Genomic DNA, 56,057 nt, shown 5'->3' with positions numbered 1-56,057 from the left:
CCCACAACCCACAAAGAAGGCCGCCGACCGCGCGACAACACCGGCCGCCGCCCTCGCCTCCAAGAGGGCGACGGGGCCGCCCTAGGGGGTTCAGATGCCGAAGAAGTGATCCGGGCGATCCGCTGACCTGCGGGGATGCCGTGGCATGGGTCCTGACCTGCACAAACGCCTTGCATGACTGCTCATCGTTTCGCGCCATTCCCTGCCCTGGTGTGCCCATGCTGTGCCCTATTTCTCGGCATAGGTCACTCCCTGCGGCAAGGAGCGGGCCGCCGGTTGCGGCCGTCCAGCGCGGCGGGAGAGTTGTAATCAGCCGGTCGTACAGCCAACCGTCACTTCGACCCCCGAGCCGACGCCTTCGGGAAACCGGACACAGGACCGCTGTGCCGTTGACGTCCATGCCCAGCCACGTCTCGAAGTAGCGCCGCACCGTGGCCTCGTTGGCGAAGGAACGGTCGTTCGTCTGCGCACGGCATCGATGGGCGATGGCCGGAGTATGGCAACGCGTACCAAGTACCAACAAGCATGCCTATTGGGCCACCTCCGCACCGAAATTGCGCCGAGGGTCAATACAGTGCGGCTCTTCCGCCATCAGCAAGCGCCGCAAGCAGTCTCAAGCGGGTCCCGACGTGCATCGACCAGGTTCGGGTTCGCTGCAGGTCAACATCCGCCGACGCGCAACCGTAGATCGCGAAGCCGGTTACGTCCGAACGCAAGTCGGCTGCGTCCGACGCACGAGCACGGCTGTGGTGACAAGTGCGGCCGGAAGCCTGGCTCCTGCCTCGGCCGCAAACAGACTCGCCGCGAGATGCAGGGGCCAAGTCGCAGACTGCGGACGTGCCCAACACCGACTTACCACCGCTGGACAGCGTTTCTCGTGGCCGCCAAAGTCCGGGAGCTCAGGTGTGCTCGTCACGGGGTTGTGATCTGGCGGCGCTCTGCGTCGAGTTGGCGGGCCAGGTCGGCGTGTGCCCGGGAGAGGGCATCGCGGATCCGGCGCGAGGTCTGCTCGAAGTCCGCGTCGACCTCGACACCCAGATCGTGTCGCAACGCGACGCGAAGCAGGTACACGCCGTCCGACAACGGGCCGGTGAACCATGCCTTTGCGTGTCGGCAAGCCGCAGCCCGATCGGTGCTGTGCGGGAGTTGCTTGACCACCGCGCAGCCGAGTCCGAGCGACTGGTTGAGTTCCGAGGTGATGTCCAACAGTTCCTTCGTCAGCATCATCTGGGCCTGCGCATATAGCTCAGACCACGCCTCTCTGGCCGTGTCGAGCAGGCGTGCGTCCAAGTTCTCTCCGCGCTCCGTGGCTCGGACGGCGTCTCCAGCTGCCACTCGATAGGCGCGCGCCGTCGCGTTCAGTTGCGCATATTGGTCGCGCTTGGATTGCAGCGCACGCTCGTCACGTTGCTGTTCGCGTTCGAGTTGGGTGCGTTGAGTCTGCTCGGCGAGCTCCACCCTGCGGGCGCGCTGACTGAGCACGGCCCCTCCCAGAGTCCCGCCCATCGTCCCGCCGACACCGATGAGCGCGACAGCCAGCGTCGTTACATCCATGAGGGTCCCCCGTTCGTCCACTTTCCCGTTCGTCAACGACCGTGACCGATTATGGTGCGGCGTCGCCGCGACTCAGCGACCGCGGGTGTCACGCGGAGTTCGCGGACTACCTCATAGAACTCCGTGGCTCTGTGGAAGAGCCCGAGTGCAGTCCCTGCTCATGTTCCACGTGCCTGCATGGCCGGGTGGCACGGGGCCGCACCGTTGAGTTGCAACCCGAACTGCAACTTCCCGGTGGGTTGGCCAGCAGGTCCCCATCCCTTGAGTTCGATGGACGAGCCGTGGGGAGTGCCAGAACAACTGATGCCCCGACCCCGCGTTGAGCCCGGCGAGTTCCGCCGAGCCCTCCACGCTCTCAGGTGCCATCAACAGCATGGCCACATGCAAGAATGATCACCCGCCACAAGATCCGAGCCTGCACGACAGTAGCCGCTGCTCCGCTAAAGGCCCCTCTCAATCGCAGCCGCAAGAGCACGAAGGCGCTTCACCGCCGGTCTCGCATTACCAATCCGATAGGTTGCGTAACGCGGATCTTGTACGTCCTCGATACTCCGTACGATGTCCGAGTCAAGGCGATCGAATAGCCTGAACGAGTCGTGGCCTCGCGCGGTTTCGCCGTGGACCGGCCGCTGTGGAGCACAGTTACGCGCGTTGGTCCCCGTGCGCAACAAGAACTAAGTCTACCGCCCGACAATACGACGAATTGGGTCAAGTCGTCAGTTCATCCGAGGCGCTTGGCCTAAGGCCAGCGGATGTCGGAATACTGTTCGAGGTGCCAGATGGATTGTCAAGGCTAGCCAGCCTTATCGACACGCGGCAGCGCCAACTTGATATTCTGTCTCTGGTGATTTCTCGACTGAAAGTTGAATCAGAAACGGAGGAAGCCGTTTCAACTCGTGATATCTCACTGATTGAGCGTGGATCGCAATTGGCGCCAAATATTGACGAGCTGCTTGACTGGCCGTGATCGCGGCTTGTGATGCAGGCAGCACCTCGACGCTGGGGTGACCACCTCGCCCTGGAAGATCGAGCATCTCCCGCCAGTTTCAGCCAAAACGATCTTGCGCGTCTTCTCGGGCACAGCCGTACACGGCGCTTGGAGGGGTTCGCGGCCTATGGTCGGTATGGTGCGGACTATCCGGAGGTGGAGTGCGCGGAGCAATGGTCCATCGTTCGCTGCATTCGGACTCGGCGTACTCTGAATCGCCATCCTGGATCGTGCAAAAAGTCACGACAATAGAACCAGCTCCGTCACCGTCGGGTCAGGGTTACCGCCGGATGGAATTATCGACCTCCCGGGAATCACGTCCCGCAGTGCCGCACTCTCTTCTCAGGTGCGTTTGCTCGACCCGCCATGGGGCCGGGAGGCTCGTAGGGTGAGTGCGGGAATCTGCGCGATCTTTACTGGTGTGAGGTGGTCCCAGAGGATGCCTGAGGGGCGATGCTTTTCGGTCGTTCTGATGACTTTGTCGGGGGTGATGATCAGGTCCACGGTGACGTCGTGTTCGGTGGACGGGATCGGTTCGTTGATTACTTGAAGTGCGTGGACCGTGGTGACGACGAGGGTGGCGGAGCTGATGAGGCCGGCCTCGGTGAGCAGGGCGAACTCGATGTCGGAGTATCCGGCGCCTTTGCCGATGCGGACGCCGGCGCGGTTCACCGCGACGCTGCCGAGGACGACGATGTCGATCGGTTGAAGGGTGTCGGCGTCGGCGGTCGGGGCGATGGTTGCCGCGATGTGACTGGTTGCCGCCTGCTCGGGCGGGGCCGTGAGTGTCGCGGGGTCGAGGACATAGAACGGCTTCGGCGTGGCGAGTTTGGGGACCGCCATGTACACGATCTTGCCCTCGGCCAAGGCGTGCACGCGGACGGGTAGCTGGGCCTTGTCCGGCACGGATTTGATGACGCCCGCGGTTTTCCACCGGGCGAGTGCGGCGAGGCGTTCGGCGGCCTGGTCCTTTCCGTGGAAGTCTGGGATTCGGCCGTGACTGGTCGCGTCGTGGACGACGGCCGCGGCATCGAGGGCGTTCCATACTCGTTCGCGGACGCGTTGTTTGGCCTGTTCGTGCTCGGTGGGCACCGCACGCTCCTTGGTGTTCAGGTGGCGGTCATCAGGGTGAAGAGGCGATCCTGCACATCTTGTACGTCGACTCTGCGATGCCAGGGGCGTAGTTCGCGGCCGGCGGCGAAGATGACGTTCATGCCCCCGCCTCCTCGGGTTTGTTCCAGCTCGTCGATGGCCTGGCCGAGCACGGACACGGCGTTGTCGAGCTCGCCTTGCCTGATGAGGGCGAGTGTCAGGTTGCCGAGGACGATGGTGCGCGACTTCCGCCTGGCGGGCAATTGCTCCGCAGTCGACTGCAGTTGCTGCTGGGCACGTTGGTTCTGTCCGAGGTTCAGATAACACGATCCGGCCAGGCGTCCGAACTGGGTGGGGGAAACGAGGTCGGCTGCCGCGTCGACGGCGGTGACCCGGTCGAGATGGCGTTCGGCCTGGGCGAGGGCTCGTTCGCAATCGGTGGCGTGCCCGAGCATCGCGTGTGCTTCTCCGACGTGGAGGAGGGCGACGGCCAGCAGCGCGGGGCTGGTGGTCTTGGCGGCTTCGGCTGCCCGCAGCGAGTAGTCGAGGCCCTGTTGTGGTTGGCAGGTGCCGTAGAGCGCGAGGTATCCGGTGCGTAGGAGAGCGCGGCCTTCCAGCGTGCGGTCGTGCAGGTGGCGAGCGAGATCGATGCCCTGTGCGTAGTAGGTGTGGGCTGTGGTGTGGTCCGAGCGTTGCGAGGCGTCCCAGACGAGTTGGCCCATGAGGGTCGCCGCCTCGGCCTGCAGGCTGCGGAGTTCGCGTTGGGCTCGTCCGGCGCGGGCCTGGTCGGCGGCCATGGTTACGCGAGTCAGGAGCCGGCCCGCGTCGGCGAGTAGTCCAGCGGAAGGCGAGTTGTCGTAGCGCTCGGCGACATCCAAAAGGTCCGCGCGAAACGCGGCTCCCGTGGCCGGGTCACCATGGCCCAGGCCTCCGACCACCGGCGACCGATCGCAATCGCCGACATCGCGCAGCAGCGTGTCGAGCTCCTCCTGGGACAGACTCAGCGCTCTCGCCAGATTCGGACGCATCCACGGCTGCGGGCCTTTCCCGTTCTCCCAACGGGCGATGGTGGTGCGGTCGACGCCGAGCCGCTCGGCGAGTGATTCCTGGGTGAATCCCCGAGACTCGCGGCGTTGCACGAGCCGATGGCGTTTGAACGTCATGGCGTGGCCTCCCGATTGCCATGGTCCGCCGATTCCCCAGGTCATCACCCACAGTGCCGCACGGATGCAGCATGTGTGCGGCTTTGGCGCCCTGTTCCCCAGCCGAGCGACGCGGTTCGGTGGGTTCACGCGAACGGACCGGGACGTGAAGTCCCGCTCACCGCGACGCGTCGGGGGCGGCGGCAGCCCGCCCTCGCAACCGAAAGGGAGGAAGGCCATGCCCGAGATCGTGCCCACCAAGGCCAAGGCGGAGGACGGCCTGCTGGTCGCCCGCCGCCGTATCGTGGCCGCTCGCTCGCGCGCCGAGCAGCCGTCCGACGGCGGCTCGACCGGCGTCAGCGACACGAACGACTGACGGCCCGACATGACGACCGCCGACACCTCGGTGGTCGCGCGCCTGGGCGGGGAGAGCTTCCTCGCCCGGGTGTTCGGCCGAGAGTTCCGTATCGCACGCGGGGATGCCGCCACCGTCGCCGGCCTGCTCGGCTGGGAGGACGTGAACGCCATCCTGGCCCGGCACCGCCTCGAACCCCCACGCCTTCGCCTGTGCTCGGGCGGCGACATGCTGCCGCAACACCTGTACACGCGGCCGGTGACCACCCGCCGCAACACCGTGTGGAACCGCATCCAACCGGCGGCACTGCACGAGCAGTTGGCCGCCGGTGCCACCCTCGTCCTGGACGCCGCCGACGAACTCCATGCCCGCATCGGCGACCTCTCCGCGCAGCTGGAATGCGACTTTCGCACCGCGGTACAGGCCAACCTTTACGCGTCTTGGACCGCGAACGAGGGCTTCGGCACCCACTGGGACGACCACGACGTCGTTGTCGTCCAGGTCGACGGCGCGAAGCGGTGGCGCCTGTACGGTCCCACCCGTGTTGCTCCGATGCACCGCGACGTCGAAGCTCCCGAAGCGCCGCCCGACGACCCGATCGCGGACCTCGTCCTCACCCCGGGCGACACGCTGTATGTGCCGCGCGGCTGGTGGCACGCCGTCGCCGCCGAGGACGGCGGGCGGTCCCTGCACCTGACCTTCGGCCTGCAGAGCACGACCGGCGCCGACCTGATCGGCTGGCTCGCCGACACCCTGCGCACCCATCAAGCGGTGCGCGCCGACGTGCCGCGGCTCGGAACGGCACGACAGAAGCGGGACTTCGCCGAGAGCCTGCTCAAGCTCGTCACGGCCGAGCTCGAAGCCGAGGGCGTGGTCGATCGATACGCCGAGTTCCGGGACGCGACCGAACAGCCACGGCAGGCCCCTTCGCTTCCCTATGTCGATGGTGTGCCCGCATCGGCCGGGCTGCCGGTGAGACTGCTCGTCGCACGGGCCTCGGTGACCCGTGACCCGGACGACCGGGTCGTACTTACGGCAGGAGGCGAGGAGTGGATCTTCGCCCCGCAGGTACACGCGATGCTCACCCTTCTCCTGGACTGCCGTTCCCACCGGCTCGGCGAACTCGCCCAGGCGTCGGGGGTGCGCGTCGAACAGGCCGCCGTCGTGGTCACGGAGCTGGTGTCCGGCCAGGTCGCGCACGTCGGGACGGTGACCACGTGACGGCCACGCTCGCCTTGGGCACCTATCACTGTCCCGACGTGGCACTCGCGGCGACGGTCGCGGTGGCCGCCGGGGTCGAGTGGATCGACACCGCGCCCAACTACGGCGCCGGGACGGCCCAGTGCGCTCTGGCACCGGTCCTCGCGGCACACCCTCGAATCCAGGTGTCCACGAAAGTTGGCTTCATGACCCGTGAGACCGCCGCCGACGCACTCACCGCAGGGGTACTCCATCGACGCGAAGCGGGTATCCGGCACAGCCTGGCGCCCGAGTTCGTACGTTGGCAGATTCACCGCAGCCGCTCCGAACTCGGGCGACGACCCGACATCGTCTTCCTGCACAACCCCGAACACGCCCCCGAGGACAGCCCCGAGGCCCAAGCCGCACGACTGATGTCGGCGATCGCAGCCCTTGAAGAAGCGGCTGCCGAGGGCACGATCGGCGGCTACGGCATCTCGACCTGGACCGGCTTCTCCACCGGCCGGTTCGACGTCGGGACACTGCTGTCCATGGCGCGGACCGTCGCTGGCGAGGGGCACCACCTACGGGCAGTGCAACTCCCCGTTTCCTGGGTCCACCTAGAACCGCTTGCCGCCGCAATGGCAGGCGGCGGCGTGCTTCGAGACGCCCCCACTGCGGGCATCGAGGTCTTCGCATCGGCCCCACTGCACGGAGGCGAGCTGCCCGCGATGCTCACCCCCGAGGCCGTCGAACTCGTCGGCGACGGACTGACGGCCGCTCAGGCCGCCCTGATCGTGCCGGCCTCCGCACCGGGAGTGTGTCGTGTCCTGCTCTCCAGCAGCGACCCGCAACACTGGAACGACGCCATGAGAGCCTGTGCGCGTCCGCCGCTCGACCCGAGCCGACTCCGAAGGATCAGCGATGTTTTCGCCGCCTGACGACCCGCGCGAAGTCGCCTTCATGCGCGACGCCTACCGGCGTTCCGCAACCGCTCTCACGGTCCTTCCCGACGACGGCACCGAAGTGTGGGGATGGCGCGGCAGGACCCTGAGCGGGCCCGTCACCGGTGACCACGGCCCCGGGTGGCTGCGACTCGTCCGCGCACCCGCCGACAAGGCCGGCGGCCGGTTGTGGCTCGGGCCGGAGGACGCCGAGAAGGCCATCCCGGACTCCGTACCGAGGCCCCGGTTGCGCGGCGTCGAGGACTGGGCCGACGGCGACCACGCCTTCCGAGCCGAACTCCACGAACGCGTTACGGCCCGCCCGATCACCACCGCCGGCCCCATACTCCGCGAAGACCCCGGACTCGACGACACGTGGTGGCACGACCTGCGCCGGGCACTCGACCACATCGCCCCCGTGACCACCGACCGCGTCGCCCTGCGCCAGGCATACGTCGACCGCGCCATGCCCGAATACCTCGGACGCCCGATCGACACGACCGTGCCCACCTGGACCACCGCCCACGGCGACCTGCACTGGGCCAACCTGACCGCACCCCGGCTCGCCATCCTCGACTGGGAAGGCTGGGGCACCGCCCCGGCCGGCTACGACGCCGCGATGCTCCACACCTACAGCCTCCTCGTCCCGGACGTCGCAGCCCGAATCCGAAACGAACTCGCGCACGTCCTGAACACCCCCGCAGGCCGATTCTCCGAACTCGCCGTCATCACCCAGCTCCTCCAGACCACCACACGCGGCGACAACCTCGACCTGGAACAACCCCTGCGCGCCAGAGCAAGCCGAATTCTCGGTACCTGACCCTTCGCTTCCTCCCAGAAGCCAAGCCAACGGGATCGGCTTCGGATAGGGGCGGCGGCGCGTTGGCTCCGTGCCTGGAGAACCCCTGAACGGGGCTCCGCCTGTTCCGCAGCTCCCAGCCCGAAACTCCGCCCTACAGCGGACCACGGTTCGCGTGCCGGTGTCGCGATTCCGACCCGGGCTGATCGCGAGCTCGCTCATGCCCATGCACGAATGGTTTTCACCACGAATCCCGAGAAGTCTGAGGACTACTGTGCCCAGCGATACTCTCGAACTTCCCTCCGTCCTGCGGTTACGAGGTCCTCGACCCGTACGGACCGCGCGTGAACATGCCGCAGCCAAGGCACGAGTCGCCGGTGCTCACGAGGACGACGTCGCCGAGGTAGTCAGTGAACTGACCACCAACGTCTTCGTCCATGGCCACCCGACAAGCGCCGTCCTGGTGACCACCCACACGGCCGACGGCCTGTTCTGGGTAACGGTGTTGGCCCGCCAACGTGCGGTGACCCTGCCGCAACCCGTCGAGGAACCGGACGCCGAATCCGGACGGGGACTGCTTTTGGCCCACGCCCTGACGACCGCCTTCCGATGCGAGCGTCGGCAGAACGGCTACCAGGCTTTCATCGCCGGATTCGCGGTGCACCCGTGATCGGCCGATTCATCCAACGGACGGACGCCGGGGTTGCCCAAGGTGTCGAGCAGGACATCGACAACGTTCCATACCCGCCGCGTCTCTCCACTTTCGAGCGGGTCCGCGCCGGTTGCTGGGCTGCCGTGGAGTGGTGGGACGTGCACGTGCGTTACCGCGAGCTGCATCGCCGGCTCGATGGCGTGCGGGCCGATCTGGTCGGCATGGGCCTCGACTCCTGGGGCTTCGCCGTCTACGCGGATGCGCTCCGGACGCGCCTCGACCCACGGCTCGCGGACGGCGCGCCCCGCACGACGAGCGAAGCGTCCGATGGGGACTGGTGCGATACGGGGGCCTTCTTCGAAGGCATCGCCCGGAAGTACGCGGCGTTCCAGGCGTTCCGCCGTTACGGGATGGCCGAGAGGGAAGAGACGATGCGGCACTCGGTCAGGCGTGTGGGCACCTACAACCTCTTGAACGGAGGGGGCGATCGCTTCCCCTCGCAGATGGCGGTCCTGCGGGCGATGGACCTGGATCTCGTCGCCCTGCAGGAGGTGCAGCACGGTACTCGGGACGATCACGCGCTGGAGTGCGCAATCGCGAACGAGTTGGGCATGCAGACGATGTTGGCTCCGTCCGCGAGCCATGGATGCCATCTCGTGCTCGCGTGGAATCCCGTCAAGCTCCGCCGCGTCGGCTACACCGCGGACGCGGCGGAGGGGAAGTTCCATCACACGCTCCAGCGCGTGGAGTTCGTCGTCCCGGATACAGGCGCGCCGCTCACGGTCCTGCACACGCATCTGGATCCGTTTTCGGGCGACGATCGTGAGGGCGAGGTCCGGTGGCTCACGGAGTACGCCGCGCCCGGTCGGCGCACGCTGCTGCTGGGCGACTTGAACACGATCGGCGCGTTCGACCCCGAGCCCGACTGGTCGACGCTGCCCGCCCACCTCCACTCGCGTCACCGGCTGTGCCGCGAGGACGGGACCCTCGGCCTCACCGACCGGCGGGCGATTCGCCTGCTCGACCGGGCCGGGTTCGTCGACCCCTTCGCGAACCTACGAACAGGGCGCGACACGGTCGGCCATTGGGACGAGAAGGAGGACGGCATCCGCCGCCGGAGCGACCACATCCTCGGCAGCGGAATCACCTTCCGCGCTGCAGGTGTCATCGACGACCCGGCCGTGCGCCGGCTCTCGGACCACCTGCCCGTCTACGCGGTCGTCGAGGTCTGAGACCGACACCCGTCCATGGCTGTGAGCCCTGCTCCGGTCATGTGAAACGTCCGCGACCGAAACCGCCACCCCTCGGCGCAGACTCGCGCCGAGTTCCAGAACCCCGCCCTCCCACGTACACCCGCTGCGCGAGGGTGGGTCGGGTCGGTCTGGCGGCCGGGCGCGTGGTGCTGCGGGGACGGCGGCTCGGTTTCGGGCGGTGGGTTGGTGGAGTTGGCGGCGGATGCGCCAGGTGAGGACTTCGGCGCGTGAAGCCGCGGATCTGAGTTCGCTTGCCCGGCGGCGTCGAGCGGGACGGTGGCCGGCGTTTTGCCGGGGTACGCGGACCCCGGCTTCACGCTCCGGATCCACACCCACCTCGTGTCCGCGGGCGAGGAGCGCACGAAGAAGGCCGTCGACCGCGCTCTTGAAGCAGCGGTCGACGGCCTTGTTCTTCGGGGGAGCGCCCTCGTTGTGCCCGCTCGGGCCGCTTAAGGGGTGAACCCGCAGGTCAGCGCTATCTCGACTTAGAGGTCGAAGTAGAGCTCGAACTCGTGGGGGTGGGGGCGCAGGCGGACCGGGTCGATTTCCTTGGTGCGCTTGTATTCGATCCAGGTGTCGATCAGGTCCTGGGTGAAGACGCCGCCTTCGAGGAGGTACTCGTGGTCGGCCTCCAGGGCGTCGAGGACCTCGGCGAGGGTGCCGGGGACCTGGGGGACGGCCTGGTGCTCGTCGGGGGCCAGCTCGTACAGGTCCTTGTCGACCGGCTCCAGCGGCTCGATCTTGTTCTTGACGCCGTCGAGGCCGGCCATCAGCTGGGCGGCGAAGGCCAGGTACGGGTTGGCCGACGGGTCCGGGACGCGGAACTCGACGCGCTTGGCCTTCGGGTTGCTGCCCGTGATCGGGATGCGGATGCAGGCCGAGCGGTTGCGCTGCGAGTAGACCAGGTTGACCGGCGCCTCGAAGCCCGGGACCAGGCGGTGGTACGAGTTCACCGTCGGGTTGGTGAAGGCCAGCAGCGACGGGGCGTGCTTGAGCAGGCCGCCGATGAAGTAGCGGGCGGTGTCCGACAGCCCCGCGTAGCCCTGCTCGTCGTAGAACAGCGGCGAGCCGTCGGCCCACAGCGACATGTGGCAGTGCATGCCCGAGCCGTTGTCGCCGAAGATCGGCTTCGGCATGAAGGTCGCGGTCTTGCCGTTGCGCCACGCGACGTTCTTGACGATGTACTTGAACAGCATCAGGTCGTCGGCCGCCGCGAGCAGCGTGTTGAACTTGTAGTTGATCTCGGCCTGGCCGGCGGTGCCCACCTCGTGGTGCTGGCGCTCGATCTCCAGACCCGCCGCCTCCAGCTCCAGGGAGATCTCCGCGCGCAGGTCGGCGAAGTGGTCGACCGGCGGGGTCGGGAAGTAGCCGCCCTTGTAGCGGACCTTGTAGCCGCGGTTGTTCTCCTCCGCACCGGTGTTCCAGGCGCCCGCCTCGGAGTCGATGTGGTAGAAGGACTCGTTCGCGCCGGTCGCGAAGCGCACGCTGTCGAACACGTAGAACTCGGCCTCGGGGCCGAAGTACGCCGTGTCGGCGATGCCGGTGCCGGCGAGGTAGCGCTCGGCCTTCTTCGCGACGTTGCGCGGGTCGCGGCTGTACTCCTCATCCGTCAGCGGGTCGTGGATGAAGAAGTTGATGTTGAGCGTCTTGTCCTTGCGGAACGGGTCGAGCCGCGCCGTGGACAGGTCCGGGCGAAGCGCCATGTCCGACTCGTGGATCGCCTGGAAGCCGCGGATCGAGGATCCGTCGAAGGCCAGCGTCTCACTCGGGTCGAACGTCCTCGCCGGAACCGTGAAGTGCTGCATCACGCCAGGCAGGTCGCAAAAACGAACGTCGACGAACTTGACGTCGTTGTCGGCGATGTATCGCGACACCTCTTCGGCGTTGTTGAACATCAATCCTCCTCGACCCGGCGCCAGGCGCGGGTAGTTGCGTTCGCGGGGAGCGGCCTCCTCCCCGGTGGCCACTAGGCCTTGAAGGTAGGCGCGAGCGGTTTCCCGTCGGTGTCCCTCGTGTTTCCGGGATGTTACGCACCCACCCGTACGGTCTAGCCGGTTTGCCTGGATGCGTGTGCCCGTGATCGGCCGCCGGTACGCCCACCCCGGGGCGGGTGAATCGGCCCGGCTCGTCTACTTTGGAGGGGTGGACGAGAACACGAGCGCAGCGCGGACCCAGGCCTCCGGGGCGGCGGACGACGAATTCGCCTACCGCGGCAAGCGTCTCGGGTTGCCCGAGGACGGACCCAATTCACTGGCGCCGACCGGGCGCCGGCTCCTTGCCCTGGTCATCGACTGGGGCATCTGCTACGTCATCGCGCTGTCCTTCCTGGGCGGCGGCAAGCTCAACGCGGTCGGCACCAGCTGGGGCACGCTCGGTGTGTTCGCCGTGGAGAACCTGCTCCTGGTGAGCACGCTCGGCTGGACCCTGGGCAAGCGGATCATGGGCATCCGGGTGGTCTCGGTCACCCGCGGCTCGCTGCTGCCGCTCGCGGTCGTGGTGCGGACGTTCCTGTTGTGCCTGGTGATTCCGCCGGCCATCTACGACCGGGACGGGCGCGGCTTCCACGACAAGGCGGTCGGCACGGCGGTGGTCCGGGCTTAGGCCCTCCTGCGACATCCGTGCTCCGAAACGGAAGAGACGCAAGAAACAGAAGAGAGCGGCGGCGATCCGGGTTCGGATCGCCGCCGCTCTCGCGTCGAACGGGGGACGGGGACGGGCGCGGGTGTCGCGCGGGTGCGTGGCGCCGCGGTGGGTCAGCCGCGCGGGCCGCGCGGCATGCGCGCGCCCTTCGGCATCGGGCCCTTGGGCACCGGCATGTTCTTCATCAGGTCGCCGACCGCCCGCAGCCGGTCGTTGACCTGCGCGACCTCGGGCTTGGCCATGGTCGGGGTCAGCTTCATGATGTGCCGCTGGAGCTTGAGCAGCGGGACCTGACCCTCGTCGTTGCCGACGATGATCGTGTGCACCGTGGTGTTCGCCGCCAGTCGGGACATGCGCTTCTTCTCATCGGCCAACAGTCGCGTCACGCGACCCGTCTGACCCTCGCCCACCAGGATGATGCCGGGGCGACCCACGGCGCGGTGTACGACATCCTGGTTGCGGGTGATGGCCACGGTGGGGGTCACGACCCAGCCACGCTTGAGTGACTGCATGACCGCCAACGCGGCGCCGGGCTGGCCCTCCATCTGGCCGAGCACCGACTTCTCGGCCCTGCGTCCGAAGATGAAGGCCGCCGCGAGCAGACCCACGAGGGCACCGAAGATGCCCAGGTAGATCGGATGTCCCCACCAGAAGCCGATGGCCAGGAGTACTGCGAATACGCCCAGGCCCCAGGCCGCCACAATCAAGCCGACCCACGGATCGGCCTTCTTCGTCTGCTGGTAGGCGAGCCGGATCTGCTTCAGCCGGCCGCTCTTCTCGGATGGTTCCTTGCTCGCCATGTGAAAAGGATACTGGCGTGCCGTCCACCGGGGACAATGCCTGGCGCCGGCTTGTCGCGACCTTCCCGCCGAAGGCGCGACGATCCGGCCGTCCGGCGGGAAATCCACCCCCCGAGGACGGCCGAATCGCGGGCCGACCGGCCCCGCGCGACCCTAGCGCGAGCCGGCGCCCGGTGCGGACTTGACCGGGGCCAGCCGGGCCAGGATGTCGGAGGCCTCGGCGCGGGCCCGAGCGCGGCTGCGGTCGGCGCACACGGCCGCCCACGCGTTGCGGCGGGCGGTGCGCTGACCGCCCTCGAACATCAGGACGGTCTCGACGGCCCGGAAGACCCGGCCGACGGTGGCCCGGCGTGCGGCGAGGCCGCGATCGAACGCGCCGCGCAGCACCGAGGCGTTGTCCTGCTGCGTTTCTGGCATGAGGTCGTCCCCCTAGCTGTGCTCGATGCGAGCTTCGGCCGCACCACGGCCGACTCTCGCGACACTGTGTTGCCCGATGATGGCGCCCGGGTCACACCGAGGTGAAACTCTGCACACCTTCGGCCGACGCGGCGCGCGTGTCGCGCACCTCCAGGGCTTGGCGGTACAGCCGACCCGCGCGGTACGACGAGCGGACCAGGGGTCCGGAGAGCACGCCCGCGAAGCCGATCTCCTCGGCCTCCTCGTTCAGCTCGACGAACTCCTCCGGCTTCACCCAGCGCTCGACGGGGTGGTGCCGCACACTCGGCCGCAGGTATTGCGTGATGGTCAGCAGTTCGCAGCCGGCGTCGTGCAGGTCCTGCATCGCCTGGCTGATCTCGGCGCGCTCCTCGCCCATGCCCAGGATCAGGTTGGACTTGGTGACCAGACCCGCCGCCCGGGCCTGGGTGATCACGTCGAGCGAGCGCTCGTAGCGGAAGCCCGGCCGGATGCGCTTGAAGATGCGCGGGACGGTCTCGATGTTGTGCGCCAGCACCTCGGGGCGCGAGGAGAACACCTCGGCCAACTGGTCCGGCTGCGCGGTGAAGTCCGGGATCAGCAGTTCGACGCCGGTGCCCGGGTTCAGCTCCTTGATCTGCCGGACGGTCTCCGCGTACAACCACGCGCCGCCGTCGGGCAGGTCGTCGCGGGCCACGCCCGTGACCGTGGCGTACTTCAGACCCATCGCCTGGACCGACTCGGCGACCCGACGCGGCTCGTCGCGGTCCAACTCGGCGGGCTTGCCGGTGTCGATCTGGCAGAAGTCGCAGCGCCGGGTGCACTGGTCGCCGCCGATCAGGAAGGTCGCCTCGCGGTCTTCCCAGCACTCGTAGATGTTGGGACAGCCCGCTTCCTCGCACACCGTGTGCAGCCCCTCGCGCTTCACGAGTTGCTTGAGCTCGGTGTATTCGGGGCCCATCTTCGCCCGGGTCTTGATCCACGAAGGCTTGCGCTCGATGGGAGTCTCGGCGTTGCGGACTTCCAGGCGAAGCAGCTTGCGGCCGTCGGGTGCGACAGCGGACACGCGCGACTCCCTCTTCTCGGGTCGGCCTGCGGGCGGGACAGACCGCAGTGGGCCCGACAGGATGGGACGGGCCCGTGGTGGGGCGGTACGTCCAGAGTACGCCGAGCGAATCGGGGCTCCGGACGCCCCGTCAAGTGGCAACCGGGACGAACCCGGGTGGATTCCCCCGCGGTCGGGTCCGGGACGAGGCGTGCGTCACGCGGTGCGGGTCACGCGGTGCGGGTCACGCGGTGCGGGTCGTGCGGTGCGGCTCGTGCGGTGCGGCTCGTGCGGTGCGCGTGACGCGGCTCGCGTCACGCGGCGCCCGCTACGCGGCTCGCGTCACGCCGGGATCCGGGCGAAGACGTCGGCCAGGTGCCGCTCGGCCAGCGGCAGGATCTCGGCGACGGTGACCTCGCGGCCGAGTTCGCGGCTGAGCGAGGTGACCCCGGCGTCCTTGATGCCGCACGGCACGATGCGGTCGTAGTAGGTCATGTCGGCGTCGCAGTTGATCGCGAAGCCGTGCATGGTGACCTTGCGCGAGACCCGGACGCCGATCGCCGCGAGCTTGCGGTCGTCGCCGCGCTGCCCCGCGTTGGAGGGCGCGTACTCCGGACCGGCCAGGCGCGGGTCGAACTCCGGGTGCAGGCGCGGGTCGGGCGCGGCCGTGAGCCGGCTGTCCAGGCGCAGGTCGAGGCCGCCGGTCGGGGCGGCCCGCTGCGGCACCGCGTCGCCCAGGACCCACACGCCGCTGCGTCCCTCGATCCGGGTGGTCTCCAGACCCAGGTCGGCGCAGACCCGGATCAGCGCCTCCTCCATCCGACGCACGTGCGCGACCACGTCGACCGGCTCGGGCAGGCGCACGATCGGGTAGCCGACGAGCTGGCCGGGACCGTGCCAGGTGATCTTGCCGCCGCGGTCGACGTCGACCACGGGTGTGCCGTCCATCGGGCGCTCGGAGGGGTCGGTACGGCGGCCTGCGGTGTAGACCGCGGGGTGTTCCAGGAGCAGACAGGTGTCGCCGATCTCGCCGCTCACCACCTGCTCGTGCACGCGGCGCTGTTCCTCCCAGGCAGCCTCGTACGGAACGGCGTCGGCGCCGAGGCCCAGGTGCACGAATCGCAAGAAGCTGGTCACGCCCACCAGCGTACGACGGGGTCGAACGTCACCCGCGACCGGCGTCGAGGCCGCGGACTCGGCAGGTCACGCCGGTGAAGGTGCAGCCGATCGCCTCGACCCGGCCGTACAGGCCGAACTCGATCATCACGCTCGCCCCGGGCGCCAGCGGTCCCCGGCCGCGGGCGGTCGCGACGCCGCGATCGGTGCTGGTGCGCATGTCCTCGCCGTAGAGCATGGTGAAGCCGCTCTGCCGGCCCGACGTGGTGAGCGTGAGGTCCCAGGCGGGCAGCGGGCGCGGGGTGCGGTTGGTGATCACCACGGTGCCGTCGGCCCCCCAGCCGGAGTCGGTCACGGTGGCGTCGACGGAGATGTCCGCGGGGCCGGTGGTGGCGGGTGGCGGCGGGACGGGCGGGGCCGGCGGCGCGCTGGAGCGGGTCGCGGTCGCGCTCGCCCCGGGGTTGGCGCTCGCCGAGGCGGACGGGGAGCGGGTCGCCGACCGTGTCGCGCTCGCGGTCGTCGGCGGGCCCGTGGCGGTGGCCGTACCCGCGCCCGGGCTCGCGGCAGCGGTGCCGGGCAGCGGGAACGCGGGCGCCGGCAGCGGCAGGTTCCGGTCGAGCGAGACCGGGGTGTCGCCCCGATCCGAGTCGCCGAGGCCGCCGAACAGGAAGACCCCGCTGGTGAGCAGCAGGCAGACGATCGCGACCGCGGCGAGGGGGATCACGATCCCGCGGGCGGTGTCGTCCGATTGCCGGGTCACGCGTGCGTTTCCTTCGCCTGGTCGCGGGCGGCTCGCGGTTCCCGGACACTCCGGCCGATGTGGCCCGACGCCCCCGAGGCGCGTCCGCGCGGACGTCGGCCGCGCGGAAGTCGATCACCCCAACGGGTGAACTGCCTCGCGCATGTTCCACCACCGCTACGCGCATCGCAAGCGGCGGCAGGCTGGTGACAGCGCGGTGGATCCGTGTCGCCGATTCGGCAGGTTTTGCCGAACTTGGCCGAACCGGGGCTTCCTGGGGGCGAATTCGCCCCATCCCGGCGGGACCTTCGGGCGTAACTCGAAAGGGTCATTGTTACGAGCGTTCGGGTTGTAGCTCTCCAGAAATCGCTAGATTCTCGCGCGATCACCCACCCACACCCGAACCACCGCACCAGCGGGAGGCGTTCATCTCCATGGCAGCCAGGGTCGAGCGGCGCCCCAATCACCGGCTGGCGGCGCTTGTCGAGGAAGCCGGCTTCTCGCATGCCGGTCTGGCCCGACGCGTTGACCAACTCGGTGCGGAACAGGGCATCGATCTCCGGTACGACAAGACCTCAGTGGCACGCTGGTTGCGGGGCCAACATCCGCGCGGGATCGTGCCGATACTGCTCGCGGAGGTCTTCACCCAACGACTCGGCCGCAAACTCAGCGCCGAGGATCTGGGCATGGCCGGATGCCGGCCGGACTACGCCGGGCTGGAATACGCGTCCGGTCCGCCCGAGGCGGTCGAGATCGTCACCGGCATGTGGCAGGCCGACTCGGCGCAGCGATCCGCCCTGGTGGAGGCCGCGTTCACGCCCGGGGCGCTGGTGGTGCCCAGCCGGGACTGGCTGATCGGCGCCGGCGACGAGCGACCGGCGCGGCAGGACGGCGACCGCGTGGGCCTCGGCGACGTGGCCGCGGTGCGGGCGGTCGGCGAGGCGTTCCGGCGGTTGGACAACTCGTTCGGCGGGGGGCACGGCCGGCAGGCGCTGGTGCGCTACCTCGACACCGAGGTGACCGCGATACTGCGCGGGACCTACGACTCGCGCACCGGCAGCGCGCTGTTCGGTGCGGCGGCCACGCTCACCCGCCTGGTCGGCTGGATGGCGTACGACGTGGGCGTGCACGGGATGGCGCAGCGCTATTTCGTCCAGGCGCTGCGGCTGGCCCAGGCGTCGGGGGATCGGGCGCTCGGCGGGTTCGTGTTGTCCACGATGAGCCGGCAGGCGGTATACCTCGGACACGGGCGCGAGGCGGTACAGCTGGCGCGAGTCGCCCAGCAGGGCGCGTCGGCGGTGGCCACGCCCCGGGTGCGCGCGCTCTTCCACGCGGTCGAGGCGCGCGGACACGGCCTGCTCGGCGACGCGCGGGCGTGCGGGGCGGCGTTGTTGCGGGCCGAGCAGGCGTTGGAGTGCGTCGCGTCCGGGGACGACGAGCCGGAGTGGGTCGCGTTCATGAACGAGGCCCAGTTGGCCGACGATCACGCGCACTGCTACCGGGACTTGGAGGACTACGACAAAGCGCGCGAATACGCCGAGCGCTCGTTGCGGCTGCGCGGGAGCGAGTACGCGCGCAGCCGGTTGTTCTGCCAGACGATCCTGGCCACCGCGCTGCTGGAGTTGGGCGAGGTGGAGCAGGCATGCCGGGTGGAGGCGGAGGCGACCGAACAGGCGGAGGGGCTGCGGTCGTCGCGGGCGGTGGACTATGTACGCGAGTTCACCCATCGGTTGGCGCCGTACCGGGACGTGCCGGCGGTACGCGAATTCGAGGCGCGGTCGGGCTGCTTCGTCCGCACGGCCTGAGCGGCGCGCGGCGGGTCAGGCCGCGAGGGCGCCCAGGTCGGCGAGGGCGGAGCGGGCCGCTCTGCGACCGGAGGCCAGGGCGCCCTGGATGGAGCTGGAGTCGCGATGGTCGCCGCAGACGTACAGGCCGCCGATCAGCCGGACCGGTCGGCGGAAGTTGTGACCGGGCTCGACCACGGGGACGGCCTGCGGGATGTGACAGGTGGTCAGGTGTGCCCACGTGGTGGTGGGCGTGTCGTGGACGACCGCGAGCCGTTCGCGGACCCGTAGTTCGAGCTTGGCCGGCTCCGAGCCGTCGTGCCCGAGCACGGTGGTGGCGATCAGCGCCCGGCGGTCCGGCGCGTAGGTGGGGGCGACCTGGCTGACCACCGTCGTGTGCGTGAACGGGCTGCGGGCGTCGGCCTCCACGAGCAGCGACGCGTCGGCCCGGGGCGCGCCGCGGGCCACGTGGTACAGCGTGGTCACCGGGTGGAACGCGGGCATCCGCAGGCCCGGCAGCAGCGCCACCGCCGTACTCGGATCGGTGGCCACGATCACCGCGCGCGCCCGGATCTCGCCCGCCACGTCGGTCAGCACACGATCGGCCGAGACGGACGACACGCGCACGCCGTAGCGCACCACGCCCGCCGGCAGGGTCGCCGCGAGCTGGGTCGGCACCGCCGCCATGCCCCGGGCGGGCAGCGCCACCCGGCCGCGCAGGAAGGACCGGAGCATCAACTCGGCGAACCGGCTGGACGAGCGCAACGCGGGATCGTGCAACAGCGCGGCCAGCAGCGGGCGCAGGGTCCGCCGGGTCAGCTCGGGCGGCAGCGCGCGCAACACCGGCGCATCGGCGGCGGCCGTCTCGGCGGCGCCGAACACCCGCGCCACCGGGGCGGACGCGGTCCGGGCGAGCAGCGCGGCCAGCCGCGCCCGGTCGGTGCCGCTGCCGTTGCGCAACCCGCCGATCGCGTCCCGGACCCGGCGCACGTCGCCGATCCGCTGCGTGCGGCCGTCCTCGTACAGCAGCACACCGGGCTGGAACGCGCGCAACCCCAATGCGGCGACGTCGAGTTGTCGGCGCACCTGGGGCCAGGAGGTGGTCAGCGACTGAAAGCCGCGGTCGACCCGGAAGCCGTCCACGAGATCCGTCCGCACCCGCCCCCCGGGTCGATCGCCCGCTTCCAGCACGGTGACCGGCACTCCGGCCGCGGCCACGGTCCTTGCCGCGCTCAAGCCGGCCAACCCGGCCCCCACCACGATCACCTCGGTACGGCGCACGTCGACCACGATCGTCCTCCCGTCCCCCAGCCCACGACCACCTACGCCGCGGTGTCGGTTTCATCGCCTAGGTCATGCCTCGAAAGCCCGGTCGGTTTCACGCCTACAGGTCATACCCCTCGAAAGCCCGGTCGGTTTCACGCCTACAGGTCATACCCCTCGAAAGCCCGGTCGGTTTCACCGCCTACAGGTCATACCCACCAAAAGCCCGAAGGAGCGCACCGACCAACACCGGTTGTCCGACGGGCAACAGCAGGGCGTCCACTTGTCGACGAGCGTGCCGGACGTGACGTCGGGGCTCAGGCGTCGAGGGCGGCGGCGATCGCGGTGTCGATGGTGGGGTGTTCGAAGGTGAAGTCGGAGTCCAGGAGGGCCTTGGGCACCATGCGTTGGCCGGTGAGGATTTCCTTGGCGAAGTCGCCGAGGGCGATGCGCAGGGCGAATGGGGGGACCGCAAGGAAGGTGGGGCGGTGCAGGGCGCGGCCCATGGCCTTGGTGGCCTCGGTGTTGGTGACCGGGTTCGGGGTGGTCAGGTTGACCGGGCCGGACAGGGTCGGGTGGTCCAGGACGTGGCGGATCGCGGCCACCTCGTCGGCCAGGGAGATGAAGCTCCAGTACTGCCGGCCCGAGCCGAGTCGGCCGCCGAGGCCGGCCCGGAACAGCGGGAACATCCGGCCCCACGCGCCGCCGGAGCGGGAGACCACCAGGCCGGTGCGCAGGTGGGCGACCCGGATGCCGGCCTCGACGGCGGGCGCGGTGGCCGCCTCCCACTCCGTGCACAGGTCGGCCAGGAAGCCCGTCCCGGGCGGGGACGACTCGTCCACCTCGCGCTCGCCCGTGTCGCCGTAGTAGCCCATCGCGGAGCCGGACAGCAGTACCCGCGGCGCCGGTCGCAGGGCCGCCAGCGCGCGGGAGACGGCCCCGGTGCCCAGGACCCGGCTGTCCCGGAGTTCGCGCTTGTACGCGGCCGTCCAGCGCCGATCCCCGATGCCCGCGCCGGCCAGATGCACGGCCGCGTCCACCGGGCCGAGCGCGGCGGTGTCCACCGTGCCGCCGTGCGGGTCCCAGCGCACCTCGTCGGGCCCGCGGGGGGCCCGGCGGACCAGCCGGACCACCTCGTGGCCGTCGGCGGCGAGCGAGCGGACGAGAGCGGAACCCACGAGGCCGGACGAGCCGGTGACGGCGATACGCATGGGAGTATCCTCGCCCACTCGGTGCCGAACATGCCGAAGGCGGCCCGGACCGGGGTCCGAACCGCCTTCGGGTCGTGCGTGTCGCCGGCTGCCTACAGGCCGAGGTCGCCCTCGAAGGCGCCTTCCTCGAGACGGGTCTTCACCGTCTGCAGGAAGCGGGCCGCGTCCGCGCCGTCCACCAGGCGGTGGTCGTAGGACAGGGCCAGGTACACCATCGAGCGAACCGCGATGACCTCGCCGAGCGTCGGGTCGTTGACCACGACCGGGCGCTTGACGACCGCGCCCGTGCCGAGCATCGCGACCTGCGGCTGCGGGAAGATCGGCGTGTCGAACAGCGCGCCGCGCGAACCGGTGTTGGTCAGCGTGAACGTGCCGCCGGCCAGCTCGTCGGGGCTGACCTTGTTGGTGCGGGTGCGCTCCGCCAGGTCCGAGATCTTCCGGGACAGGCCCGCGATGTTCAGGTCGCCCGCGTTGTGGATGACCGGGACCATCAGACCGCGGTCGGTGTCCACCGCGATCACCAGGTGCTCGGCGTCGTGGTAGGTGACCGTGCCCGCGTCCAGGTCCATCGAGGCGTTCAGGACCGGGTGGACCTTGAGCGCCTCGACCGCCGCCTTGGCGAAGAACGGCATGAACGACAGCTTGACGCCCTCGCGGGCCACGAAGTCGTTCTTGGCCCGGTCGCGCAGGCGGGCGATGTTGGTGACGTCCACCTCGACGACGGTGGTCAGCTGGGCCGAGGTCTGCAGCGACTCGACCATGCGCTTGGCGATCACCGTGCGCATCCGCGACAACTTCTCGGTCCGACCGCGCAGCGGCGACGGCTCGATCGGCGCCGCGGCCTTGGCGGCCGGAGCGGCGGCGGGGGCCGCGGCCGGAGCCGAGGCAGCCGCGGCGGCCTGGGCCGCCTGCTGCTTGCGGGCCGTCTCCAGGACGTCCTGCTTGCGGATGCGGCCACCGATGCCGGTGCCCTCGATCGCGCCCAGGTCCACGTTGTGCTCGGCGGCGAGCTTGCGCACCAGCGGCGTGACGTACGCGCCGTCGGCCTCGGCCGGCGGGGCGAGCTGCGCCGCCGGGGCGGCGGCCTGCGGGGCGGGAGCCGGCGCGGGCGTCGGAGCCGGCTTCGGCGCGGGCGCCTGGGCCGGAGCTGCGGCCGGAGCCGGAGCGGGCGCCGCGGCCTGAGCGGGCGCGGAGGCCGGAGCAGCCGCAGGAGCCGGAGCAGCCGCCGGAGCCGCAGCCGCCGGAGCGGGCGCCGCGGCCGGAGTCGCACCGGGCGCGCCGATGACGGCCAGCTCCGCGCCGACCTCCACCGTCTCGTCCTCGGCGACCTTGATCTTCAGCAGCACGCCGCCGACCGGCGACGGGATCTCGGTGTCGACCTTGTCCGTCGAGACCTCGAGCAGCGGCTCGTCGGCCTCGACCGTGTCACCCTCCTGCTTCAGCCAGCGGGTGATGGTGCCCTCCTGCACGCTCTCGCCGAGCGCGGGCAGCAGCACCGGGGTGCCCTGCGCGTCGCCGGCGGGCGCGGCCGGAGCCTGGGCGGGCTCCTGCGCGACCGGAGCCGCCGGAGCGGCGGGTGCCTCGGCGGCCGGAGCAGCTTGAGCAGCCTGCGCGGGCGCGGCCTGAGCCGGAGCCTCGGCCTCCTGCGGAGCCGGCGCGGCGGCCGGGGCCGCGGCCCCCGAGCCGTCGTCGATCACGGCCAGCTCGGCGCCGACGTCGACCGTGTCGTCTTCCTGGGCCTTGATCGACACCAGGATGCCCGCGGCGGGGGAGGGGATCTCGGTGTCGACCTTGTCGGTCGAGACCTCGAGCAGGGGCTCGTCCAGCTCGACGCGCTCACCCTCCTGCTTCAGCCAGCGGGTGATGGTGCCCTCCTGCACGCTTTCGCCGAGCGCGGGCAGTGTTACGGAGACCGGCATGGGTCAATGACTCCTTCTCAACGCTTCAAGGCGTGGGTCTTGGATGACGGGGCGCGATAGGGGGCGCGTCGTCAGTCGTGGACGTGCAGAGGCTTGCCCGCCAACGCGAGGTGGGCCTCGCCAAGCGCCTCGGACTGCGTCGGGTGCGGGTGGATGAGCTGGGCGACCTCGGCCGGCAGGGCCTCCCAGTTGTAGATCAGCTGGGCCTCCGAGGTCAGCTCGCCCATCCGGGCGCCGACCATGTGGATGCCGACGACCGGGCCGTCCTTGACCGAGACGACCTTGACCTGGCCGGTCGTCTTGAGGATCTGGCTCTTGCCGTTGCCGCCGAGGCTGTAGCTGATCGACGCGAGCTTGTCCGAACCGTAGCGCTCGACCGCCTGCGCCTCGGTGAGGCCGACCGAGGCCACCTCCGGGTCGCAGTAGGTCACGCGCGGCACGCCCGCGTAGTCGATCGGTACCGGGTTCAACCCGGCGATCCGCTCGGCGACCAAAATGCCCTCGCCGAAACCGACGTGGGCGAGCTGAAGGGTGGGGATGAGGTCGCCCACGGCCGAGATCGTCGGCACGTTGGTGGCGCAGTACTCGTCGACCAGGACGTAGCCGCGGTCCATCGCGACGCCGACCTCCTCGTAGCCCAGGCCCGCCGAGACGGGGCCGCGGCCGACGGCGACGAGCAGCAGCTCGGCCTCGATCTGCTTGCCGTTCTCCAGCGAGACCCGGACGCCCGCGTCGGTGTACTCGACACCGGAGAAACGCGCGCCGAGTTCGAACTTGATGCCGCGACGACGGAAGGCGCGCTCCAGCAGCTTGCTGCTCGCCTCGTCCTCCAAGGCGACCAGGTGCGGCAGCGCCTCGACGATGGTCACGTCCACACCGAAGGACTTCCAGGCGCTGGCGAACTCGACGCCGATCACGCCGCCGCCCAGCACCACCGCGGACTGCGGGACCCGGTCCAGCACGAGCGCGTGGTCGCTGTTGATCACGCGGTTGCCGTCGACCTCCAGGCCCGGCAGCGACTTCGGCACCGAGCCGGTCGCCAGTACCACGTGTCGACCCTCGTAGCGCTGCCCGTTCACCTCGACCGCGGTCGGCGACACAAGCTTTCCGGCGCCCTCGACGACGGTGATCTTGCGGCTCGCGATCAGCCCGGTCAGGCCCTTGAACAGGCGCGAGATGACGCCGTCCTTGTACGCGTGCACCGCGGCGATGTCGATGCCGTCGAAGGTCGACTTGACGCCGAACTGCTCGCTCTCGCGCGTCTGGTCCGCGACCTCGCCGGCGTGCAGCAGCGCCTTGGTCGGGATGCAGCCGTTGTGCAGACACGTGCCGCCGAGCTTGCCCTTTTCGACGAGGACGACGCGCATACCGAGTTCGGCCGCGCGCAGGGCGCACGCGTAGCCGCCACTCCCGCCGCCGAGAATGACTACATCGAAAACGGCTCCGGCGTCGTTCGCCACGTCACGTCCTCCTGTGATTGCGATGCCGACCCGCGCGGTACGCGGCGGGCGGCACCCCCTTCTTGTGGAAGGTCTCAAGTGCCGGTACAACATCCTCCCACTTGTCGGAGGCGACCGAGCACTCCGCCCCGGTGTTGCCTGTCCCACAGGGGCCGCACCGAAATGGCGGGTCGGGGGCACAACGTGCCCTCGCGACTCGTTGTTCCGGCACGATCCCGGCGTCCGCGCAGGACGGACGCGGGCGAACGCGCGAACGACAGGAAGGAATCCCCGTGGGGCTGTTCCGACGCAAACGCGGTACCGGCACGGACGCGCCCGATCGTAAGCAGGCCGCCGCGACGGCCGACCACCTGAGCGAATTCGCGCGCAGCCGCAAGGGTGTCGAGGCGTACATCGAACCGGTGACCACGCTGAGCGGCACGACCGTGGTGTTCATCGCCGACACGGGGGAGTGGACCCGGCGCCGGGTCGCCGACCCCGCGGCGGCGCGCTCCCTCGCGCGCAAGCTGGGCATCCCGGTGTACGAGGCGGCCCTGGTGGGCTACCCCAAGCGCATGCGCGAGTGGACCCGACGGCAGTCCGGCGGCGGTTCCTGACCCGACCCGCCGCCGCGCCGTGCGCGGGTGCGGCGCACCCCGGTGCGGTACGGCCGGTCCGGCCGGGGCGCCTGCGTGCCCCGCCCGGACCGGACCGCCGTTCCGCGTCCGGGTCAGATCCGGTTGTCCGCGACGTCCTGCGCGACCTGGAGCAGCGAACGCACCGCGACGCCCGTGCCGCCCTTGGCCCGGTAGCCGCCGGCCTCGCCCTCGTGGAACGCCGGGCCCGCGATGTCCAGGTGCGCCCAGTGCACACCCTCGGCGACGAACTCCTGGAGGAAGATGCCGGCGATCAGGCCGCCACCCATCCGCGAGTTGCCCATGTTCTTCAGGTCCGCGATCGGCGAGTCCATCTGCTTGCGCATGTCGGCCGGCAGCGGCATCGGCCAGGCCTGCTCGCCCGCCCGCGTCGCCGCGTCGTACACCGCGTCGCGGAAGGTGTCGTCGTTGGCCATGATCCCGTACATGTCGTTGCCCAGGGCGACCATCATCGCGCCGGTCAGCGTGGCCACGTCGATCAGCATCTGCGGCGACTCCTCGCACGCGCGCGTGATCGCGTCGGCGAGCACCAGGCGGCCCTCGGCGTCGGTGTTCAGCACCTCGACGGTGCGACCGCCGTACATCCGCAGCACGTCGCCGGGGCGAATCGCGGTGCCGGAGGGCATGTTCTCCGCCAGCGCCAGCCAGCCGGTCACGTTGACCTCGAGGCCGAGCCGGGCCACCGCGGTGACCGCGCCCAGGACGGCCGCCGCGCCGCCCATGTCCATCTTCATCGTCTCGTTGGACCCGGCCGGCTTGAGCGAGATGCCGCCCGAGTCGTAGGTGATGCCCTTGCCGACCAGCGCGATGGTGCGCTTGGCCTTGGGGTGCGTGTAGCCCAGGCGGACCAGGCGGGGCCTGTTGGCCGAACCCTGGCCGACGCCGAGGATGCCGCCGAAGCCGCCCTTGGCGAGCGCCTTGTCGTCCAGCACCTCGACCTTGAAGCCGGCGTTCTTGCCGGTGTCCACCGCGATCGCGGCGAAGTCCTTCGGGTTCAGGTCGTTCGGCGGGGTGTTGACCAGGTCGCGGGCGTGGTTCACGCTCTCCGCGGTGATCGCGGCGCGCTCCGTGGCGGCCTTGACCGCCTTGTTGGCCTTCAGGCCGAGCAGCACGACGTCCTTGACCGCGTCCTTGCGGCCCTCGCGCGACTTCTCCCGGTAGGTCTCGAAGGAGTACGCGCCGAGCAGCACGCCCTCCCCGAACGCACCCACCGCCTCCGCACCGGCCAACGGCAGCACCACACCGGCCTTCTTGACGCCCGCGAGCGCCCGCGCCACGGTGCCGCCCACGCGCCGCAACGTCTCGTGCGCGAAGCCGTCGGCGGGCTGCTCGCCCAGGCCGACGACCAGCACGAGCGGGGCCTTGGCCGCGCCGAACGTCGGCACCCGGTGTAGTTCGCCCTCGGCCCCGGTGGCGTCGACGGCGGACAGGGTGGCGGTGAGCCGGCCGTCGAGCGCCGCGTCGACGCTCTCGGCGCCCTCGGCCAGGACGGCGCCGTCCTTGCCCTTGACGGCGCCGATCACGAGAACGTCGGCGCGCAGGGAAAGGGCCGCGGTGGAGCCGATACTCAGTGTGGTCACGAGTGTCCTGTCTCTCATCTCTCGGAGGTGCTGAGTGCCCGCACGATCGGTGGGGCACCGACGCGGCGATCCTTGCTCGGGATGCCTCGTCGAGCGGTGACGAGCCGTATGGAAGATACGTTCGCCCTCAGCATTTCACGCCTTCCCGGCAAACGTCTCAGCCAGTGGACAGGACCAGCAGCGCGACGCAGCCGGCGGTCTCCACGACGGCGCCCAGCACATCGCCGGTGATGCCGCCGAATCGGCGTGTGGTGTGCCGCAACAGCAGGGCGGCGGCGGCGAGTCCGGCGATCGCCGCGCCCAGCGCGCGCAGTGCCTCGGCCGGGTCCTGGACGAGGCCGTACAGGCCGGCGCCGGCGACCAGGACGAGTGACCAGGCGAGCAGCACGCCGCGCCCGACGGTGCCGGCGACCATCGCCCCGAGCCCGTCGGGACGCGCGGACGGTACGCCCGGGCCGCACGCGATCGACAGCGCGACCCGGCCCGTGACCACCGCGAACACCAGGGCGGCGGCGGCCGATCCGCCGCCGTGCTGCCCGAGCCGACTCAGCGCGCCGATCTCGATCAGGACCAGGAAGAGCAGGGAAAGTACGCCGAACGGGCCGATGTCGGACGCCTTCATGACGCGCAGCGCGTCCGGGGCGGGCTTGGCCGAGCCCAGGCCGTCGGCGGTGTCGGCCAGGCCGTCCAGGTGCAGCCCTCGGGTGAGCAGGGCCAGCGCGGCGACGGCGAGCGCGGCGGCGGTGAACGCGCCGGTGCCGACCCATCCGGCGAGGGCGAGGACACCTGCGGCGAGGCCACCCAGGACCAGGCCGACCAGCGGTGCGCAGGCCATCGCGCGGCCGGCCACCGGGCGGTCCACGCGCTCCACCTCGACCGGGATCACCGACAGGATGCCGAACGCCAGGCGCAGCCCGGCCGAGGTGGTACCGGCGCTCACGGGGTGGGCTGTACCCGGGCCACCAGGTCGACCGCCGCGCGCAGCACCGGGAGCGCGAGCAGCGCGCCGACGCCCTCGCCGCCGCGGACCCGGTAGTCCAGGACCGGTTCGAGGGCGAGCCGGTCCAGCGCCTTGACGTGGCCGGGCTCGGGGGTGACATGGCCGGCCAGCCACCAGTCGGGCGCGCGGTAGGAGATCCGCTGGGCGACCAGGGCCGCCGCGGCGGTGGAGACGTCGTCGAGCAGCACCGGCGTGCGGCGGACCGAGCACTGGAGCAGGAATCCGGTCATCGCGGCGAAGTCGGCCCCGCCGCTGACGCCGAGCAGCCGCATCGGGTCGCCGAGCACGGGCCGGGCCCGGCGCAGCGCGTCGCGGATGGTGGCGCACTTGCGGATCCAGGTCGCGTCGTCGATGCCGGAGCCGCGGCCTATCACCGCTGCCGCGTCCATGCCGGTGAGCGCGCCGATCAGGACGGCCGCCGGGGTGGTGGCCGCCGCGCCCAGGGAGCCCAGGAGCAGTACGTCGGCGCCGGAGTCGATCTCGGCGTCGGCGATCTCGGTCCCGACCCGGAACGCCGCCTCGGCCTCGCCGGGAGCGAGCGCGTCCGCGCTGTCCAGCGCGCCGGAGCCGCGTCGGATCCGGTGGCGCGCGATCGGCTCGGGGAAGGCGTCGGGCTCGGCGTCGACGGCGATGTCGACGATCCGGATCGGCGTGTCGAGCGCGGCGGCGAAGGTGGCCGCAGGGGTGGTGCCGGCGAGGGTGGCCCGTACCTCGCGCGCGGTCCAGCCGGGCGGGCGGACCGACACTCCGTGCGTGGCCACTCCGTGGTCGGCGGCGAACAGCACCACTCGGGGGGCGCCGATGGGCGCGGTGGTCTTGCCGCCCCGGATCGAGGCGTACCGGATCGCGAGCTCTTCGAGTCGGCCGTACGCGCTGGGGGCGCCCGCGAGGTCGGCCAGGTGTGTGCGGACGCGTGCGCGGGCGTCGTCGTCTGGGCGCTCCACCTGTGCGGCCAGGGAGTCGAGGTCGATTGTCACCTGGTCAGGGTAGTTGTCGTCGGCGCGGCGGTCGCGCCTCGGTGGGCTCGGGTTGGTTCACCCGCCCGCTCCACCCGTTGTGTCGCGCCCGAAGCCTGCGGTCATACGGCGCAGGGGCCCCACCGACCCCGCCCCGCAGACCCGCTCGGGGCCGTTGCGAGGGTTGCGGACCGCCGGCCCCGCCCGCCCGCCTGCCCGCCTGCCTGCCTGCCTGCCCGCTTGCGCGCTCGCCTGCCTGCCCGCTTGCCCGCCCGCCCGCCTGCTCGCCCGCTTGCTCGCCTGCCCGCTTGCGCGCCCGCTCACCTGCCTGCCTGCTTGCGGGCCCGCCCGCCCGCCTGTCTGCCCGCCCGCTTGCTTGCCTGCCTGCCCGCCCGCTTGCGCGCCCGCCCGCCTGCGCGCTTGCCCGCCCGCTTGCGCGCTTGCCTGCCCGCTTGCGCGCTTGCCCGCCCGCTTGCCCGCCCGCTTGCGCGCCCGCTCACCTGCCCGCCTGCCTGCTTGCGCGCCCGCCCGCCTGCGCGCTTGCCCGCCCGCTCGCTTACCCGCCTGCCCGCCTGCGCGCTCGCTCGCCCGCTTCGCGGGCCTTCCGGGTTGGGGTCAGGGGGTGGCGGGTTTGGGTTGGGTTGGGAGGGGGCGCAATGTGAGGACCTGGCCTGCGATCACCAGTAGGACCTCGTCGGATTCGGCTGCGATCGTTGCGTTGAGGCGGCCCAGTTCGTCGCGGAAGCGGCGGCCGGCGGGGGTTGCCGGGACCACGCCGCTGCCCACCTCGTTGCTCACCCCGACCACGGGGACGCGGCACGCCCGCCACGCCGCGGCCAGCGCCGCGACGTCGGCCCGCACCGCCTCGCGCGCGCCGCCGTCCGCCCACGCGTCGTCGTCCCACGCGCCGTGCGCGTCCATCACCGCGGTCAGCCACAACGACAGGCAGTCCACCAGGAGCGGCCGACGCGCCTTCGCGAGCAGCCCCGTCAGCTCCACCGTCTCGGCGGTGCCCCAGGTGTCCGGTCGGCGATCACGATGCAGCGCGACCCGCTCGGCCCACTCCGGATCGCCCTCCCGGGTGCCGCCGGTCGCCACATAGAGCACGTCCGGACAGGCCGCGAAGCGCCGTTCGGCCTCCGCCGACTTGCCCGAGCGGGCCCCGCCCAGGACGAGGGTGCGATGCGGACGCGGCGTCGGCGAGGGGTCGGCGCCGACCCGCACCACACCGCCGTCCGGCACCGCGCGAGCGCCCCACGCGGCCAACCGGCGGTGCAACTCCTCGCCCGGCGGCGACTCGTGCGACAGGTGGATCGCCAGCACGTCGGTGTCCTCGGTGACCGCGCCGTCGCGCCGAAGCGTGGCCAGCCGCTCCGGCCACGACACCACGTCGAGCAACACCACGTCGTAGTGCCCGCCCTCGCGCGTCCAGGCCCGGCCGGCCTCGGCCTCCGGCGGCAGCGTCGAGGGCGGCACGTACAGCAGCCGCGTGCCGTCGGCCCCGATCACCTCGTAGGCGACCCGCCCGGGAGTCCCGCCGGGCAACACCCGTATTCGCCGACCGTCCACCTCGAACGTGTCACCCGCCGCGACCCGTCGCCACCGCGGCCCGCCCGCCGAGGGCGCAGGCAGCCAGGCCGGCGGCGCGGACGGCGCGGCCACCTCGTCGAGCCCCGCCGCGGGCAGCCAGGCCAACGGCGCGGCCTCGGCCGGACCGCTCAGCAACAACCGTCGCACCCCGGTCAGCGGGTACCCGGCCCGCGCCGCGGCGTGCGCGGGCTCCGGACCGCAGTCGAGCAGCAGCGTGCCGTCGAGCAGCACACACGCGGGTCCGCGCACCGCCGGCCCGGTGCACCCCAGACACGAGGCACAGGTGCAGAACGGCTGGGGCCAGCCCTTGGGACCGGCCGTGCCGAGCAGCGTCAGCTCCATGGGTGTCGTCGAGCTCCTGGCTATGAGGTGGGTGGGCTTGATCTACTGTGCAGGTCTTTTGACGGTCCGAGATCCGAGATGAGGAGCCCGACATGTCGTGGGTGTGGCGGTATGAGGACGCGGACGGTGCCCCCGTCGAGGGCCCGGAGGCCGAGGACTTCACCAACCAGTCGGACGCCGAGAGCTGGCTCGGCGAGACCTGGAAGGACCTGCTCGCGGCGGGCATCGAGCAGGTGAGCCTGCTGGAGGACGACGCCGTCGTCTACGAACACATGAGTCTGCGCGCCGCCGAGGGCTGACCCGGCACGGCGGACCGCGCCGATCGCACACGCCGGAGGGCGCGGCCCGGGCCGCGCCCTCCGGCGGTTCGGCTACGGACGCGTGCTCGGGCTCAGGGTGAGCGCCGGGTCGCGGTTGACCACCGGGTCCAGGATCACGTCGATCTTGGTCAGCAGGCTCTCGTCCAGCCGGACACCCGCCGCCTTGACGTTCTCCCGCACCTGCTCCGGGCGGGACGCGCCGATGATCGCGGCCGACACGTTCGGGTTCTGCAGGACCCACGCGACGGCGAGCTGGGCGAGCGAGAGACCGACCTCGTCGGCCAGCGGGCGCAGCTGCTGCACCCGGGTGAGCACATCGTCGGTGAGCATCCGCGAGACGAAGTCCTGGCCGCCCTTGTCGTCGGTGGCGCGCGACCCGGCCGGCGGCGGCTGCCCCGGCAGATACTTGCCGGTGAGCACGCCCTGCGCGATCGGCGACCAGACGATCTGGCCGAGCCCCAGCTCCTCCGAGGCCGGCACCACCTCGGCCTCGATCACCCGCCACAACATCGAGTATTGCGGCTGGTTCGACACCAGCGGCACCCTCAGCTCGCGGGCGAGTTCGGCGGCGGCGCGGATCTGCTCGGCGTTCCACTCGGAGACCCCGATGTACAGCGCCTTGCCGGCGCGGACCACGTCGGCGAAGGCCAGCATGGTCTCTTCCAGCGGCGTCGCGTAGTCGAAGCGGTGGGCCTGGTACAGGTCCACGTAGTCGGTGCCCAGGCGCGACAACGACCCGTCGATCGCCTCGAGGATGTGCTTGCGCGACAGACCCCGGTCGTTGCGACCGGGACCGGTGGGCCAGTAGACCTTGGTGAAGATCTCCAGGCCCTCGCGGCGCTCGCCCTTCAGCGCCCGGCCGAGCACCGATTCCGCGCGCGTCTCCGCGTACACGTCGGCGGTGTCGAAGGTGGTGATGCCACAGTCGAGCGCGGCCCGCACACACGCGAGTGCCGCGTCCTCCTCGACCTGGGAGCCGTGGGTGAGCCAGTTGCCGTAGGCGATCTCACTGATGACGAGACCACTGCGGCCGAGGTGTCGGAAGTCCATGCGAACACCCTATGTCGGACACCCGCGCGACGATCTTCCGCATCACCGGACACACTCGTCCCACGACGGGACACCAAGGCCTGCGACGCGTCCCGCCCATCCCCGAAGCCCGGGCGCGTCCTAGCGCACGGTCTTCTCGGCGACCAGGTGCAGGACCGGCGCGATCAGCCGGTACGGGTCGCGGCGCGACGCGTCCTCCTCGCAGGCGAGCAGGTTCGTCCACGCCTTCTGGCCGCGCGGCGGCTCGGCGTCCTCGGGCTGGAGGCCGCTGAAGACGCCCACGCCGTACCAGTCCAGGACCGGCGCGCCCAGGTCCGCGAGCACCGTGCACAGCCCGTCGACGGTGTCCGCGCGCAGCGTGCCGCCGGCCGGGTTGGGGTACGTGGTCGCGGACAGGCCCTTGAGCGTCGCGGTCCACTGGGCCGCGGCACCGGCGCGCATCGCCAGCGAGCCGGCGTTGCGCGAGGTGACCGAGATCAGGCCGCCCTGCGTCATCATCCGGGCCAGCGCGGCGAGCATGCCGTCGGGCTCGGGCTGGGCCTCCAGCACGTCGTGGCAGATGGCCAGGTCGAAGCTGCCCGGCGGGAAGTGCCGGCCGGCCTCGGCGCCGTCGCCCTCGACCAGCCGCATCCGCCCCTGCACGTCGGCCGACTCCCGGGCCAGGTCGTCGTGCAGCGCGGTGAGCACGTCGGTGTCGGTGTTCACCGAGGTGACGATGTGTCCCGCACGGGCGAGCAGGATGCCGGGCGAGGCCGGCCCGCAGCCGACGTCGAGCACCCGCAGCGGACCGCGGTCGCGCAGGCTCGTCATGTGCTCGGCCAGTTGGCGGGCCACCAACTCGCGGCGGACCTGCGTGTGCAGGTCGCCGCTCAGCCCGGTGATCGTCGTCATGCGACCTTCTCGCCTCGTTTGACCTGCGGTTTGGGCAACCGCAGCCGACGGAGCTGGAGACAGCGCATCAGCGCGTACGGGGTGACGCCCTTGAGGTTCTCCTTCGGGAACTTCGCCCGCAACGCCTTCTTCAGACCCATGTTGACCCGGATCGAGTCGAGGATGATCAGCAGGATCACAGCGAGCCACAGGAAGAGCGAGAAGTTCTTGATCGCGAGGCTGGGCAGGATGCTCAGGATCAGGATGATCACGGCCGAGGGCAGGAAGAACTCGCCGACCGTGTAGCGCGCGTCGACGTAGTCGCGGGCGAACCGGCGCAGCGGCCCCCGGTCGCGGGCCGGCAGCGCCCGCTCGTCGCCGGTGAGCAGCGCCTGGCGCTGCGTCTCGCGCTCCTCGCGCATCCGCAGCCGGGCCTGCCTGCGCGCCGCCTTGGGGTCCTTGGGGACGGACACCTTGGTCTTGCGGTTGGCCTGCGCCTCGGAGCGCTTGGGCGTGGGGCGGCCCTTCGGGGCCTGGGGGTCCCGGACGGCCGACTCGCCCTGGAGACGCTCCAGGGACTGCTCGGCGGTCTCGGGCTCTGCGTGGGAACGTCGTCGGAACACGGTCAAAGCCTACGTGTTCGAGGGGCGGGAGATTTCAACGCTCCCCGAATCGGGCACGAGGACGATCCGGAACTCTCGCGGGCGGGAACACGTCAAGTGAGGCAAAGCCCTGCTGCCACAAGGTCGCTTGGGCATTTAGGCTTCAGGGAGCAGCACGGGTTGCCTACGAAGGGGGCACGCGAGGCCCATGAGCGGTGTAATGAAGCGAATGGCGATGATCTTCCGCGCGAAGGCCAACAAGGCCCTCGACAAGGCCGAGGATCCACGCGAGATGCTCGATTACTCGTACCAGAAGCAGCTCGAACTGCTGCAGAAGGTGCGTAGGGGTGTGGCCGATGTGGCGACCTCCCGCAAGCGGCTCGAATTGCAGATGACCGGTCTGCAGCAGCAGTCGGGCAAGCTCGAGGACCAGGGCCGCAAGGCGCTGGCGCTCGGTCGCGAGGATCTGGCCCGCGAGGCGCTGATGCGCCGCTCGGGTGTGCAGCAGCAGATCTCGGACCTCGGTACCCAACACCAGAACCTCCAGGCGGAGGAGGAGAAGCTCGTCCTTGCCTCGCAGCGACTGCAGGCCAAGGTCGACGCCTTCCGCACCCGCAAGGAGACGATCAAGGCGACGTACACGGCCGCCGAGGCCCAGGCGCGGATCGGTGGCGCGGTCGCCGGCATCTCCGAGGAGATGGGCGACGTCGGGCTCGCGATCCAGCGGGCCGAGGACAAGACCGCGCAGATGCAGGCCCGTGCGGGCGCGATCGACGAGCTGCTCGCCTCGGGCGCGCTCGACGACCCGACCGGGATGGCGAAGGACGACATCACCGCCGAGCTGGAGCGTTTGTCCAGCACGTCGGATGTGGAACTGGAGCTGGAGCGGATGAAGGCCGAGTTGTCCGGAGGCACCCCGCCGCCGGCGATCGGCCCGGGTCAGCCCCGGCCGCGGTTCGACAAGCAGGGAGAAGGCACATGATCGTGCGGATCGTGGGGGAGGGCCAGCTCGACGTCGCGGAGGAGCATCTCGATGCGCTCAACCGGCTCGACGGCGAGCTTCAGACCGCGCTCGAGGGCGGGGACGACGCCGCCTTCCGCGCGGGGCTGACGGCGCTTTTGTCCAGGGTCCGCGAACTCGGCGCCCCGGTGCCGGACGACGAGATCGTGCCCTCCGACCTGCTGCTGCCGGCGGAGGACGCGCATGTGGACGAGGTCAGGAAGATGTTGAGTGCGGACGGCCTGATCCCGGGCTGACCGAACCATCGCTCTTCCGTGCTGCGTGTGGGCGGTGTGCCCCGGGGCTTCCGGGACACACCGCTCGCTCACGTGACTGCGCCTACGGCAGCGCCAGCATGCGGTCCAGCGCGACCTTGGCGAACTTCTCGGTCTCCGCGTCCACCCGGATGCGGTTGACCACGGTGCCCTCGACCAGCGATTCCAGGGCCCAGACCAGGTGCGGCAGGTCGATCCGGTTCATCGTCGAGCAAAAGCACACCGTCTTGTCGAGGAAGACGACCTGCTTGTCCGGATGCGCCGCGGCGACCCGGCGGACCAGGTTCAGCTCGGTGCCGATCGCCCACGCGGACCCCGGCTCGGCGGCGTCCAGCGTGTTGATGATGTATTCGGTCGAGCCCACGTAATCGGCCGCGGTGACCACCTCGTGCCGGCACTCCGGGTGGACCAATACGTTGACCCCGGGGATGCGCTCGCGCACCTCCTCGACGGAGCTCACGTCGAACCGGCCGTGCACCGAGCAGTGCCCGCGCCACAGGATCATCTTCGCCGCCCGCAGCTGCTCGACGGTGAGGCCGCCGTTCGGCTTGTGCGGGTTGTAGAGCACGCAGTCGTCCAGGCTCAGCCCCAGCTCCAGCACGGCGGTGTTGCGGCCGAGGTGCTGGTCGGGCAGGAACAGCACCTTCTCGCCCTGCTCGAAGGCCCAGTCCAGGGCCCTCTTGGCGTTGGAGGACGTGCATATCGTGCCGCCGTTGCGGCCGGTGAACGCCTTGATGTCGGCCGAGGAGTTCATGTACGAGACCGGCACGGTCACGTCCGCGATGCCCGCCTCGGCGAGCACGTCCCAGCACTCCTCGACCTGCTCCGAGGTGGCCATGTCGGCCATCGAGCAGCCCGCGGCCAGGTCCGGCAGGATCACCTGCTGCTCGTCGGAGGTGAGGATGTCCGCGCTCTCGGCCATGAAGTGCACACCGCAGAAGACGATGTACGGCGCGTCGGGCCGGGCCGCCGCCTCGCGCGCGAGCTTGAACGAGTCGCCGGTCACGTCGGCGAACTCGATCACCTCGTCGCGCTGGTAGTGGTGACCCAGGATGAAGACCTTGTCGCCGAGCTTCTCCTTGGCCGCGCGCGCCCGCGCCACCAGGTTCGGGTCGGAGGGCGAGGGAAGGTCGCCGGGACACTCGACGCCGCGTTCGCTGCGCGCGTCGGCGGCGCGCCCGAGCATCAGCAGGGCGAGCGGCGTCGGCCGCACCCCCGGCGGCAGGTCCAGATCGTGTGTCGCGGTCACTGCGCGCACCTCTTTTCGTCTACTTGACATTAATCATCCTATCCTGTTCATGTCAGGTTGACGAGAGTGGGGGTGTGCGACCATGAGTAAAACGCGAGGGCCCGAAGCATGATGTGGGAATAGGGCCGAGCCACCATCGGTTGCCGACGGTGGAAGTGGCGTACGAATGTCGAACCACCACGTGGGAGCTTGCAGATGACTGTCCAGGACGAGACCACCAAGACCGGTGGCATCCTCCTCAGCGATGAGGCGGCGGCCAAGGTCAAGACTCTGCTGGAGCAAGAGGGTCGCGACGATCTCGCGCTGCGCGTGGCCGTCCAGCCCGGCGGTTGTTCCGGCATGCGGTACCAGCTGTTCTTCGACGAGCGCTCGCTCGACGGCGATGTCGTGGCCGACTTCAACGGTGTTTCCGTGGTCACGGACCGGATGAGCTCGCCCTACCTGAGCGGCGCCACCATCGACTTCGTCGACACCATCGAGAAGCAGGGCTTCACGATCGACAACCCGAACGCGGCCGGCTCGTGCGCGTGCGGCGACTCGTTCCACTGATCCTTGTCGGGACACGTCCCGAACCACGACGCCGCGTCGGCCCGCAGGGGCCGGCGCGGCGTCGTCGTGTGTGGGTCCGGGGTGGGTGCGGTCAGCCGGCGGTGAAGGGGTTGCCGCCGGGGGTGACGGTCGCGCCGGTCTCGGCGTCGACGAGCCGGCGGGCGCCCAGCGGTGTGGGAAGCATCACGTCGGCCTTGTTCTCGACGGCCATGTCGGTGCATACGTCGCCGGTCCGGGTGACCTCCACCCGCACGGCCACCGCGTCGGCCGTATCGCTCGTGACCACCAGGCGGTCGCTCTCGCACTGGCCGCCCCACAACCACGCGGTCAGGGCGCGGCCGTCGGGGGCCACCGTGTAGCGGCTGAAGCGGGTGTTCGGCTGCGCCGGGTGATAGGTGTGCGGAGCGGCCCCGGGCAGCACGGGGGAGGACGTCGAGGTGTCGGGGCCCGCGCCGTTGCCGGTGGCGGGCGCGCCGGGTCGGGCCCGGGCGTCGCTCGGGGCGGCCGGTTCGATCTGCGCCGGTGCGCTCGGGTCGGCGGCGCTCGAACGGGGTGACCCCTCGTCGCCGTCGCCCTGCAGCGCCCAGGCACCGCCGCCGATGCCGAGCACCCCGACGATCGCCAGGACGGTGATCAACGGGCGCCGGCGCGCGCTGGGTTCGGGTCGGATGCGGTCATCGGGCTCGCCGTGGATACGCATGGCCCTTGGACGCGCCCGCCGCCGAGGCGGTTCCCGCGGCGGGCCGGGCCGGGACGGTCAGTCGCCGTACTCGGACATGCCCGCCACGAGGGTCGCGCCGTGCGCGGGCACGTCGGTGGCGGGGGCGTGCGAGCCGGCGGGTGCCGCCTTGGCCGGCGTGCGCTCCGGGCCGGGCGTGGTCCACGACGCATCGATGTGACGGCAGTCGCCGCGCAGGTCGTCGAGCGTCTCGGGCTCGGCCTGGGACGGCATCGCGGGCATCACGGGCATCGGGGACATTCCCTGACTCCTCGACTTGGCTGATCACCGGGGGATTTCCAGCCTAGTTCGCACGGAGCGTGACGGCACGGTGTACCGATGGGTAGTTTGCGAGGGTCGCCGGAGCGAGGTGGGTTAATGTGTGCGGGTTTCCCCCACCCCCTTCCTCGTTCGCACCGTTGCTCGCCGTACTCCACAGGAGAGACGTGCCATGCGTATTGCCGTGACCGGATCGATCGCCACCGATCACCTGATGACGTTCCCGGGTCGCTTCGCCGACCAGCTCGTCTCGGACAAGTTGCACGTGGTCTCGCTTTCCTTCCTCGTCGACAGGCTGGACATCCGACGCGGCGGAGTGGCGCCGAACATCTGCTTCGGCATGGGCTGCCTGGGGTTGTCGCCGATCCTGGTCGGCGCCGCCGGCGCGGACTTCGTCGACTACCGTTCGTGGTTGGACCGACACCAGGTGGACACCGAGTCGGTGCACATCTCGCAGACCCACCACACCGCGCGGTTCGTGTGCACCACCGACGAGGAGCACAACCAGATCGCCTCCTTCTATACGGGGGCGATGAGCGAGGCGCGGGAGATCGAACTGCGGCCGGTGGCCGATCGGGTCGGCGGCCTGGACCTGGTCGTGATCGGCGCCAACGACCCCGAGGCGATGTTGCGCCACAGCGACGAGTGCCGCGAGCGCGGCTACCCGTTCGCGGCCGACCCCTCGCAGCAGTTGGCGCGGATGGACGGGGAGGACATCCGCCGGCTCATCGAGGGCGCGGCGTACCTGCTCACCAACGAGTACGAGAGTGCGCTGATCGTGCAGAAGACGGGATGGTCCGAGGCGGACATCCTGAAGAAGGTCGGCGTACGGGTGACCACCCTCGGCCCCGGCGGCGCCCGGGTGGAGCAGGCCGACGCGGACCCGATCGTGGTGACCTGCCCGGCCGAGGAGGCCAAGGTCGACCCGACGGGTGTCGGCGACGCGTTCCGCGCCGGCTTCCTGTCCGCCATCTCGTGGGGCCTGTCCCTGGAGCGCGCGGCGCAGGTCGGCAACATGCTGGCCACCCTGGTCATCGAGACGGTGGGCACCCAGGAATACTCGCTGCGCCGCGCGCCCTTCCTGAGCCGGCTCGCCGGGGCGTACGGCGACGCGGCCGCGGCCGAGGTCGCGGAGCACCTGCCGCTCTGAGGCGAGGACGCCCCTCGGGCGCCGGCCGGGCCGCTTCGGCCCGACCGGCGCCACGCGCCATGTCGTCGCGGCGCGGATCAGGAACGGCGCCGGACCACGTAGGCGCTGCCGCGCGCGCGGGGTTCGGCGCGGACGAACTCGTGGCCGGTCATCTCGCACCAGGCCGGGATGTCCAGCGCCGACGCCTCGTCGTCGGAGAGCACGGTGACCGCCGCGCCCTCCTCGACGTCGAGGATGCGCTTGGCCAGTTCGATCACCGGGATCGGACAGCGCCGGCCCAGCGCGTCGACCACCACGCCCTCCTCGGCGGCGACCGAGGCGGGCGCCGCCGGCGGCTGCGCGACCACCGTGCGCAGCCGGGCCACCAGGCCCGGGAGCAGCGCCAGGAAACGGTCCACCTCGGCCTCGGCCGTGCCGCGCGGCAGCGAGACGCGGATGTTGCCCTGGGACAACACGCCCATCGCCTCCAGGACATGACTGGGCGTCAGCGTCGAGGACGTGCACGAGGACCCGGAGGACACCGCGAACCCCGCCCGGTCCAACTCGGCCAGCAGCGCCTCGCCGTCGACGTACAGGCAGGAGAACGTGACGATGTGCGGGAGCCGCTCGACGGGGTCGCCCACCACCTCGACGTCGGGCACCGTCTCGCGGACCCGGGCCCGGATCCGGTCGATCAGCCCGGACAGGCGCGCGTCCTCCTCGGCCGACTCGGTGCTCGCCGCGCCCAGGGCGACCGCGGCCGCCACGATCGCCGGCACGTTCTCGAAGCCGGGCACGCGCCGCGCCTCGCGCTCGTCGTAGGGCAGCGCCGACACGTAGCGGGTGCCCTTGCGCACCACGAGCAGGCCGACCCCGGCCGGGCCGCCCCACTTGTGCGCGCTCGCGGTCAACACCGACCACCCGTCCGGGACCGGCATTCGGCCCACCGACTGCGCGGCGTCCACGAGCAGCGGCACGCCCGCCGCCCGACACGCCGTCACCACCTCGGCGATCGGCTGTACCGTGCCCACCTCGTGGTTGGCGCTCTGCACACACGCGAGCGCGGTGTCCGAACGCAGCGCCGACGCGAACGCCGACACGTCGAGGCGGCCCGTACGGTCCACCCCCGTCCGGGTGATTTCCGCGATCGTTCCGCGCTGCTCCGAACGGGCCGCGTGAGCGTCCGCGGTGTGCAGTACGGAGGAGTGTTCGACCGCGCCGAGCACCAGATGGGCACCCACCCGGCGGCGTCCGGCGAGCACGCCGAGCATGCCCAACTGGACCGCCTGTGTCCCGGATGTGGTGAATGACACTTCATCAGGTCGGGTGCCGAGCACGGACGCCACGGTCTCCCGCGCGGCGTCGAGCAGCATCCGCGCCCGTCGGCCGTCGTGATAACCCCGCGCGGGATCGCCCCAGCCCTCGTCGAGCGTGCTCAGGAACGCCGCTTTCGCGGCCGGGTGCAGTGGTTCGGTGGAGGCCGCGTCGAAATACGCCATGGGTCGGACCGTAGCCAATAACCGAATCCCGGACGCGTTCGGGCCGTTCGCCCGAACGGACGCACCGTCACATCAACCCGGCCCGCCACACCAGACCTCCGCGCGCGACCCGAATAGGGCTGGAGTAGGGTTTGGCCCGCAGAAACATCCATACCTGTCCGCGCAACGGGTCGTCAGGGAAGAAAAGTTCCCCACCCCGACTCGCGCGCGGGCGAGACATTCGGGAAGGCGCTACGTGAGTCCCTACGGCTCCGACCGCTCGCCGCGGCGCTGGATGCGGCGCAGGGTGCCGCAGCTGCTGGCTCTGGGCCTCGTCACCGCGACCGCCACCGGCTGCTCCGTCGATTCCAAGGACCTGCCGAGACTCGGCCTGCCCAACCCTGTCACCGAGCAGGGTCCGCGAGTCCTGTCGCTCTGGCAGGGCGCCTGGATTGCAGCGCTGATCGTCGGGGCCGTGGTGTGGGGGCTCATCCTGTGGAGCGTCGCGTTCCACCGCCGGTCGCGCACCAAGATCGAGATCCCGCCGCAGACGCGATACAACCTCCCCATCGAGGTTTTGTACACGGTCATCCCCGGCATCATGATCGCGGTCTTCTTCTACTTCACCGCGCGTGACGAGACCAAGCTCGAAGAGCTCTCCAAGAACCCCGACAACGTGATCAACGTGGTCGGCGTGCAGTGGAGCTGGTCCTTCAACTACAAGGGCGACCCCGCCGACGGCACGGTCGACGTCTACGAGCAGGGCACGCCCGGCAAGCGGCCGACGCTCTACCTGCCCGTCAAGGAGTCGATCCGGTTCGACCTCACGTCGCCGGACGTCATCCACTCGTTCTGGGTCCCGAACTTCCTGTACAAGAAGGACATCATCCCGGGGCGTACGAACAAGTTCGAGGTCGTTCCGACCAAGAAGGGCACCTACGGCGGCAAGTGCGCCGAACTGTGCGGTGTGGACCACTCGCGCATGCTCTTCGACGTGAAGATCGTGGACAAGGCCGACTACGTCCAGCACCTCAAGGAGCTGGCCGCGAAGGGCCAGACCGGCGAGCTGCGCAGCAAGATCAACGAGCCGGCCCCCGTTGACGCGCACGGGAAGAAGTGACGAGTGACAATCCTCAGTGAGCCACAGACCGTGGCCCCGGACGGGCCGCCCCCGATCCGCCGGAAGCAGCCCGGAAACATCGTCGTCAAGTGGATGACGACCACTGACCACAAGACGATCGGGTCGATGTACCTGATCACCTCCTTCGTCTTCTTCTGCATCGGTGGTGTGCTCGCGCTGCTCATGCGCGCGGAGCTGGCTCGCCCCGGCACGCAGTTCATCTCGAACGAGCAGTTCAACCAGTCGTTCACGATGCACGGCACGATCATGCTGCTGATGTTCGCGACGCCGCTGTTCGCCGGCTTCACGAACTGGATCATGCCGCTGCAGATCGGCGCCCCCGACGTGGCGTTCCCGCGCCTGAACATGTTCGCCTACTGGCTGTACCTGTTCGGCTCGATCATCGCGGTGGCCGGCTTCATCACCCCGCAGGGTGCCGCCGACTTCGGGTGGTTCGCGTACGCGCCGCTGTCCGACGCGGTGCGTTCGCCGGGCATCGGCGGCGACATGTGGATCATGGGTCTGGCGATGTCGGGCTTCGGCACCATCCTCGGTGCCGTCAACTTCATCACCACGATCATCTGCATGCGCGCGCCCGGTCTGACGATGTTCCGCATGTCGATCTTCTGCTGGAACGTCCTGCTGACCTCGGTGCTGGTCCTGATGGCGTTCCCGGTGCTCGCCGCCGCGCTGTTCGCGCTGGAGGCGGACCGCAAGTTCGGCACACACGTCTTCGATCCGGCCAACGGCGGACCGATCCTGTGGCAGCACCTCTTCTGGTTCTTCGGCCATCCCGAGGTGTACATCATCGCGCTGCCGTTCTTCGGCATCGTCTCGGAGATCATCCCGGTCTTCGCGCGCAAGCCGATGTTCGGTTACAAGAGCCTGATCGCCGCGACCATCTCGATCGCGGGCCTGTCGGTCACCGTGTGGGCGCACCACATGTTCCCGACCGGCGCGGTCATGCTGCCGTTCTTCTCCTTCATGACGTTCCTCATCGCCGTACCTACCGGCGTGAAGTTCTTCAACTGGATCGGCACCATGTGGCGCGGCTCGTTGTCCTTCGAGACACCGATGTTGTGGACCGTCGGCTTCCTGGTGACCTTCGCCTTCGGTGGCCTCACCGGCGTCATCCTCGCCTCGCCGCCGCTGGACTTCCACGTCTCCGACACCTACTTCGTGGTGGCGCACTTCCACTACGTGGTGTTCGGCACCGTGGTGTTCGCGATGTTCGCGGGCTTCCACTTCTGGTGGCCCAAGTTCACCGGCAAGATGCTCGACGAGCGGCTGGGCAAGATCACCTTCTGGACGCTGTTCATCGGCTTCCACACCACGTTCCTGGTGCAGCACTGGCTGGGTGCCGAGGGCATGGCCCGCCGGTACGCGGACTACCTGGACTCGGAGGGCTTCACCACGCTGAACACGATCTCGACCCTGGGCTCGTTCCTGCTGGGTCTGTCGATCCTGCCGTTCTTCTACAACATCTGGAAGACGCACAAGTACGGCAAGAAGATCACCGTGGACGACCCGTGGGGCTACGGCCGTTCGCTGGAGTGGGCGACCTCCTGCCCGCCGCCGCGGCACAACTTCACGAGCATTCCGCGGATCCGTTCCGAGGCGCCCGCGTTCGACCTCCACCACCCGGAGATCGCCGCGCTGGAGTACCTCACCGACGAGCGTTCCGAGGCATCGCCCGAGCTGGCGAAGGGAGCCGAGAAGTGAAGTTCAACGGTGTCCTGTTCGCCGTCCTGGCCGTGTTCCTGCTGCCCGTGACGATCGTCTACTGGGTGCTCTCCGAGGACCCGACCGGTACCACCGCGTTGTCGCTGACCTTCGGTCTCGCGCTGATGATCGGGTTCTACCTGATCTTCACGGCGCGGCGGATGGACCTGCTCGCGCAGGACAACGAAGAGGGCGAGATCGCCGACGACGCCGGCGAGTTGGGCTTCTTCGCCCCGCACAGCTGGCAGCCGCTGATGCTCGCGCTCGGCTCGGCGCTGCTGTTCCTGGGCGTCATCTTCGGTTGGTGGCTGGCGATGTTCGCCGCACCGATCGTCGCGATCGGCGTCTTCGGCTGGGTCTTCGAGTTCTACCGGGGCGCCGACCAGCGCTACTAGGACCGCCGCCGCGGGCCACCGGTTCGCAACCAACGCAATACGGTTTCGCCACAAGGCCGATCATCCGAAAGGATGATCGGCCTTGTGTGGTATCTACAAGGGACTCCGACACCCTCGAATGTCACCGATGTGTGACTGTTCGCCGGTTGAAGCAACCTGGACGGGGGGTCGATGCGTCAAATGGGCGCAAGGGAGTACCAGGACGAGGGAGGAACACGCGTGCCCCGGATACACGGAGCATCGCGCACGGGGGCAGCGGGCGGCGGCATACGCCTCTTCGCGGGACTCATGGTGGCGCCGCTCATATTCATCGCAGGCTGCTCGTCCGACGGCGGCAAGACCGAACCCGGCGGTTCCGGAGGTACTTCCGGCGGCACGGGGGGCGGTACGAACAAGAAGGTCGCGGCCGGTCCGGCGACCATCGCGATCACTCCCGCCGACGGCACCAAGAGCGTGGAGACCGACGGCGTCCTCAAGGTCGACGCGACCGGGGGCAAGCTCACGTCGGTGGTGGTGACCGACGCCAAGGGCAAGACCGTGGACGGGCAGATCAGCCCCGACGGCATCGGCTGGAAGCCGACCGCGCCGCTGGCCAACGGCGGGGCCTACACGGTGGCCGCCAAGGCCGCCAACGCGGACGGCGCCGAGGTCACCGCGCAGAGCAAGTTCAACACCAAGTCCGCCGACGACACCTTCGTGGCCGACTTCAACATCGACTCCGGCAGCACCTGGGGCGTCGGCGCCATCATCTCGCTGAAGTTCAACGCGCCGATCAAGGACAAGGCCGCGATCGAGCGCAACCTCAAGGTGGTCAGCGAGCCCGCGGTGCAGGGCTCGTGGTCCTGGCTCAAGGACCTCGACGGCAACGACCGGATCGACTACCGCCCGGAGAAGTACTGGGCGAGCGGTACGAAGGTCAACCTCAAGGCCAACCTGACCGGTGCCAAGGCGGCGCCGGGCGTCTACGGCAAGCAGACCAAGGACATCAAGTTCACCATCGGCCGCTCGCTGGTGGCGACCGCGGACCTGAAGTCCAAGCACATGTCGGTGAAGAAGGACGGCGCCGAGGTGGAGGACCTGCCGATCTCGGCCGGCGGGCCCAACTACCCGACCTGGGGCGGCACGATGGTCGTGCTCGACAAGGTCGACGGCATCACGATGGACTCCGAGACGGTCGGTCTCGGCGACGCCTACAACATGAAGAACGTGCGGCACGCGGTGCACCTGACCGCGTCCGGGACGTACGCGCACGGCGCGCCGTGGAACGAGGGCAAGTTCGGGCGCCAGAACGACAGCCACGGCTGCATCGGGCTCAGCGCCTCGAACGCGAAGACCTTCTTCGACCTGGTCGACCAGGGTGACCCGGTGGAGGTCGTGAACAGCACCGACAAGACCGTCAAGGCCGGCAACGGGCTCGGCGGCTGGAACGTGGACTGGGCGACGTGGGTAAAGGGCAGCGCGCTCGGCGGTGCCGGTTCGACGGGGGCTCCCGCCGCCCCGGCCGCGTAGGGCGCGGGACCCGAGGAAGAAGAGAACAGCGAACCGGGCCCGTGATCGGGCCCGACACGGTAGGGCGAACCGCCCGATCGCGCGATCCGACCGGTGGTCGGAATCGGGCGATCGGGCGGTTTGTCTGATTATCCGAATGAATTGGGATCATCCCGGCCACTCTCGATGCGGCAACCGCGCGTGCTCCGCGCTCGCCCCGCACGGCTGGAGGTCTTGCATGATGCGGAATGGAGCTGTTCGCCCCCGGTGGCTCTGCGCGGCCCTCGTGTCGACGCTTCCCCTGGTGTTCGTCGCCGGCTGCGGGACCTGGGACAAGCAGCGCGACGCCGACAAGCCCCGCCCCGACACGGGCGTCGCCCAGGTGGCGGTGGACGTGCGGCCGGATCGACCCGCGCAGCCGGGCCGGCCGATCGTGGTCAGCGTGCGCGACGGCCGGCTGTACGCGGTGAACCTGGTCGGCCCCGACGGCAAGGTGGTGCCCGGGGGCAACGCGCCCGGCGACGCGACCTGGTCCAACTCCGAGCCGCTGGGCTACGCCACCAGATACACGCTCACCGCGTCCGCGGTGGACGCCTTCGGGCACACCACGACGCGTACCGAGGACTTCACCACCATCGCCCGGGACGCCGAGTTGACGGTGGACACGGTGGCGCCGGACGCCGATTCGACGGTGGGCGTGGGCATGCCGATCACCGTCACGTTCCACGGGCCGGTCACCGATCCCGCGCAGCGCGCCGAGGTGGAGCGGCACCTGGAGGTGTCCACCTCCGCGCCGGTCGAGGGCGCCTGGGGCTGGGTGGACGACAAGACGGTGCGCTATCGGCCCAGGGCGTACTGGCCGGTCGGCACGAAGGTGGCGGTGCTCACCAGCCTGCTCGGCGTCGACTTCGGGCACGGCGTGTACGGCGGTCCCGGCGGACGGGTCGGCTTCGACGTCGGCGACTCGGTGATCGCCACGGTGGACTCCGGGGCGCACACGATGACGGTCAGGCGCAACGGCACCGACCTCAAGACCGTCCCGGTGACCACCGGCAAGCCGGGCTTCACCACCCGCTCCGGCACCAAGGTCGTGCTCGGCAAGGCGCCGCACGTGCTGATGGACGGCACCACGGTCGGCATCTCGGCGGACAGCAGCGACGGCTACCGGCTCGATGTGGAATGGGCCACCCGGGTGACCTGGAGCGGCGAGTTCGTGCACGCCGCGCCGTGGTCGGTGGGCTCACAGGGCAGCGACAACGTGAGCCACGGGTGTGTCGGGATGAGCACCGACAACGCCAAGTGGTTCTACGACCAGGTCAAGATCGGCGACGTGGTCACCGTGGTGAACACGGGCGATCCCAAGGCGATGGAGCCGATCGGCAACGGCTACGGCGAGTGGAACCTGGACTGGCCGGACTGGCTGGCCAGGAGCGTCGCGGGAGCGGGGACGACCCGGCCGCTGTGAGGCCGATGTCGGCGCCTTTGCCAGCGCCGTGACCTTCGTTCGGGGGCCGCGCCGACCCGCGGGGCGGCCGGGAAGGTCCCTGTACGGCCGGATGCGGGGCGAACGACGAAGGGCCCCACCGGGATTATCCCCGGTGGGGCCCTTCGTCGTTCCTGCGCGTCCTACGGGTCGTGCCGATGTGGCGTCAGCAGCCCGGCCCCGGGCGCGTCAGTGGTGACCGTGTCCGCTGGTCAGCTCCTTGTACTCCTCCGCCGTCGGCTTCTCGATCGGCTCGGCGAAGTACCAGTGCGACATCCGCGACCGCAGCTTGTCCGAACGCTTGACCTTGCGGGCCACGCCGTTCTCGTCCTCGGCCGGTTCCAACGCGTACGGCTTCGGCTGCTCGTGCGCGGTCAGGGTGTGCCGCGTCGCCGGGTCCAGCGGTTCGTGGATCTCGATGAACTCGCCGTGCGGGAGCTTCTTGATCACACCGGTCTCGCGACCGTGCAGGACCTTGTCCCGGTCCCGGCGCTGCAGACCCTTGCAGATCCGCACCGTGGCCAGGTAGGCGAGCACCGGGGCGACGAAGAAGGCGACCCGGCCGATCCAGGTGATCGAGTTGATCGACATGTGGAAGTGCGTCGCGATGATGTCGTTGCCACCGCAGACCCACAACACGCCGTAGCAGGTGATCCAGGCGACACCCAGACCGGTGCGCACCGGCATGTTGCGCGGGCGGTCCAGGAGGTGGTGCTCACGCTTGTCGCCGGTGATCCAGCCTTCGATCCACGGGTACATCGCCATGAACGTGAACAACACACCGGGCAGGATCAGGGACGGGATCAGCACGTTGAAGCTGAACGTGTGGCCCCAGATGTTCCACTCCCAGTTCGGCATCAGGCGCAGGGATCCCTCGAGGAATCCGATGTACCAGTCGGGCTGGGAGCCCGCCGTGATCTGTCCCGGGTTGTATGGACCGTAGGACCAGATCGGGTTGATCTGCACCAGGCCGCCGAGCGCGGCGGTGATGCCGAACACGATGAAGAAGAAGCCACCGGCCTTGGCCGCGTAGACCGGCAGCAGCGGCAGGCCCACGACGTTCTTCTCGGTCTTGCCCGGGCCGGGGAACTGGGTGTGCTTCTGGTAGAAGACCAGGATCAGGTGGACGGTCACCAGACCGACCATGATCGCCGGGATCAGCAGCACATGGATCGTGAACAGGCGCGGGACGATGTCCTCGCCCGGGAACTCGCCGCCGAACAGGAAGAACTGCACGTAGGTGCCGACCAGCGGGATCGCCAGGACGACGCCCTCGGCGATGCGCAGACCGGTACCGGAGAGCAGGTCGTCGGGCAGCGAGTAGCCGGTGAAGCCGTTGACCATGGCCAGCACGAGCAGCAGGAAGCCGAACAGCCAGTTTATTTCGCGCGGCTTGCGGAACGCCCCGGTGAAGAAGATCCGGAACATGTGCACGAACAGCGAGGACACGAAGATCAGCGCCGCCCAGTGGTGGATCTGACGCATCGCCAGACCACCGCGGATGTCGAAGCTGATGTCCAGCGTCGAGGCGTACGCCTGCGACATGTGGATGCCCTGCAGCGGCACGTAGGAGCCGTCGTAGACGACCTCCTGCATGCTCGGCTTGAAGAACAGCGTGAGGAACACACCGGTCAGCAGCAGCACGATGAAGCTGTACAGCGCCACTTCACCGAGCATGAAGGACCAGTGGTCCGGAAAGACCTTGCGCAGGTTCTTCTTGGCCGCGCCGTAGATGCCCAGCCGGCTGTCCAGCGCGTCGGCCGCGCGAACGGCCGCGTTGTCCGGGATCGGGGTGCTCTTGTTGGCCCCGCCCTTGGGTTGTTCGCTCGACATCAGCCACGCTCCCAGAAGCTCGCGCCGACCGGTTCGGCGAAGTCCTGCGACGCGGCGAGGTTACCCGCCTCGTTCACATGGATCTTCAACTGCGGCAGCGAGCGAGCGGCCGGGCCGAACACGACCTTGCCGTCGTCCGCCAGGTCGAAGGTGGACTGGTGGCACGGGCACAGCAGGTGGTGTGTCTGCTGCTCGTACAGGCCGATCGGGCAACCCACGTGGGTGCAGATCTTCGAGTACGCCACGATGCCCTCGTGGCCCCAGGCCAGTTCCTTCTTGGACTTGATGTCCTTCGGCTCCAACCGGACCAGCAGGACCGCGGACATGCCCGCCTTCTCCAGCCAGCCGTGCGAGAGCTCCTCCTTCTGACCGGCCGGGCCGTACTTCTCGACCAGACCCTCGGGAAGCGCCATGGTGAGCGAGCCCTTGACGATGTCGTCCGGCTTGATCGGCAGGCCGGTCGCCTCGTTGATCAGCTCCTTGCCCGGCTTCCATTCGGTGTGCCGGAGCTTGGTGCCCGGCAGCGGGCCGAGGTCGCGCAGCAGCACCACGCCGGACAGCGGCACCAGGGCCATCGCGCCGATCATCGTGCGCCGGATCAGCGGCCGACGGCCGATCACCGAGTCGGAGGCACCCTGGGTGAACTCGCGGATCGCGTACTCGCGCGTCTCCGGGTCCGAGGTGAACTCGTGGCGCTCCTGGACGATCTCCTCGTCCGTCATCAGCGTGCGCGCCCAGTGGATCGCGCCGGCGCCGATGCAGAACAGCGCGATGCCGAGGGTGCCGCCGAGGGCGGCGTTCTGGGCGCCGATCTTCCCGAAGAAGAAGATGTCGATGATGCGGTCTTTGTCGATGCCGACGTACGACCAGATGAAGCCGATCGTGGCCAGCATCGAGATCACGAAGAGGAACGCGACCTGACGCTCGGCGCGATTGGCCGCCTTCTCGTCGATGTCGGTACGGCGCGGCTCGTGGGCCGGCAGGCCGGGGTCGGCGAACGGGTCGCTTTCCGCCGGAACATGTGCCGAGGCGGGAACCTCGGGCAGGTGCTCTTCGGGCACTTCGGATTTGTCCTGGCTACTCATTTGGTCCTGGCCTTGGGGGTCCGGGCGGCAATCCAGATCGCACAGCCGATCAGCAGGCCGAGCGCGATGATCCAGCCGAAGAGGCCCTCGGAGACCGGGCCGAGGCGGCCGAGACCGAGACCGCCGGGGTTCGGCTCCTTGTGCGTCGTCTCACGCACGTAGGTGACGATGTCCTTCTTCTGCTGCTCGGGCATCGTGCTGTCCGGGAACGAAGGCATGTTCTGCGGGCCGGTGAGCATGGCCTCGTAGATGTGCTTCGGGTCCACGTTCTTCAGCGGCGGTGCGAACTTGCCCTGGGTCAGGGCGCCGCCCTCGCCGGAGAAGTTGTGGCACTGCGAGCAGTTCGTGCGGAACAGCTCGGCGCCGTTGACGATGTTGCCGTCGGGCGCGTACATGTTCGCCGTCGGGATCTTGGGCCCGACGCCGAGGGAGGCCACGTACGCGGAGAGCTGTTCGATCTGCGCCGGGGTGTAGACCTCGGGCTTGCGCGGTGCCTGGGCACCGGGCTGCTGGAGGGGCATCCGGCCGGTCGACACCTGGAAGTCGACGGCGGCAGCGCCGACGCCGATCAGGGAGGGGCCGTCCGAGGAGCCCTGGGCGTCGAGCCCGTGGCAGGTCGAACATCCGCTCAGGTAGAGCTTCTTGCCCGCTTCGACCGCGATGGAGGCAGAGTCGTCGGCCTCCGCCTTCTTGGCGGGCGCGAACGCGGCGTACAGCCCCCCCGTGGCCGCGAGCGCAAAAATGAGTACGACGATCGCCGCCAAGGGGTGGCGTCGCCGCGCGGAGAGCTTTTTCACGGATAACCCCGGTCCAATGTCGTCTGCGTAGTGAGTGTCGGGACGTCTACCTGATGACGTAGATCGTGAAGAACAGACCGATCCAGACCACGTCGACGAAGTGCCAGTAGTACGAGACGACGATTGCGGCCGTGGCCTGCTCGTGCGTGAACCGTCGGGCCGCGTAGGTGCGTCCGAGGACCAACAGGAAGGCGATCAGACCGCCCGTCACGTGCATGCCGTGGAAGCCGGTGGTCAGGTAGAAGACCGAACCGTAAGCCGACGACGAAAGAGTCGTGCCCTCCTTGACCAGCTCCGTGTACTCCATCACCTGACCGCCGACGAAGACGGCGCCCATGATGAAGGTGATGATGAACCACATGCGGAGCTTCTTGACGTCACCGCGTTCGGCCGCGAAGACGCCGAGCTGACAGGTGAGCGAGGACAACACGAGGATCGTCGTGTTGCCCGTCGAGAACGGGATGTTCAGCTCACTGGCATGCTCGCGCCAGGCGTCCGAGCCGGTGACCGACCGGATCGTGAAATACATCGCGAACAAGGCCGCGAAGAACATCAGCTCCGACGCCAACCAGACGATCGTGCCGATGCTGACCAAGTTGGGACGGTTGAGCGTCCCGTGTGTCCCGTGTGAGGGGGGCCCGGTTTCTAGTGAAGTTGCTGTCGCCACGGCGGCCATTATTGCGGTCGCCGGATCTGCCCACACTTCGGGGGGTAACCCTCGTTGAACGTGTCGGGGTTAGGCTCTGGTTCCGTGAGTGGCTCTGCAGGCGATGCCGGGATGTTCCTGGCACACGCGACCCCCGGGAACGTCCCGCCCGAACTGACCCCCATTCGGCTCCTGACCGGGTGGGTGTTCGAGCCGATCCCGATCCTGGTCGCGATGTTGTTCGGCGGGCTCTATCTGTACGGGGTGCACAAGCTCAGGGCCCGTGGGGACGCGTGGTCGCGGTGGCGCACCTTCTCGTTCCTGGGGTTGGGCCTCGGCACGTTCTTGATCGCGACCGAGTCGGCGCTGGCCGCCTACGACACCGTGTTGCTGAGCGTGCACATGGTGCAGCACATGGTGCTGGCGATGATCACGCCGATCTTCCTGGCGCTGGGCGCGCCGATCACCCTCGCGCTGCGTACCCTGCCGACCAAGTGGCGTAATCGGCTCAACGCCCTCCTGCACAGCAGATTCTCGAAGGTGGTCACCTTCCCGGCCTTCGCCGGCTTCGTCTTCGTGCTCAATCCGTTCGCGCTGTACTTCACGCCCTGGTACGAGCTGACGCTGCGGAACACCTTCATGCACGACATGAATCACGTGCACTTCGTGATCATCGGCTGCATGTGGTTCTGGCCACTGCTCGGGCTCGACCCGATGCCGCGCGCCAGCCATCCGATGCGGTTGCTCGCGGTCTTCGCGACGCTGCCGTTCCACGCCTGGCTGGGCATCGCGATCATGAGTTCGTCCACGGTGCTGGCCGGTGACTGGTACAACGACCTCGGTCGCGACTGGGGCGCGAGTCCGCTGTCCGACCAGGGCACCGCCGGCGGGATCCTGTGGGGCAGCGGCGACATCATCGGACTGCTCGTCTTCCTCGTGTTGTTCGTGCAGTGGGCCAAGGCGTCCGAGCGCGAGGCGGTGCGCGAGGACCGGCGCCTCGATCGACTCGAACTGATCGAGGCCGGGCGCAAGGCTCGCGAGGAGCGGTTGGCGCGTGAGGCGGCTGCGGGCGGCGAGGCCGCCGAGGGCGTCGGGGGCGTCGGAAAATCCGTCGCGAAGAGCACTCTTGCGGGTGACTCTGCCCGAACGGAGGACGGCGATTCGGCCGTCCGGGTGGCCCCCGGGGCCGAGCCGAGGTCGGCGGGCGCGGCCGAGTAGCGTCGCGGCATGATCCTCGAACGGTTCCTCCGCCGGCGGCGTGCCGAGCCGGTGCCCGCGCTCGTCGACGACGGCACGTTGGTCGTGGTCGGCTCCTGCTTCGATCCGGCGCGTGCCGACTCGGCGGTGGTCGCGGAGATGCGGGCGGCCGGAGTGGCCGTGGAGACCGGTCCGTTCGTGATGCGGCACCTGGTGACCCTGCCGGACCACGACGCGGTCGCGGAGGCGACCCGGATTTTGGCGGCGGACGGGTGGGCGGTCACGGTCGTGGCGGCCGACGAGCGGCCGCTGCGGGTGCGGATCGCGCGGCAGCAGGTGCTCACCGGCCTCGAACCGGCCCGCGAGCGCACCCGGATGGCGGGGCTGGCGCAGCGGTTGGGCGGGGACGCCGAGGGCTACGAGGTGCTGGCGCGCGGGTGAGTCGGGCGGACCCGGGTGGTCGGGCCGGGATCGGGGCGTGACGAGCCCCACATTTGGGCGGGGAAAAGCGCTAACATCCGGGGCGGATCCAAGTTGTCGTCCCGTACCCGGACTCAGGCAGGTGGACATGACGCGCGGCGAGACCATGACCGTCCTTGTGTACAGCGACGACCGCAACACCCGTCGGAAGGTCACCCTCGCGCTCGGGCGCAGGCCCGCCGTCGACGTGCCGTTCGTTGAATACCTGGAGTGCGCCACCGAGCCCGCCGTGATCGAGGCGATGGACAAGGGCGGCGTGGACCTCGTGATCCTGGACGGGGAGACCGCTCCCGCCGGCGGCATGGGCGTGTGCCGGCAGCTCAAGGACGAGATCTACAACTGCCCGCCCGTCCTCACCCTGGTCGGTCGCCCGCAGGACGCGTGGCTGGCCACCTGGTGCCGGGCCGACGCGGTGGTCGCGCATCCGCTGGACCCGCGCACGCTCGCCTCGGCGGCGGCCGACCTGATGCGCGGGCGCATCGCGGGACGTCAGCCGGCCTGACCGCATCGCGGATAACCGTCGGGTGTCGGTGGCCCCGGTCGGTACGCTGGCGCCGACTCATCCGATGACACTGCGGGAGCGGACCATGGGCGCCTCGGCCTCTACGTACCAGAGCGGCGGCAACCCGGCGGCCCGTTCCTGGCGCGACATCCTGGCCTCGCTCATGCGGGGTGACGACCTGCCGGCGGATGCCACGGCGTGGGCGATGGACCACATCATGACCGGCGAGGCCACGCCGGTGCAGGTGGCCGGGTTCGTGATCGCGCTGCGGGCCAAGGGCGAGACCGTGGACGAGGTCTCGGGTCTGGTGCGGGCGATGTACGAGCACGCGTCGACCATCGAGGTGCCCGGCCGCACGGTGGACATCGTCGGTACGGGCGGTGACCTCGCCCGCACGGTGAACATCTCGACCATGTCCGCGATCGTGGTCGCGGGTGCGGGGGAGACCGTGGTCAAGCACGGCAACCGGGCGGCGTCGTCCGCCAGCGGCGCGGCCGACGTGCTCGAAGCGCTCGGCGTGGTGCTGGATCTGACGCCGGAGCAGGTGGCCCGGACGGCCGGGGAGGCGGGCATCACCCTGTGCTTCGCGCAACGTTTCCACCCGTCGCTGCGGCACGCCGCGCAGGCGCGGCGCGAGCTGGGGGTGCCGACCACGTTCAACTTCCTGGGCCCGCTGACCAATCCGGCGCGGGTTCGGCACCACGCGATCGGGGTCGCGGATCTGCGGATGGCGCCGATCGTGGCCGGTGTGCTGGCCGATCGTGGGGCCAGCGCGCTGGTGTTCCGCGGTGACGACGGGTTGGACGAGTTGACCGTGACCACCACGTCCCAGGTGTGGATCGTGCGGGACGGCGACGTGCGCGAGGACCGGGTGGATCCGCGCGACCTGGGCATCGCGTTGAACGGGATCGAGACGCTGCGCGGCGGCGACGCGATGTTCAACGCGGGGGTGGCCCGGAAGCTGCTCGCGGGGGAGAAGGGCGCGGTGCGCGACGCGGTGTTGTTGAACTCGGCGGCGGCGCTGGCCGCGCTCGGTCCGGGAGACGGATCGTTGACGCAGCAGTTGGCGGCCGGGATCGAGCGGGCGGCGGAGGCGATCGACTCGGGGGCGGCGCAGGCGGCGCTCGATCGATGGGTGGGCGTGACGCGGTCGTTCGCGCGGGGGTAGTCGAAGGCGGATGTGTACGCCGGGTGGGCCGAGGGCGGCCTGCCCGGCGTCGTCGCGTTCGGGCTCCGTCGGGGCGTGGGGCGGTGTCCAGTATGTGGAAGCGATGGGGTGGTCGTTGCGCGCGGCGATTCCTGCGGTAATAATTCTGCGCAGGTCACGAGTGACAGTGGAAAGCCCCGGCTTGCTGTCCGGCAACCCTCGCTCCGCGGTGGGGTGCCCCGGGTGATGACACGGTCGGGCGTCGTCAGGCGTCCCGGCAAGCGCGGACCCCTGGTGTGGTGGCAGGCAATTGCCCCATGCGAACCGGGTCCTGTACCTGGGGAGCATGTGATGGCGTGAAATCTCTTTCTCGAAACGGGCTGATCGGCCCATTCCGTACGCGCTGAGTCGTCGCGCGTCGCTTTTCCGAGACCACATTTCATCCGGGGATCACTCTGCGCTGTTTTGATGTCGACTTCTCGACATTGCGTGGGGTTGGTTGCCGTCTGCCGAGGAGATTTGCCATGACCGCCGGTACCGCTTCCGTTGCCTTTGACTCCGACGTCGCCATTGCCGCCCCGTTGCCCGTGGTCGGGCGGGATGTGCTCGTTCCGCTGGTCACCGGGGGTGAGGTGGAGTACGCGGCGCTCGACTACGGGGCCAGCGCGCCGTGTCTGCAGCGGGTGTGGGACGACGTGGCCGGCTATCTGCCGTACTACGGCAGCGTGCATCGCGGCGCCGGCTACCTGTCGCAGTTGTCCACCGATCTGTACGAGCAGAGCCGGGCCACGGTCGCGGAGTTCCTCGGGCTGCGGGACGACGACACGCTGCTGTTCACCCGGGGCACCACCGACTCGCTGAACCTGCTCGCCTCGGTACTGCCGCGCGGCACCCGGGTGTTCGTGTTCGAGACCGAGCACCACGCGGCGCTGCTGCCGTGGCGTCGGCATGCCGGGGTGACCCAGTTGGCGGCGCCGTCCTCGCCGGCTCAGGCGGTCGCGGCGCTGGAGGCCGCGCTCGAAGGCTCCGGCGACGGGCCTCGGTTGGTGTGCGTGACCGGTGCCTCGAACGTGACCGGCGAGCTGTTCCCGGTGGCGGAACTGGCCGAGGTGGCGCACCGGTTCGGGGCGCGGATCGTGCTGGACGCGGCGCAACTGGCGCCGCACCACCCGGTGTCGGTCGCGGACCTGGACGTGGACTGGGTCGCGTTGTCGGCGCACAAGCTGTACGCGCCGTTCGGCTCGGGGGTGTTGGCGGGGCGCGGGGACTGGTTGGACGCGGCGGAGCCGTACCTGGCGGGTGGCGGGGCGAGCAAGGCGGTCTCGCGCGACCACGTCGAGTGGCAGAGCGGCGCGGCCCGGCACGAGGCGGGGTCGCCGAACGTGATCGGCGCCTACGCGTTGGCTTCCGCGTGCCGGGCGATCACCGAGGCGGGGCCGGCGGCGTTGGTCGCGCGCGAGGCGGCGTTGTTGGCGCGGTTGCGGGCGCGGTTGGCGGAGATTCCCCAGGTGCGGACGCTGGAGCTGTTCGGGCCCGAGTCGGCGCGGGTGGGCGTGCTCTCGTTCGTGGTCGAGGGGTGGAACAGCTCGCGGTTCGCGGCGGTGTTGTCGGCGGAGTACGGGATCGGGGTGCGGGACGGGCTGTTCTGCGCGCACCCGCTGGTGCGGCACCTGTTGGGCGGGCGGGCCGATCAGCCGACGGAGTGTGGGTCGCCGGACGCGCCGGAGGGGCAGCAGAACCTCAACGCGATCCGGGTCAGCTTCGGTGTGGGGACGCCCGTCGAGCACCTGGACCGCTTTGCGGCGGCGGTTCGGGAAGTGGTGGAGCGGGGGGCGCGGTGGAGCTACACGGTGGATGGGGGCCGGTGCGTTCCTGAGGCGGACCCGCGCGTGTTGCCTGCGGCGTGACGGGGGGTGGGCCGGTCGGGTCGCGTGCCTGGGCCTTGGACGGGGCGGGTCGTCCTCAAGCGCCGGACGGGCTGATTGGGGCCGGGTCGGGTTCTGGGCCGGGCTCCGGCCCGGGTGTCCTCAAGCGCCGGACGGGCTGGATGGGGTGGTTGTCTCCGGAGTTGGGTTGCGGTCCGCTTGTCCTCATGCGCCGGACGGGCTGATTGGGGCCGGGTCGGGTTCTGGGCCGGGCTCCGGCCCGGGTGTCCTCAAGCGCCCGACGGGCTGGATGGGGTGGTTGTCTC

53 protein-coding genes and 1 riboswitch are annotated in these 56,057 nt (G+C 70.0%); of the genes, 25 read left to right on the top strand and 28 right to left on the bottom strand.

What is annotated here, in order from left to right; genetic code table 11:
- Positions 1-912: 912 nt before the first annotated feature.
- On the bottom strand, positions 913-1,554 hold the full coding sequence (locus tag ACH4XV_RS13110) for a hypothetical protein (protein ID WP_395789188.1): 642 nt from the start codon (positions 1,552-1,554) through the stop codon (positions 913-915).
- Between the two features lie 772 nt (positions 1,555-2,326).
- Between ACH4XV_RS13110 and ACH4XV_RS13105 the strand changes: the two genes are divergently transcribed.
- Positions 2,327-2,521 carry a hypothetical protein gene (locus ACH4XV_RS13105; protein WP_395789186.1) on the top strand — a complete coding sequence of 65 codons (195 nt, stop codon included), beginning with the start codon at positions 2,327-2,329 and terminating at the stop codon, positions 2,519-2,521.
- Positions 2,522-2,884: 363 nt separating this feature from the next.
- Here ACH4XV_RS13105 and ACH4XV_RS13100 read toward each other — a convergent pair whose 3' ends face one another.
- A complete protein-coding gene (locus ACH4XV_RS13100; protein WP_395789184.1) occupies positions 2,885-3,634 on the bottom strand; it encodes a 5-formyltetrahydrofolate cyclo-ligase in 750 nt (249 codons plus the stop codon).
- Between the two features lie 17 nt (positions 3,635-3,651).
- Positions 3,652-4,797, bottom strand: a complete 1,146-nt coding sequence (locus ACH4XV_RS13095) for a helix-turn-helix transcriptional regulator (RefSeq protein ID WP_395789183.1) — start codon at positions 4,795-4,797, stop codon at positions 3,652-3,654.
- A 217-nt stretch (positions 4,798-5,014) separates the two neighbouring features.
- On the opposite strand from ACH4XV_RS13095, the gene ACH4XV_RS13090 reads away from it, so the two are divergent.
- The 6 genes from ACH4XV_RS13090 (at position 5,015) to ACH4XV_RS13065 (ending at position 9,937) form a co-directional block, all read left to right on the top strand.
- Positions 5,015-5,152, top strand: coding sequence for a hypothetical protein (locus tag ACH4XV_RS13090; protein ID WP_395789181.1), 138 nt, complete (start codon positions 5,015-5,017; stop codon positions 5,150-5,152).
- A gap of 9 nt (positions 5,153-5,161) precedes the next feature.
- Positions 5,162-6,352 carry a JmjC domain-containing protein gene (locus ACH4XV_RS13085; protein WP_395789179.1) on the top strand — a complete coding sequence of 397 codons (1,191 nt, stop codon included), beginning with the start codon at positions 5,162-5,164 and terminating at the stop codon, positions 6,350-6,352.
- A complete protein-coding gene (locus ACH4XV_RS13080) occupies positions 6,349-7,251 on the top strand; it encodes an aldo/keto reductase (protein WP_395789177.1) in 903 nt (300 codons plus the stop codon). Before ACH4XV_RS13085 ends, ACH4XV_RS13080 begins: the two co-directional genes overlap by 4 nt.
- Complete coding sequence (locus ACH4XV_RS13075; protein WP_395789175.1) at positions 7,235-8,074, top strand: hypothetical protein; 840 nt, start codon at positions 7,235-7,237, stop codon at positions 8,072-8,074. The genes ACH4XV_RS13080 and ACH4XV_RS13075 overlap by 17 nt, the downstream gene beginning before the upstream one ends.
- A gap of 199 nt (positions 8,075-8,273) precedes the next feature.
- Positions 8,274-8,723 (top strand): ATP-binding protein, encoded by a 450-nt coding sequence (locus ACH4XV_RS13070; RefSeq protein WP_395789976.1) that lies wholly within the window; start codon positions 8,274-8,276, stop codon positions 8,721-8,723.
- On the top strand, positions 8,720-9,937 hold the full coding sequence (locus tag ACH4XV_RS13065; RefSeq protein WP_395789173.1) for an endonuclease/exonuclease/phosphatase family protein: 1,218 nt from the start codon (positions 8,720-8,722) through the stop codon (positions 9,935-9,937). Before ACH4XV_RS13070 ends, ACH4XV_RS13065 begins: the two co-directional genes overlap by 4 nt.
- 506 nt (positions 9,938-10,443) lie before the next feature.
- Here ACH4XV_RS13065 and glnA read toward each other — a convergent pair.
- Positions 10,444-11,853: a type I glutamate--ammonia ligase gene (glnA, locus tag ACH4XV_RS13060; protein WP_395789171.1), complete on the bottom strand. Its 1,410-nt coding sequence runs from the start codon at positions 11,851-11,853 to the stop codon at positions 10,444-10,446.
- Between the two features lie 247 nt (positions 11,854-12,100).
- Here glnA and ACH4XV_RS13055 point away from each other — a divergent pair, with 247 nt between their 5' ends.
- Positions 12,101-12,559, top strand: a complete 459-nt coding sequence (locus tag ACH4XV_RS13055; RefSeq protein ID WP_126638383.1) for an RDD family protein — start codon at positions 12,101-12,103, stop codon at positions 12,557-12,559.
- 152 nt (positions 12,560-12,711) lie between these two features.
- Here the strand turns inward: ACH4XV_RS13055 and ACH4XV_RS13050 are convergent, their stop codons facing one another.
- From ACH4XV_RS13050 to ACH4XV_RS13030, 5 genes are all read right to left on the bottom strand, one after another.
- Positions 12,712-13,398 (bottom strand): DUF4191 domain-containing protein, encoded by a 687-nt coding sequence (locus ACH4XV_RS13050; RefSeq protein ID WP_078977506.1) that lies wholly within the window; start codon positions 13,396-13,398, stop codon positions 12,712-12,714.
- 153 nt (positions 13,399-13,551) lie between these two features.
- Positions 13,552-13,815 (bottom strand): hypothetical protein, encoded by a 264-nt coding sequence (locus ACH4XV_RS13045; protein ID WP_395789169.1) that lies wholly within the window; start codon positions 13,813-13,815, stop codon positions 13,552-13,554.
- Between the two features lie 91 nt (positions 13,816-13,906).
- Positions 13,907-14,878 (bottom strand): lipoyl synthase, encoded by a 972-nt coding sequence (lipA, locus tag ACH4XV_RS13040; RefSeq protein WP_395789167.1) that lies wholly within the window; start codon positions 14,876-14,878, stop codon positions 13,907-13,909.
- A 321-nt stretch (positions 14,879-15,199) separates the two neighbouring features.
- Positions 15,200-15,994, bottom strand: a complete 795-nt coding sequence (lipB, locus tag ACH4XV_RS13035; protein ID WP_395789165.1) for a lipoyl(octanoyl) transferase LipB — start codon at positions 15,992-15,994, stop codon at positions 15,200-15,202.
- A 28-nt stretch (positions 15,995-16,022) separates the two neighbouring features.
- Entirely contained in the window at positions 16,023-16,733 is a 711-nt protein-coding gene (locus tag ACH4XV_RS13030) for a hypothetical protein (protein WP_395789163.1), read from the bottom strand.
- Between the two features lie 413 nt (positions 16,734-17,146).
- On the opposite strand from ACH4XV_RS13030, the gene ACH4XV_RS13025 reads away from it, so the two are divergent.
- Entirely contained in the window at positions 17,147-18,517 is a 1,371-nt protein-coding gene (locus ACH4XV_RS13025; protein WP_395789161.1) for a regulator, read from the top strand.
- 15 nt (positions 18,518-18,532) lie between these two features.
- Here the strand turns inward: ACH4XV_RS13025 and ACH4XV_RS13020 are convergent, their stop codons facing one another.
- The 4 genes from ACH4XV_RS13020 to lpdA form a co-directional block, all read right to left on the bottom strand.
- A complete protein-coding gene (locus ACH4XV_RS13020; protein WP_395789159.1) occupies positions 18,533-19,786 on the bottom strand; it encodes an NAD(P)/FAD-dependent oxidoreductase in 1,254 nt (417 codons plus the stop codon).
- A 290-nt stretch (positions 19,787-20,076) separates the two neighbouring features.
- Positions 20,077-20,970 carry a TIGR01777 family oxidoreductase gene (locus tag ACH4XV_RS13015; protein ID WP_395789157.1) on the bottom strand — a complete coding sequence of 298 codons (894 nt, stop codon included), beginning with the start codon at positions 20,968-20,970 and terminating at the stop codon, positions 20,077-20,079.
- A 92-nt stretch (positions 20,971-21,062) separates the two neighbouring features.
- Positions 21,063-22,889, bottom strand: a complete 1,827-nt coding sequence (gene sucB, locus ACH4XV_RS13010; protein ID WP_395789155.1) for a 2-oxoglutarate dehydrogenase, E2 component, dihydrolipoamide succinyltransferase — start codon at positions 22,887-22,889, stop codon at positions 21,063-21,065.
- 71 nt (positions 22,890-22,960) lie between these two features.
- The gene (gene lpdA / locus ACH4XV_RS13005) at positions 22,961-24,349 is read right to left on the bottom strand and encodes a dihydrolipoyl dehydrogenase (RefSeq protein WP_395789153.1); all 1,389 of its coding nucleotides are present in this window, start codon (positions 24,347-24,349) and stop codon (positions 22,961-22,963) included.
- Between the two features lie 272 nt (positions 24,350-24,621).
- On the opposite strand from lpdA, the gene ACH4XV_RS13000 reads away from it, so the two are divergent.
- Positions 24,622-24,945, top strand: a complete 324-nt coding sequence (locus ACH4XV_RS13000) for a hypothetical protein (RefSeq protein ID WP_380012508.1) — start codon at positions 24,622-24,624, stop codon at positions 24,943-24,945.
- Between the two features lie 113 nt (positions 24,946-25,058).
- On the opposite strand, the gene ACH4XV_RS12995 is transcribed toward ACH4XV_RS13000, so the two are convergent.
- The 4 genes from ACH4XV_RS12995 to ACH4XV_RS12980 all read right to left on the bottom strand — a co-directional run bounded on the left by ACH4XV_RS12995 (position 25,059) and on the right by ACH4XV_RS12980 (position 30,452).
- Positions 25,059-26,564: a leucyl aminopeptidase gene (locus ACH4XV_RS12995; protein ID WP_395789151.1), complete on the bottom strand. Its 1,506-nt coding sequence runs from the start codon at positions 26,562-26,564 to the stop codon at positions 25,059-25,061.
- Between the two features lie 157 nt (positions 26,565-26,721).
- Entirely contained in the window at positions 26,722-27,504 is a 783-nt protein-coding gene (locus tag ACH4XV_RS12990) for an adenosylcobinamide-GDP ribazoletransferase (RefSeq protein WP_395789149.1), read from the bottom strand.
- On the bottom strand, positions 27,501-28,541 hold the full coding sequence (locus ACH4XV_RS12985) for a nicotinate-nucleotide--dimethylbenzimidazole phosphoribosyltransferase (protein ID WP_395789147.1): 1,041 nt from the start codon (positions 28,539-28,541) through the stop codon (positions 27,501-27,503). The genes ACH4XV_RS12990 and ACH4XV_RS12985 overlap by 4 nt, the downstream gene beginning before the upstream one ends.
- A 594-nt stretch (positions 28,542-29,135) precedes the next feature.
- Positions 29,136-30,452 (bottom strand): bifunctional adenosylcobinamide kinase/adenosylcobinamide-phosphate guanylyltransferase, encoded by a 1,317-nt coding sequence (locus ACH4XV_RS12980; protein WP_395789145.1) that lies wholly within the window; start codon positions 30,450-30,452, stop codon positions 29,136-29,138.
- Between the two features lie 92 nt (positions 30,453-30,544).
- Between ACH4XV_RS12980 and ACH4XV_RS12975 the strand changes: the two genes are divergently transcribed.
- Positions 30,545-30,751 carry a hypothetical protein gene (locus ACH4XV_RS12975; protein WP_078977518.1) on the top strand — a complete coding sequence of 69 codons (207 nt, stop codon included), beginning with the start codon at positions 30,545-30,547 and terminating at the stop codon, positions 30,749-30,751.
- Positions 30,752-30,823: 72 nt separating this feature from the next.
- Here ACH4XV_RS12975 and ACH4XV_RS12970 read toward each other — a convergent pair whose 3' ends face one another.
- From ACH4XV_RS12970 to ACH4XV_RS12960, 3 genes are all read right to left on the bottom strand, one after another.
- Positions 30,824-31,822: an aldo/keto reductase family protein gene (locus ACH4XV_RS12970; protein ID WP_380032729.1), complete on the bottom strand. Its 999-nt coding sequence runs from the start codon at positions 31,820-31,822 to the stop codon at positions 30,824-30,826.
- 120 nt (positions 31,823-31,942) lie between these two features.
- Positions 31,943-32,713: a class I SAM-dependent methyltransferase gene (locus ACH4XV_RS12965; RefSeq protein ID WP_395789143.1), complete on the bottom strand. Its 771-nt coding sequence runs from the start codon at positions 32,711-32,713 to the stop codon at positions 31,943-31,945.
- Positions 32,710-33,315, bottom strand: coding sequence for a DUF3043 domain-containing protein (locus ACH4XV_RS12960; RefSeq protein ID WP_395789141.1), 606 nt, complete (start codon positions 33,313-33,315; stop codon positions 32,710-32,712). Before ACH4XV_RS12960 ends, ACH4XV_RS12965 begins: the two co-directional genes overlap by 4 nt.
- Before the next feature lie 199 nt (positions 33,316-33,514).
- Between ACH4XV_RS12960 and ACH4XV_RS12955 the strand changes: the two genes are divergently transcribed.
- Both ACH4XV_RS12955 and ACH4XV_RS12950 read left to right on the top strand, forming a co-directional pair.
- The gene (locus ACH4XV_RS12955; protein ID WP_101897137.1) at positions 33,515-34,276 is read left to right on the top strand and encodes a PspA/IM30 family protein; all 762 of its coding nucleotides are present in this window, start codon (positions 33,515-33,517) and stop codon (positions 34,274-34,276) included.
- Positions 34,273-34,551: a hypothetical protein gene (locus ACH4XV_RS12950; RefSeq protein WP_395789139.1), complete on the top strand. Its 279-nt coding sequence runs from the start codon at positions 34,273-34,275 to the stop codon at positions 34,549-34,551. Before ACH4XV_RS12955 ends, ACH4XV_RS12950 begins: the two co-directional genes overlap by 4 nt.
- A gap of 82 nt (positions 34,552-34,633) precedes the next feature.
- Here ACH4XV_RS12950 and nadA read toward each other — a convergent pair whose 3' ends face one another.
- Positions 34,634-35,848 carry a quinolinate synthase NadA gene (gene nadA / locus ACH4XV_RS12945; protein ID WP_395789137.1) on the bottom strand — a complete coding sequence of 405 codons (1,215 nt, stop codon included), beginning with the start codon at positions 35,846-35,848 and terminating at the stop codon, positions 34,634-34,636.
- Positions 35,849-36,013: 165 nt separating this feature from the next.
- On the opposite strand from nadA, the gene ACH4XV_RS12940 reads away from it, so the two are divergent.
- Positions 36,014-36,367: an iron-sulfur cluster assembly accessory protein gene (locus tag ACH4XV_RS12940; RefSeq protein WP_020553010.1), complete on the top strand. Its 354-nt coding sequence runs from the start codon at positions 36,014-36,016 to the stop codon at positions 36,365-36,367.
- Between the two features lie 91 nt (positions 36,368-36,458).
- Here the strand turns inward: ACH4XV_RS12940 and ACH4XV_RS12935 are convergent, their stop codons facing one another.
- The gene (locus tag ACH4XV_RS12935) at positions 36,459-37,067 is read right to left on the bottom strand and encodes a hypothetical protein (protein ID WP_395789135.1); all 609 of its coding nucleotides are present in this window, start codon (positions 37,065-37,067) and stop codon (positions 36,459-36,461) included.
- Positions 37,068-37,124: 57 nt separating this feature from the next.
- On the bottom strand, positions 37,125-37,346 hold the full coding sequence (locus tag ACH4XV_RS12930; RefSeq protein WP_078977526.1) for a hypothetical protein: 222 nt from the start codon (positions 37,344-37,346) through the stop codon (positions 37,125-37,127).
- A 190-nt stretch (positions 37,347-37,536) separates the two neighbouring features.
- Between ACH4XV_RS12930 and ACH4XV_RS12925 the strand changes: the two genes are divergently transcribed.
- On the top strand, positions 37,537-38,514 hold the full coding sequence (locus tag ACH4XV_RS12925) for a carbohydrate kinase family protein (RefSeq protein ID WP_395789133.1): 978 nt from the start codon (positions 37,537-37,539) through the stop codon (positions 38,512-38,514).
- Between the two features lie 77 nt (positions 38,515-38,591).
- On the opposite strand, the gene ACH4XV_RS12920 is transcribed toward ACH4XV_RS12925, so the two are convergent.
- Positions 38,592-39,992: a cysteine desulfurase/sulfurtransferase TusA family protein gene (locus tag ACH4XV_RS12920; RefSeq protein WP_395789131.1), complete on the bottom strand. Its 1,401-nt coding sequence runs from the start codon at positions 39,990-39,992 to the stop codon at positions 38,592-38,594.
- A 235-nt stretch (positions 39,993-40,227) separates the two neighbouring features.
- Between ACH4XV_RS12920 and coxB the strand changes: the two genes are divergently transcribed.
- The 5 genes from coxB to ACH4XV_RS12895 all read left to right on the top strand — a co-directional run bounded on the left by coxB (position 40,228) and on the right by ACH4XV_RS12895 (position 46,161).
- Positions 40,228-41,091, top strand: coding sequence for a cytochrome c oxidase subunit II (gene coxB / locus ACH4XV_RS12915; RefSeq protein WP_395789129.1), 864 nt, complete (start codon positions 40,228-40,230; stop codon positions 41,089-41,091).
- A gap of 3 nt (positions 41,092-41,094) precedes the next feature.
- Positions 41,095-42,813 carry a cytochrome c oxidase subunit I gene (gene ctaD / locus ACH4XV_RS12910; RefSeq protein WP_395789127.1) on the top strand — a complete coding sequence of 573 codons (1,719 nt, stop codon included), beginning with the start codon at positions 41,095-41,097 and terminating at the stop codon, positions 42,811-42,813.
- On the top strand, positions 42,810-43,208 hold the full coding sequence (locus ACH4XV_RS12905; protein WP_078977531.1) for a cytochrome c oxidase subunit 4: 399 nt from the start codon (positions 42,810-42,812) through the stop codon (positions 43,206-43,208). The genes ctaD and ACH4XV_RS12905 overlap by 4 nt, the downstream gene beginning before the upstream one ends.
- A 219-nt stretch (positions 43,209-43,427) precedes the next feature.
- Positions 43,428-44,717, top strand: a complete 1,290-nt coding sequence (locus ACH4XV_RS12900; protein WP_395789125.1) for an Ig-like domain-containing protein — start codon at positions 43,428-43,430, stop codon at positions 44,715-44,717.
- Between the two features lie 265 nt (positions 44,718-44,982).
- Positions 44,983-46,161: an Ig-like domain-containing protein gene (locus tag ACH4XV_RS12895; protein WP_395789123.1), complete on the top strand. Its 1,179-nt coding sequence runs from the start codon at positions 44,983-44,985 to the stop codon at positions 46,159-46,161.
- Between the two features lie 207 nt (positions 46,162-46,368).
- Here the strand turns inward: ACH4XV_RS12895 and ACH4XV_RS12890 are convergent, their stop codons facing one another.
- The 4 genes from ACH4XV_RS12890 to ACH4XV_RS12875 are packed head-to-tail and all read right to left on the bottom strand — an operon-like array spanning position 46,369 to position 50,570.
- Complete coding sequence (locus tag ACH4XV_RS12890) at positions 46,369-48,012, bottom strand: cytochrome bc complex cytochrome b subunit (RefSeq protein ID WP_395789121.1); 1,644 nt, start codon at positions 48,010-48,012, stop codon at positions 46,369-46,371.
- Positions 48,012-49,097, bottom strand: a complete 1,086-nt coding sequence (locus ACH4XV_RS12885) for a Rieske 2Fe-2S domain-containing protein (protein WP_395789119.1) — start codon at positions 49,095-49,097, stop codon at positions 48,012-48,014. The genes ACH4XV_RS12890 and ACH4XV_RS12885 overlap by 1 nt, the downstream gene beginning before the upstream one ends.
- Complete coding sequence (locus ACH4XV_RS12880) at positions 49,094-49,894, bottom strand: c-type cytochrome (protein WP_395789117.1); 801 nt, start codon at positions 49,892-49,894, stop codon at positions 49,094-49,096. Before ACH4XV_RS12880 ends, ACH4XV_RS12885 begins: the two co-directional genes overlap by 4 nt.
- A 46-nt stretch (positions 49,895-49,940) precedes the next feature.
- Positions 49,941-50,570, bottom strand: a complete 630-nt coding sequence (locus ACH4XV_RS12875) for a heme-copper oxidase subunit III (RefSeq protein ID WP_126638353.1) — start codon at positions 50,568-50,570, stop codon at positions 49,941-49,943.
- A 75-nt stretch (positions 50,571-50,645) separates the two neighbouring features.
- Here ACH4XV_RS12875 and ACH4XV_RS12870 point away from each other — a divergent pair, with 75 nt between their 5' ends.
- The 5 genes from ACH4XV_RS12870 to ACH4XV_RS12850 all read left to right on the top strand — a co-directional run bounded on the left by ACH4XV_RS12870 (position 50,646) and on the right by ACH4XV_RS12850 (position 55,773).
- A complete protein-coding gene (locus tag ACH4XV_RS12870; protein WP_395789115.1) occupies positions 50,646-51,758 on the top strand; it encodes a cytochrome c oxidase assembly protein in 1,113 nt (370 codons plus the stop codon).
- A 9-nt stretch (positions 51,759-51,767) separates the two neighbouring features.
- Complete coding sequence (locus tag ACH4XV_RS12865) at positions 51,768-52,178, top strand: ribonuclease E inhibitor RraB (RefSeq protein ID WP_078977538.1); 411 nt, start codon at positions 51,768-51,770, stop codon at positions 52,176-52,178.
- 127 nt (positions 52,179-52,305) lie between these two features.
- Positions 52,306-52,719, top strand: coding sequence for a hypothetical protein (locus tag ACH4XV_RS12860; RefSeq protein ID WP_395789113.1), 414 nt, complete (start codon positions 52,306-52,308; stop codon positions 52,717-52,719).
- Between the two features lie 85 nt (positions 52,720-52,804).
- Positions 52,805-53,887 (top strand): anthranilate phosphoribosyltransferase, encoded by a 1,083-nt coding sequence (gene trpD / locus ACH4XV_RS12855; protein WP_395789974.1) that lies wholly within the window; start codon positions 52,805-52,807, stop codon positions 53,885-53,887.
- Between the two features lie 152 nt (positions 53,888-54,039).
- Positions 54,040-54,156, top strand: a riboswitch (SAM riboswitch).
- Positions 54,157-54,390: 234 nt separating this feature from the next.
- The gene (locus ACH4XV_RS12850) at positions 54,391-55,773 is read left to right on the top strand and encodes an aminotransferase class V-fold PLP-dependent enzyme (protein ID WP_395789111.1); all 1,383 of its coding nucleotides are present in this window, start codon (positions 54,391-54,393) and stop codon (positions 55,771-55,773) included.
- Positions 55,774-56,057 lie beyond the last annotated feature (284 nt).

It is taken from the genome of Embleya sp. NPDC020630, assembly GCF_044334985.1.
In the GTDB taxonomy this organism is placed as follows: Bacteria; Actinomycetota; Actinomycetes; order Streptomycetales; family Streptomycetaceae; genus Embleya.
Note: the sequence above shows the minus strand (reverse complement) of the source record. Positions and strands in the feature narration are given on the sequence as shown.

What these genes read in the sequence shown, in the direction of transcription:
- ACH4XV_RS13015 (WP_395789157.1), bottom strand. Translation starts at nt 20,970, where the DNA reads ATGCGTATCGCCGTCACCGGCTCGTCCGGCCTCGTGGGTTCCGCTCTC.
- ACH4XV_RS12935 (WP_395789135.1), bottom strand. Translation starts at nt 37,067, where the DNA reads ATGCGTATCCACGGCGAGCCCGATGACCGCATCCGACCCGAACCCAGC.
- ACH4XV_RS12940 (WP_020553010.1), top strand. Translation starts at nt 36,014, where the DNA reads ATGACTGTCCAGGACGAGACCACCAAGACCGGTGGCATCCTCCTCAGC.
- ACH4XV_RS13070 (WP_395789976.1), top strand. Translation starts at nt 8,274, where the DNA reads ATGCCCATGCACGAATGGTTTTCACCACGAATCCCGAGAAGTCTGAGG.
- ACH4XV_RS12965 (WP_395789143.1), bottom strand. Translation starts at nt 32,713, where the DNA reads ATGACGACGATCACCGGGCTGAGCGGCGACCTGCACACGCAGGTCCGC.
- ACH4XV_RS12860 (WP_395789113.1), top strand. Translation starts at nt 52,306, where the DNA reads ATGACGCGCGGCGAGACCATGACCGTCCTTGTGTACAGCGACGACCGC.
- ACH4XV_RS12865 (WP_078977538.1), top strand. Translation starts at nt 51,768, where the DNA reads ATGATCCTCGAACGGTTCCTCCGCCGGCGGCGTGCCGAGCCGGTGCCC.
- ACH4XV_RS13095 (WP_395789183.1), bottom strand. Translation starts at nt 4,797, where the DNA reads ATGACGTTCAAACGCCATCGGCTCGTGCAACGCCGCGAGTCTCGGGGA.
- ACH4XV_RS13110 (WP_395789188.1), bottom strand. Translation starts at nt 1,554, where the DNA reads ATGGATGTAACGACGCTGGCTGTCGCGCTCATCGGTGTCGGCGGGACG.
- ACH4XV_RS13045 (WP_395789169.1), bottom strand. Translation starts at nt 13,815, where the DNA reads ATGCCAGAAACGCAGCAGGACAACGCCTCGGTGCTGCGCGGCGCGTTC.
- ACH4XV_RS13090 (WP_395789181.1), top strand. Translation starts at nt 5,015, where the DNA reads ATGCCCGAGATCGTGCCCACCAAGGCCAAGGCGGAGGACGGCCTGCTG.
- ACH4XV_RS12850 (WP_395789111.1), top strand. Translation starts at nt 54,391, where the DNA reads ATGACCGCCGGTACCGCTTCCGTTGCCTTTGACTCCGACGTCGCCATT.
- nadA (WP_395789137.1), bottom strand. Translation starts at nt 35,848, where the DNA reads ATGTCAAGTAGACGAAAAGAGGTGCGCGCAGTGACCGCGACACACGAT.
- ACH4XV_RS13050 (WP_078977506.1), bottom strand. Translation starts at nt 13,398, where the DNA reads ATGGCGAGCAAGGAACCATCCGAGAAGAGCGGCCGGCTGAAGCAGATC.
- glnA (WP_395789171.1), bottom strand. Translation starts at nt 11,853, where the DNA reads ATGTTCAACAACGCCGAAGAGGTGTCGCGATACATCGCCGACAACGAC.
- ACH4XV_RS12920 (WP_395789131.1), bottom strand. Translation starts at nt 39,992, where the DNA reads ATGGCGTATTTCGACGCGGCCTCCACCGAACCACTGCACCCGGCCGCG.
- ACH4XV_RS12890 (WP_395789121.1), bottom strand. Translation starts at nt 48,012, where the DNA reads ATGTCGAGCGAACAACCCAAGGGCGGGGCCAACAAGAGCACCCCGATC.
- ACH4XV_RS12885 (WP_395789119.1), bottom strand. Translation starts at nt 49,097, where the DNA reads ATGAGTAGCCAGGACAAATCCGAAGTGCCCGAAGAGCACCTGCCCGAG.
- ACH4XV_RS12970 (WP_380032729.1), bottom strand. Translation starts at nt 31,822, where the DNA reads ATGGACTTCCGACACCTCGGCCGCAGTGGTCTCGTCATCAGTGAGATC.
- ACH4XV_RS12955 (WP_101897137.1), top strand. Translation starts at nt 33,515, where the DNA reads ATGAAGCGAATGGCGATGATCTTCCGCGCGAAGGCCAACAAGGCCCTC.
- ACH4XV_RS12975 (WP_078977518.1), top strand. Translation starts at nt 30,545, where the DNA reads ATGTCGTGGGTGTGGCGGTATGAGGACGCGGACGGTGCCCCCGTCGAG.
- ACH4XV_RS12875 (WP_126638353.1), bottom strand. Translation starts at nt 50,570, where the DNA reads ATGGCCGCCGTGGCGACAGCAACTTCACTAGAAACCGGGCCCCCCTCA.
- ACH4XV_RS13075 (WP_395789175.1), top strand. Translation starts at nt 7,235, where the DNA reads ATGTTTTCGCCGCCTGACGACCCGCGCGAAGTCGCCTTCATGCGCGAC.
- ACH4XV_RS12950 (WP_395789139.1), top strand. Translation starts at nt 34,273, where the DNA reads ATGATCGTGCGGATCGTGGGGGAGGGCCAGCTCGACGTCGCGGAGGAG.
- ACH4XV_RS13085 (WP_395789179.1), top strand. Translation starts at nt 5,162, where the DNA reads ATGACGACCGCCGACACCTCGGTGGTCGCGCGCCTGGGCGGGGAGAGC.
- trpD (WP_395789974.1), top strand. Translation starts at nt 52,805, where the DNA reads ATGGGCGCCTCGGCCTCTACGTACCAGAGCGGCGGCAACCCGGCGGCC.
- ACH4XV_RS13025 (WP_395789161.1), top strand. Translation starts at nt 17,147, where the DNA reads ATGGCAGCCAGGGTCGAGCGGCGCCCCAATCACCGGCTGGCGGCGCTT.
- sucB (WP_395789155.1), bottom strand. Translation starts at nt 22,889, where the DNA reads ATGCCGGTCTCCGTAACACTGCCCGCGCTCGGCGAAAGCGTGCAGGAG.
- ACH4XV_RS12925 (WP_395789133.1), top strand. Translation starts at nt 37,537, where the DNA reads ATGCGTATTGCCGTGACCGGATCGATCGCCACCGATCACCTGATGACG.
- ACH4XV_RS12980 (WP_395789145.1), bottom strand. Translation starts at nt 30,452, where the DNA reads ATGGAGCTGACGCTGCTCGGCACGGCCGGTCCCAAGGGCTGGCCCCAG.
- ACH4XV_RS12930 (WP_078977526.1), bottom strand. Translation starts at nt 37,346, where the DNA reads ATGTCCCCGATGCCCGTGATGCCCGCGATGCCGTCCCAGGCCGAGCCC.